Source organism: Novosphingobium jiangmenense, assembly GCF_015694345.1.
GTDB classification, from domain to species: Bacteria; Pseudomonadota; Alphaproteobacteria; order Sphingomonadales; family Sphingomonadaceae; genus Novosphingobium; species Novosphingobium jiangmenense.
The window spans coordinates 115,344-170,703 of sequence record NZ_JADQDC010000008.1 but is presented as its reverse complement, the minus strand read 5'-3'; the positions used below and the strand labels follow the sequence as shown (position 1 = coordinate 170,703).

General features: G+C 63.7%; 57 protein-coding genes and 1 tRNA gene (2 of these 58 only partly in view). 37 read left to right on the top strand and 21 right to left on the bottom strand.

Going from position 1 to position 55,360, the window contains the following annotated elements; translation table 11 throughout:
- On the top strand, positions 1–32 hold the end of the coding sequence (locus tag I2488_RS12960) for a LysR substrate-binding domain-containing protein (protein WP_196276268.1). It extends 871 nt beyond the left edge of the window; 32 of the gene's 903 nt are visible here — the last part of the coding sequence; its start codon lies off the left edge, out of view; it ends in the stop codon at positions 30–32.
- Here the strand turns inward: I2488_RS12960 and I2488_RS12955 are convergent.
- Positions 22–564, bottom strand: coding sequence for a VOC family protein (locus I2488_RS12955; protein ID WP_196276228.1), 543 nt, complete (start codon positions 562–564; stop codon positions 22–24). The genes I2488_RS12960 and I2488_RS12955 overlap by 11 nt on opposite strands.
- The gene (gene hppD / locus I2488_RS12950; RefSeq protein WP_196276227.1) at positions 561–1,679 is read right to left on the bottom strand and encodes a 4-hydroxyphenylpyruvate dioxygenase; all 1,119 of its coding nucleotides are present in this window, start codon (positions 1,677–1,679) and stop codon (positions 561–563) included. The genes I2488_RS12955 and hppD overlap by 4 nt, the downstream gene beginning before the upstream one ends.
- A gap of 213 nt (positions 1,680–1,892) precedes the next feature.
- On the opposite strand from hppD, the gene I2488_RS12945 reads away from it, so the two are divergent.
- The gene (locus tag I2488_RS12945) at positions 1,893–2,126 is read left to right on the top strand and encodes a hypothetical protein (RefSeq protein WP_196276226.1); all 234 of its coding nucleotides are present in this window, start codon (positions 1,893–1,895) and stop codon (positions 2,124–2,126) included.
- Between the two features lie 6 nt (positions 2,127–2,132).
- Here the strand turns inward: I2488_RS12945 and I2488_RS12940 are convergent.
- The 3 genes from I2488_RS12940 to I2488_RS12930 all read right to left on the bottom strand — a co-directional run bounded on the left by I2488_RS12940 (position 2,133) and on the right by I2488_RS12930 (position 4,430).
- Positions 2,133–2,208, bottom strand: a tRNA-Thr gene (locus tag I2488_RS12940).
- 30 nt (positions 2,209–2,238) lie between these two features.
- Complete coding sequence (locus tag I2488_RS12935; protein WP_196276225.1) at positions 2,239–3,111, bottom strand: hypothetical protein; 873 nt, start codon at positions 3,109–3,111, stop codon at positions 2,239–2,241.
- A complete protein-coding gene (locus tag I2488_RS12930; RefSeq protein WP_196276224.1) occupies positions 3,108–4,430 on the bottom strand; it encodes a replication-associated recombination protein A in 1,323 nt (440 codons plus the stop codon). Before I2488_RS12930 ends, I2488_RS12935 begins: the two co-directional genes overlap by 4 nt.
- Positions 4,431–4,528: 98 nt before the next feature.
- On the opposite strand from I2488_RS12930, the gene I2488_RS12925 reads away from it, so the two are divergent.
- Together I2488_RS12925 and I2488_RS12920 are read left to right on the top strand one after the other, a co-directional pair.
- Positions 4,529–5,149: a PadR family transcriptional regulator gene (locus tag I2488_RS12925; protein WP_196276223.1), complete on the top strand. Its 621-nt coding sequence runs from the start codon at positions 4,529–4,531 to the stop codon at positions 5,147–5,149.
- Positions 5,150–5,235: 86 nt separating this feature from the next.
- On the top strand, positions 5,236–5,688 hold the full coding sequence (locus I2488_RS12920) for a hypothetical protein (RefSeq protein WP_196276222.1): 453 nt from the start codon (positions 5,236–5,238) through the stop codon (positions 5,686–5,688).
- Here I2488_RS12920 and I2488_RS12915 read toward each other — a convergent pair.
- The gene (locus I2488_RS12915) at positions 5,685–6,872 is read right to left on the bottom strand and encodes a glycosyltransferase family 4 protein (protein WP_196276221.1); all 1,188 of its coding nucleotides are present in this window, start codon (positions 6,870–6,872) and stop codon (positions 5,685–5,687) included. The two genes, I2488_RS12920 and I2488_RS12915, sit on opposite strands and share 4 nt — an antisense overlap.
- A 172-nt stretch (positions 6,873–7,044) precedes the next feature.
- Here I2488_RS12915 and I2488_RS12910 point away from each other — a divergent pair, with 172 nt between their 5' ends.
- Positions 7,045–7,671, top strand: a complete 627-nt coding sequence (locus I2488_RS12910) for a hemerythrin domain-containing protein (RefSeq protein ID WP_196276220.1) — start codon at positions 7,045–7,047, stop codon at positions 7,669–7,671.
- Positions 7,672–7,926: 255 nt separating this feature from the next.
- Here I2488_RS12910 and I2488_RS12905 read toward each other — a convergent pair whose 3' ends face one another.
- Positions 7,927–8,673: an AcvB/VirJ family lysyl-phosphatidylglycerol hydrolase gene (locus I2488_RS12905; protein WP_246465653.1), complete on the bottom strand. Its 747-nt coding sequence runs from the start codon at positions 8,671–8,673 to the stop codon at positions 7,927–7,929.
- Positions 8,670–8,945, bottom strand: a complete 276-nt coding sequence (locus I2488_RS12900) for a hypothetical protein (protein ID WP_196276219.1) — start codon at positions 8,943–8,945, stop codon at positions 8,670–8,672. The genes I2488_RS12905 and I2488_RS12900 overlap by 4 nt, the downstream gene beginning before the upstream one ends.
- 111 nt (positions 8,946–9,056) lie before the next feature.
- Here I2488_RS12900 and I2488_RS12895 point away from each other — a divergent pair, with 111 nt between their 5' ends.
- Both I2488_RS12895 and I2488_RS12890 read left to right on the top strand, forming a co-directional pair.
- A complete protein-coding gene (locus I2488_RS12895; RefSeq protein WP_196276218.1) occupies positions 9,057–11,417 on the top strand; it encodes an N-6 DNA methylase in 2,361 nt (786 codons plus the stop codon).
- Positions 11,418–11,529: 112 nt separating this feature from the next.
- A complete protein-coding gene (locus I2488_RS12890; RefSeq protein ID WP_196276217.1) occupies positions 11,530–12,006 on the top strand; it encodes a hypothetical protein in 477 nt (158 codons plus the stop codon).
- Between the two features lie 179 nt (positions 12,007–12,185).
- Here I2488_RS12890 and typA read toward each other — a convergent pair whose 3' ends face one another.
- Positions 12,186–14,012: a translational GTPase TypA gene (gene typA / locus I2488_RS12885; protein WP_196276216.1), complete on the bottom strand. Its 1,827-nt coding sequence runs from the start codon at positions 14,010–14,012 to the stop codon at positions 12,186–12,188.
- 345 nt (positions 14,013–14,357) lie between these two features.
- On the opposite strand from typA, the gene I2488_RS12880 reads away from it, so the two are divergent.
- Entirely contained in the window at positions 14,358–17,018 is a 2,661-nt protein-coding gene (locus I2488_RS12880) for a TonB-dependent receptor (protein ID WP_196276215.1), read from the top strand.
- Between the two features lie 66 nt (positions 17,019–17,084).
- Here the strand turns inward: I2488_RS12880 and I2488_RS12875 are convergent, their stop codons facing one another.
- The 4 genes from I2488_RS12875 to pdeM all read right to left on the bottom strand — a co-directional run bounded on the left by I2488_RS12875 (position 17,085) and on the right by pdeM (position 20,008).
- Positions 17,085–17,831, bottom strand: a complete 747-nt coding sequence (locus I2488_RS12875; RefSeq protein ID WP_196276214.1) for a hypothetical protein — start codon at positions 17,829–17,831, stop codon at positions 17,085–17,087.
- Between the two features lie 100 nt (positions 17,832–17,931).
- Positions 17,932–18,231 (bottom strand): hypothetical protein, encoded by a 300-nt coding sequence (locus tag I2488_RS12870; protein WP_196276213.1) that lies wholly within the window; start codon positions 18,229–18,231, stop codon positions 17,932–17,934.
- Positions 18,232–18,665: 434 nt separating this feature from the next.
- Positions 18,666–19,187, bottom strand: coding sequence for a translation initiation factor IF-3 (gene infC, locus I2488_RS12865; protein ID WP_039335224.1), 522 nt, complete (start codon positions 19,185–19,187; stop codon positions 18,666–18,668).
- Between the two features lie 146 nt (positions 19,188–19,333).
- A complete protein-coding gene (gene pdeM / locus I2488_RS12860; RefSeq protein ID WP_196276212.1) occupies positions 19,334–20,008 on the bottom strand; it encodes a ligase-associated DNA damage response endonuclease PdeM in 675 nt (224 codons plus the stop codon).
- A 62-nt stretch (positions 20,009–20,070) separates the two neighbouring features.
- Between pdeM and hemF the strand changes: the two genes are divergently transcribed.
- The 4 genes from hemF (at position 20,071) to I2488_RS12840 (ending at position 24,928) form a co-directional block, all read left to right on the top strand.
- A complete protein-coding gene (gene hemF, locus I2488_RS12855) occupies positions 20,071–20,934 on the top strand; it encodes an oxygen-dependent coproporphyrinogen oxidase (RefSeq protein ID WP_196276211.1) in 864 nt (287 codons plus the stop codon).
- 1 nt (position 20,935) lies between these two features.
- A complete protein-coding gene (locus I2488_RS12850; protein WP_343071067.1) occupies positions 20,936–21,559 on the top strand; it encodes a GNAT family N-acetyltransferase in 624 nt (207 codons plus the stop codon).
- 74 nt (positions 21,560–21,633) lie between these two features.
- Positions 21,634–23,721 (top strand): RelA/SpoT family protein, encoded by a 2,088-nt coding sequence (locus I2488_RS12845; protein WP_196276210.1) that lies wholly within the window; start codon positions 21,634–21,636, stop codon positions 23,719–23,721.
- 112 nt (positions 23,722–23,833) lie between these two features.
- Positions 23,834–24,928, top strand: a complete 1,095-nt coding sequence (locus I2488_RS12840) for a hypothetical protein (RefSeq protein WP_196276209.1) — start codon at positions 23,834–23,836, stop codon at positions 24,926–24,928.
- Between the two features lie 308 nt (positions 24,929–25,236).
- Here the strand turns inward: I2488_RS12840 and I2488_RS12835 are convergent, their stop codons facing one another.
- The 3 genes from I2488_RS12835 to I2488_RS12825 form a co-directional block, all read right to left on the bottom strand.
- On the bottom strand, positions 25,237–25,563 hold the full coding sequence (locus I2488_RS12835; RefSeq protein WP_196276208.1) for a GIY-YIG nuclease family protein: 327 nt from the start codon (positions 25,561–25,563) through the stop codon (positions 25,237–25,239).
- Positions 25,564–25,863: 300 nt separating this feature from the next.
- Positions 25,864–26,646 carry a transglutaminase-like domain-containing protein gene (locus I2488_RS12830; RefSeq protein ID WP_343071066.1) on the bottom strand — a complete coding sequence of 261 codons (783 nt, stop codon included), beginning with the start codon at positions 26,644–26,646 and terminating at the stop codon, positions 25,864–25,866.
- Between the two features lie 74 nt (positions 26,647–26,720).
- A complete protein-coding gene (locus I2488_RS12825; RefSeq protein ID WP_196276207.1) occupies positions 26,721–27,128 on the bottom strand; it encodes a DoxX family protein in 408 nt (135 codons plus the stop codon).
- 381 nt (positions 27,129–27,509) lie between these two features.
- Here I2488_RS12825 and rpsM point away from each other — a divergent pair, with 381 nt between their 5' ends.
- From rpsM to I2488_RS12750, 15 genes are all read left to right on the top strand, one after another.
- Complete coding sequence (gene rpsM / locus I2488_RS12820; protein WP_196276206.1) at positions 27,510–27,878, top strand: 30S ribosomal protein S13; 369 nt, start codon at positions 27,510–27,512, stop codon at positions 27,876–27,878.
- A 48-nt stretch (positions 27,879–27,926) separates the two neighbouring features.
- Positions 27,927–28,316, top strand: a complete 390-nt coding sequence (gene rpsK / locus I2488_RS12815) for a 30S ribosomal protein S11 (protein ID WP_011446170.1) — start codon at positions 27,927–27,929, stop codon at positions 28,314–28,316.
- Between the two features lie 121 nt (positions 28,317–28,437).
- A complete protein-coding gene (locus I2488_RS12810; RefSeq protein WP_039335210.1) occupies positions 28,438–29,502 on the top strand; it encodes a DNA-directed RNA polymerase subunit alpha in 1,065 nt (354 codons plus the stop codon).
- Between the two features lie 202 nt (positions 29,503–29,704).
- Positions 29,705–30,130 (top strand): 50S ribosomal protein L17, encoded by a 426-nt coding sequence (rplQ, locus tag I2488_RS12805; RefSeq protein ID WP_196276205.1) that lies wholly within the window; start codon positions 29,705–29,707, stop codon positions 30,128–30,130.
- A 158-nt stretch (positions 30,131–30,288) separates the two neighbouring features.
- Entirely contained in the window at positions 30,289–32,424 is a 2,136-nt protein-coding gene (locus I2488_RS12800; protein WP_196276204.1) for a prolyl oligopeptidase family serine peptidase, read from the top strand.
- A gap of 119 nt (positions 32,425–32,543) precedes the next feature.
- Positions 32,544–34,727, top strand: a complete 2,184-nt coding sequence (locus tag I2488_RS12795) for a prolyl oligopeptidase family serine peptidase (RefSeq protein ID WP_196276264.1) — start codon at positions 32,544–32,546, stop codon at positions 34,725–34,727.
- A gap of 124 nt (positions 34,728–34,851) precedes the next feature.
- Positions 34,852–35,448 (top strand): hypothetical protein, encoded by a 597-nt coding sequence (locus I2488_RS12790; protein ID WP_196276203.1) that lies wholly within the window; start codon positions 34,852–34,854, stop codon positions 35,446–35,448.
- 121 nt (positions 35,449–35,569) lie between these two features.
- The gene (locus I2488_RS12785) at positions 35,570–36,106 is read left to right on the top strand and encodes a hypothetical protein (RefSeq protein ID WP_196276202.1); all 537 of its coding nucleotides are present in this window, start codon (positions 35,570–35,572) and stop codon (positions 36,104–36,106) included.
- Positions 36,107–36,203: 97 nt separating this feature from the next.
- Entirely contained in the window at positions 36,204–36,527 is a 324-nt protein-coding gene (locus tag I2488_RS12780) for a DUF1476 domain-containing protein (protein ID WP_196276201.1), read from the top strand.
- On the top strand, positions 36,527–36,760 hold the full coding sequence (locus tag I2488_RS12775; RefSeq protein ID WP_196276200.1) for a BolA family protein: 234 nt from the start codon (positions 36,527–36,529) through the stop codon (positions 36,758–36,760). Before I2488_RS12780 ends, I2488_RS12775 begins: the two co-directional genes overlap by 1 nt.
- A gap of 24 nt (positions 36,761–36,784) precedes the next feature.
- Positions 36,785–37,108 (top strand): Grx4 family monothiol glutaredoxin, encoded by a 324-nt coding sequence (gene grxD, locus I2488_RS12770; protein ID WP_196276199.1) that lies wholly within the window; start codon positions 36,785–36,787, stop codon positions 37,106–37,108.
- Positions 37,109–37,428: 320 nt separating this feature from the next.
- Positions 37,429–38,214: an NUDIX hydrolase gene (locus tag I2488_RS12765; RefSeq protein WP_196276198.1), complete on the top strand. Its 786-nt coding sequence runs from the start codon at positions 37,429–37,431 to the stop codon at positions 38,212–38,214.
- 35 nt (positions 38,215–38,249) lie between these two features.
- Positions 38,250–38,576: a hypothetical protein gene (locus I2488_RS12760; protein ID WP_196276197.1), complete on the top strand. Its 327-nt coding sequence runs from the start codon at positions 38,250–38,252 to the stop codon at positions 38,574–38,576.
- A 68-nt stretch (positions 38,577–38,644) separates the two neighbouring features.
- A complete protein-coding gene (locus tag I2488_RS12755) occupies positions 38,645–39,088 on the top strand; it encodes a hypothetical protein (RefSeq protein WP_196276196.1) in 444 nt (147 codons plus the stop codon).
- 98 nt (positions 39,089–39,186) lie between these two features.
- Positions 39,187–40,470, top strand: coding sequence for a metal-dependent hydrolase family protein (locus I2488_RS12750; RefSeq protein ID WP_196276195.1), 1,284 nt, complete (start codon positions 39,187–39,189; stop codon positions 40,468–40,470).
- Here I2488_RS12750 and I2488_RS12745 read toward each other — a convergent pair.
- Positions 40,467–40,838: a winged helix-turn-helix domain-containing protein gene (locus tag I2488_RS12745; protein WP_196276194.1), complete on the bottom strand. Its 372-nt coding sequence runs from the start codon at positions 40,836–40,838 to the stop codon at positions 40,467–40,469. The genes I2488_RS12750 and I2488_RS12745 overlap by 4 nt on opposite strands.
- A gap of 66 nt (positions 40,839–40,904) precedes the next feature.
- Between I2488_RS12745 and I2488_RS12740 the strand changes: the two genes are divergently transcribed.
- Positions 40,905–42,041, top strand: a complete 1,137-nt coding sequence (locus I2488_RS12740; protein ID WP_196276193.1) for an aminotransferase class I/II-fold pyridoxal phosphate-dependent enzyme — start codon at positions 40,905–40,907, stop codon at positions 42,039–42,041.
- On the opposite strand, the gene I2488_RS12735 is transcribed toward I2488_RS12740, so the two are convergent.
- Positions 42,038–43,078: an alcohol dehydrogenase catalytic domain-containing protein gene (locus I2488_RS12735; RefSeq protein ID WP_196276192.1), complete on the bottom strand. Its 1,041-nt coding sequence runs from the start codon at positions 43,076–43,078 to the stop codon at positions 42,038–42,040. The genes I2488_RS12740 and I2488_RS12735 overlap by 4 nt on opposite strands.
- Positions 43,075–43,812 (bottom strand): SDR family NAD(P)-dependent oxidoreductase, encoded by a 738-nt coding sequence (locus I2488_RS12730; protein WP_196276191.1) that lies wholly within the window; start codon positions 43,810–43,812, stop codon positions 43,075–43,077. Before I2488_RS12730 ends, I2488_RS12735 begins: the two co-directional genes overlap by 4 nt.
- A gap of 135 nt (positions 43,813–43,947) precedes the next feature.
- Here I2488_RS12730 and I2488_RS12725 point away from each other — a divergent pair, with 135 nt between their 5' ends.
- The 8 genes from I2488_RS12725 to I2488_RS12690 all read left to right on the top strand — a co-directional run bounded on the left by I2488_RS12725 (position 43,948) and on the right by I2488_RS12690 (position 52,029).
- A complete protein-coding gene (locus I2488_RS12725) occupies positions 43,948–44,997 on the top strand; it encodes an AraC family transcriptional regulator (protein ID WP_196276190.1) in 1,050 nt (349 codons plus the stop codon).
- Positions 44,998–45,043: 46 nt separating this feature from the next.
- Positions 45,044–46,591, top strand: a complete 1,548-nt coding sequence (locus I2488_RS12720) for an acetyl-CoA acetyltransferase (protein WP_196276189.1) — start codon at positions 45,044–45,046, stop codon at positions 46,589–46,591.
- 13 nt (positions 46,592–46,604) lie between these two features.
- A complete protein-coding gene (locus I2488_RS12715) occupies positions 46,605–47,795 on the top strand; it encodes a CaiB/BaiF CoA transferase family protein (protein WP_196276188.1) in 1,191 nt (396 codons plus the stop codon).
- A 164-nt stretch (positions 47,796–47,959) separates the two neighbouring features.
- Complete coding sequence (locus tag I2488_RS12710; RefSeq protein WP_343071065.1) at positions 47,960–49,882, top strand: pilus assembly protein TadG-related protein; 1,923 nt, start codon at positions 47,960–47,962, stop codon at positions 49,880–49,882.
- On the top strand, positions 49,882–50,463 hold the full coding sequence (locus tag I2488_RS12705) for a TadE/TadG family type IV pilus assembly protein (protein WP_196276186.1): 582 nt from the start codon (positions 49,882–49,884) through the stop codon (positions 50,461–50,463). Before I2488_RS12710 ends, I2488_RS12705 begins: the two co-directional genes overlap by 1 nt.
- The gene (locus I2488_RS12700; RefSeq protein WP_196276185.1) at positions 50,457–51,125 is read left to right on the top strand and encodes a TadE/TadG family type IV pilus assembly protein; all 669 of its coding nucleotides are present in this window, start codon (positions 50,457–50,459) and stop codon (positions 51,123–51,125) included. The genes I2488_RS12705 and I2488_RS12700 overlap by 7 nt, the downstream gene beginning before the upstream one ends.
- Before the next feature lie 97 nt (positions 51,126–51,222).
- Positions 51,223–51,651: a CHRD domain-containing protein gene (locus I2488_RS12695; RefSeq protein WP_196276184.1), complete on the top strand. Its 429-nt coding sequence runs from the start codon at positions 51,223–51,225 to the stop codon at positions 51,649–51,651.
- 75 nt (positions 51,652–51,726) lie between these two features.
- Positions 51,727–52,029 carry a hypothetical protein gene (locus tag I2488_RS12690; RefSeq protein ID WP_196276183.1) on the top strand — a complete coding sequence of 101 codons (303 nt, stop codon included), beginning with the start codon at positions 51,727–51,729 and terminating at the stop codon, positions 52,027–52,029.
- A gap of 791 nt (positions 52,030–52,820) precedes the next feature.
- On the opposite strand, the gene I2488_RS12685 is transcribed toward I2488_RS12690, so the two are convergent.
- Entirely contained in the window at positions 52,821–54,035 is a 1,215-nt protein-coding gene (locus tag I2488_RS12685) for an argininosuccinate synthase (RefSeq protein WP_196276182.1), read from the bottom strand.
- Between the two features lie 91 nt (positions 54,036–54,126).
- On the bottom strand, positions 54,127–55,122 hold the full coding sequence (locus tag I2488_RS12680; RefSeq protein ID WP_214652366.1) for an MBL fold metallo-hydrolase: 996 nt from the start codon (positions 55,120–55,122) through the stop codon (positions 54,127–54,129).
- A 134-nt stretch (positions 55,123–55,256) separates the two neighbouring features.
- Here I2488_RS12680 and I2488_RS12675 point away from each other — a divergent pair, with 134 nt between their 5' ends.
- A protein-coding gene (locus I2488_RS12675) for an acyltransferase family protein (RefSeq protein WP_196276180.1) crosses the window boundary here: on the top strand, positions 55,257–55,360 show its start. 1,234 nt of this gene lie beyond the right edge of the window; the window shows 104 of its 1,338 coding nt (coding positions 1–104); the start codon lies at positions 55,257–55,259; its stop codon lies beyond the right edge, outside the window.

Genomic DNA, 55,360 nt, shown 5'->3' with positions numbered 1-55,360 from the left:
TCGACGAACTGCGGGCTCGGGCTACGCGATAGCGGGGTCCTTGTGCAGCCACTCGGCGTGGCGCGGCGCGCGCTTGGTCTGGCTCCATTCCTCGAGCATCACCGGCGCAAGGTCGGCCAGTTCGGCATATTGCTCTGCGGTGCCGATGTTGCAGGCCAGTTCCAGACGGTGGCCATTGGGATCGAAGAAATAGATCGAGCGGAAGATGCCGTGGTAGGTGGGGCCAAGCACTTCGATGCCCTCGGCCTCGAGATGCGCCTTGGCCGCCTGCAATGCCGCCTCGTCCTCCACCTCGAACGCCAGATGCTGCACCCATGCCGGGGTGTTCGGGTCCTTGCCCATCTCGGGCTGGTTGGGCAGCTCGAAGAAGGCCAGCACATTGCCCCCGCCGCAATCGAGGAAGACGTGCATGTAGGGATCGTCCTCGCCGGTCGAGGGCACCTTGTCCTCGGCGAAGGCGGTGGTGTAGCGCATGCCCATCACGCGCTCGTACCACGCGACGGTCTCCTTGGCGTCGCGGCAGCGATAGGCGACGTGGTGGATGCGCTTGATCTGCGGGATCATTCCGCCGTCTCCTCGACTTTCAGGACGCCCCGGCGCATCTGGTCCCGCTCCATCGACTGGAACAGTGCGGTGAAGTTGCCTTCGCCAAAACCTTCGTCCTTCTTGCGCTGGATGAATTCGAAGAATACCGGGCCGATCTGGGTTTCGGAGAAGATTTGCAGCAGCAGGCGCGGGTCGTTGGCCTCGGTCGAGCCATCGAGCAGGATGCCGCGCGACTTCAGTTCATCCACCGGCTCGCCATGGCCGGGCAGGCGCTCGTCGAGCATCTCGTAATAGGTGTCGGGCGGGGGCGACATGAAGGGCGTGCCGGTCGCCTTGAGACGATCCCATCCGCCGATCAGGTCGTCACAGGCAAAGGCGATATGCTGGATGCCCTCGCCATTGTAGGCCCGCAGGAATTCCTCGATCTGGCCGCCGCCGGCTTTTGCTTCCTCGTTGAGCGGGATGCGGATCTTGCCGTCGGGCGCGGTCATGGCGCGGCTGGTGAGTCCGGTATATTCGCCCTTGATGTCGAAGTAGCGGATCTCGCGGAAGCCGAACACGCGCTCGTAGAACGCCGCCCAGTGCGCCATGCGCCCGCCATAGACGTTGTGCGTGAGGTGATCGATGGTGTGGAAGCCCGCGCCGACCGGGTGGCGATCGACGCCGGGCAGGTACTCGAAATCGATGTCATAGATCGACAGGTCGCCCTGCGGCGCACCTTCATAGCGGTCGATCAGGTAGATGATCGATCCGCCGATGCCGCGGATCGCGGGCAGGCGCAGTTCCATCGGCCCGGTGCGCACCTCGACCGGCTCGGCACCGCGTTCAAGTGCCGTGGCATAGGCCTTGGCCGCATTGCGCACCCGCCAGCCCATGCCGCAGGCCGAAGGACCATGCTCGGCGGCGAAGTAGGCAGCCGGGCTGCGCGGTTCGTAGTTGGCGATCAGGTTGATCCCGCCCTGCCGCCACAGCTGCACGGCCTTGGAGCGATGATTGGCGATATGGGTAAAGCCCATCCGCTCGAACACCGGTTCCAGGCTGCCGGCGTCGGGCGCAGAGAACTCGATGAACTCGAACCCGTCGAGGCCCAGCGGGTTTTCGAACAGGTCGGCAGAGGTTGGGGACTGGTTCAATGGAATCTCCGATGGACTCGCAGGCAAGGCTGCGTTTCGTCAAACTGGTTTCATTGTATACCAGATTTGAAGTGGGAAGTCCCATCGATTCTTTGCGCCAGTGGCAATGGACACCTTCCGAGATGTCCTTGAGACGAGCCGAAACGGGCCACGGATGAGCCGTGATGCCACCAGAATATTCGTTGTCGGCCAAACTTATGGTATGGCTCCTCCATGTCCGGAGCGATCATGCCGCACACCGATCCGCAGCGCTTGCGCGAGATTGCCTCGCACCTGCGCCAGGCATTCGGCATGTCCGATCAGCCGGACCTGACGCTGTCCGACCTTGCGGCGGCGGTCGATTCCCCGGAACTCGCCACACTCTATCACGAGATAAGAGCGCTTCAGGAAGAGCATCTGCAACGCATCGAGCGCACGCTCGCGCGCGTTGCCGCGAATGATCGGTAGGGGAAATGGTGCCGGCTACAGGATTCGAACCCGTGGCCCCCTGATTACAAATCAGGTGCTCTACCAACTGAGCTAAGCCGGCGTTGCGCGCTGCGCGTAGCGCTCCCTAGCGTTAGTGGGCCCCGAACGTCCAGCCCTCGGTGCGGGCAATTTCGTCCGAAAGTTCGCGCGGGTGCCAGAGACGGGGATCTTGCGCGGCGTTTCTCAACCAGGCAGCGGTAACCAGCGCGTCGCAAGTATGGTCGTCCAGCGGCCCCGCCAGACCGGACGGAGCAGAGCCGAGCGCGTGCAGTGCCTCGTTCAGTTCTGCGGCTGAGCGCATCTTTGATCGCGATGCCGTGCGGCCTGCGGCCATCGCCGCGATCGTCGTGTAGATTTCGCAGATGACCGGTCCCTTGTCGGGCAAGCCGTCTACCGGCCAGACGCTGGCTCGTCCCTCCAGCCGATGCAGCAGGCGCATCCCCGAGAGGCTTGATTTGCCGACTTGTGCCGCGCCGACGAGGTTGAAGTTGGAGTAGGGCTTGCAGCCCATCCGCCGCTGCGCCGCCTCGGTGACGCGGAACCTTCCCTGACCACCGCCGAACCGGGCGCCCTCCCGCCCACCGTGGCGGCGGAAGTAGGCGGAGAGGTCCGGGTGATCGACCAGCGCCGAGACGCCGAGGTGGGGCTCATCGGCGCAGATGTCGTCGATCAGTGCCCAGAGTTCACGCGCATTTTCTGGCGTTTCGGCCCATCCGGGAAAGAACCCGCCGCGGTCCGCGAACGGCAACGAGATGCCGAGATCCATGCCGACGAGCGCGTCGCCGGGCAGATCGTCGCGCAGGTACTCCAGCACTTCGGTGCGCGACCAGCGGTGTCCCGGACGGATGGTCATCGGGGCGGCATTGCCGCGAGAGGCCATGGCCAGCGCGATGCCCTTGTGCCGCTCTCCCGCCGCGCCAGACCAATCAATGGCAATGAAATGGCCGAAGCGGTCAGGACTCATTCGCCCCCGCGCTCGCGACGCTTGCGGTCCCACCATTCAAGGCGCTTGGCCACCTCCCGCTCGAACCCGCGCTCGACCGGCGCGTAGTAGGTCTGCGGGGTCATGCCTTCTGGCCAATAGTTCGCGCCGGAAAAGCCGTCCTCGGCATCGTGGTCGTACTGGTAGCCCTTGCCGTAGCCGATGTCCTTCATCAGCTTGGTCGGGGCGTTGAGGATGTTCGATGGCGGCATCAGCGAGCCGGTGTCGCGGGCCGATTTCCACGCCGCCTTGTGCGCCACGTAGGCCGCGTTCGATTTGGGCGCGGTCGCGATGTAGAGCAGGGCCTGCACGATCGCCAGTTCGCCTTCGGGGCTGCCGAGGAATTCGTAGGCATCCTTGGCGGCAAGGCACTGCACCAGCGCCTGCGGATCGGCCATGCCGATGTCTTCCACCGCCATGCGCACCAGCCGCCGGAGCACATAGAGCGGCTCTTCGCCGGCCACCAGCATCCGCGCCATGTAGTAGAGCGCCGCCTGCGGATCGGAGCCGCGCACCGCCTTGTGCAGCGCCGAGATGAGGTTGTAGTGCCCCTCGCGATCCTTGTCGTAGACCGCCACGCGCCGCATCAGGAACTTGCCCAGCCCTTCGGGATCGAGCGGCGCGGGCAGCGATACGTCGAACAGCATCTCCGCCTGGTTGAGCAGGAAGCGCCCGTCACCATCGGCCGAGGCGACCAGCGCTTCTCGGGCGGGCGGAGTGAGGGGCAGGCGCAGGCCGGTGATGTCCTCGGCGCGGTCCAGCAGCGTGCCGAGCGCTGCTGCATCGAGGCGGTGCAGGATCAGCACCTGCGCGCGGCTGAGCAGTGCGGCGTTGAGCGCGAAGCTGGGGTTCTCGGTCGTCGCCCCGACAAGCGTGACCGTGCCGTTCTCGACGAAGGGCAGGAAGCCGTCCTGCTGTGCGCGGTTGAAGCGGTGAATCTCGTCCACGAACAGCAGAGTGCGCCTGCCTGCCAGCGCCATGGCTTCGGCTTCGGCGAAGGCCTTCTTGAGGTCAGCCACGCCCGAGAACACCGCGCTGATCGCAACGTAGCGCATGCCGACGGCCTCGGCGAGCAGACGGGCAATGCTGGTCTTGCCGGTGCCCGGCGGACCCCACAGGATCATCGAGGTCAGCTTGCCCGCCGCGACCATGCGCCCGATCGCGCCTTCGGAGCCGGTCAGGTGGTCCTGCCCGATCACTTCGCTTAGGTCATGCGGACGCAACCGGTCGGCCAGCGGCGCTTCGGCGCTGGCTTCGGGCGGCGGGCGGTCCTGTGGCGGCGGGGCGAAAAGATCAGCCATCGCTGCCGAGATAGGGCGCGCGCGAAAAAATTGCACGGGGCACTTGTCAGAATGCCATTAAGATATATCTTAGACGCATCATGAAAGGATATGAACACATGAGATTCGAACATGACTGCCATGGGCGCGGTCGGCATGCCATCAGGATGATGGCGATGATGGGCGGGCGCTTCGGCGGTCCGTTTGGCAAGGGCGGACCCTTCAGTGAAGATGGTCCGCTTGGCGGTGGTCGGGGCGGTCGCGGTGGTGGCCGTCGTGGCGGACGCATGTTTGCCGGCGGCGAACTTCGCCTGTTGCTCCTGCACCTCGTGGCCGAACAGCCGCGTCATGGCTATGACCTGATCCGGGCGATCGGCGAACTGGCAGGCGGCGAATATGCGCCAAGCCCCGGCGTCGTCTATCCCACGCTCAGCCTGCTGGTGGATGAAGGCATGATCGCCGAGGAAGCCGGAGAGGGGCCGCGCAAGGCCTTCGCCGTGACCGACAGTGGCCGCGCCGAACTCCACGGCAAGGACGCCGAACTGGACGCGATCCTCGGACGGCTGAAGGCGCTTGGCGAACAGCGCGACCGCGCCGAAAGCCCGCCGGTCCGCCGCGCCATGGGCAATCTGCACACCGCTGTGCGCAATCGCGTGATGGCGCAAGGGTTCGATACGGAAACCGCCCACGCTATCGCCGACATCCTCGACGAAGCCGCGCGTCGGATCGAACGCCTCTGATGCTCCATGAATCCGCACTTTCGCGGCGCTTTGATGATGCATTGGGCCATGGTATCCTCTCCTCCGGTGACAGGGGGAGAGGACCCATGGAAAACCTGCAAGCGACGCCGATGCGCACGCCGTGGCATCTCTGGGCAATCGGCGCGATCGGCCTGCTGTGGAACAGCTTCGGCTGCGTCGACTATGTGATGACCAAGCTCGATCCGGCCGGATACCTCGCCTCGATGGGCATGGGAGCCGAGGAGCAGGCCTACATGCAGGCCTTCCCGGCCTGGCTTACCGTGTTCTGGGCCTTGGGCGTCTGGGGGTCGCTGGCAGGATCGCTGCTGCTGATCCTGCGCTCACGCCACGCCGTCACCGCCTTTGCTGTCTCGCTGCTCGGCCTCGTGGTGGCGCAGGGGTTCGAATACCTCGGCAGCGGCGCCCCGCCCTCCATGCACACGCCGGCGGTGATCGGGATGTCGGTGGTGATCTGGACGGCACTGGCCTTCCAGCTGTGGTACTCCAGCCGGATGAAGGCGGCAGGCGTCCTGCGTTAGCGCCGCTTCGACCGCGCCTTCTGCCGCACCAGCCGAAGGTAGGTGTCCGCCACCGCCTGGTTGATGCGGTCCCACGAAAATTCGAGGCTGCGCTCCTCGCCAGCCGCGCCGTGCCGCGCGCGCAGGTCCGCGTCCTCGCAATAGCAGCGCAAGGCTTCGGCGAACTGGCGCACCGCGCCGGGCGTGATCAGGCGGCCTGAGACATTGTCGTCGACAAGGCTCTGGCTCCCGGTTGCCGCTGCGGCCACCACCGGCACCCGGCAGGCCATCGCCTCAAGCGTGACGTTGCCGAAGGTCTCGGTGACGGAGGGGTTGAACAGCACGTCCATGCTGGCGACCGCGCGGCCGAGATCGTGGCCGCCCTGGAAGCCTGCAAACACCGCATCGGGCAGTCGCGCCGCAAACCATTCGCGCGCCGGGCCTTCGCCGATGACCAGCACGCGGTGCTTCACGCCCTTGCGGATGAGCTGGTCGATCGAGTCCGAGAAGACGTCGAGGCCTTTCTCCATGACCAGTCGCCCGAGGAAGCCGATCACCACTTCATCGTCGGCGATGCCGAGTTCGCGGCGCCATTCGAGGCTGCGCGCGCCGGGGTGGAAGATCTCGCGGTCGACGCCGCGTGACCAGATGTCGATGTCGTAGTTCATGCGCTGGTCGCGCAGGACTTGCGCCATCGATTCCGACGGCGCGACGAGCGCGTCGCAGCGGCGATAGAAGCGGCGCATCAGCGCTTCGACGGCGGGTTCGGCCCAGGCCATGTTGTAGTAGCGGAAGTAGGTCTCGAACCGGGTGTGGACCGAGGCAAGGATCGGCAGCCGGCGATGCCGCGCCCACGACACCGCGCGGTGCGCCACGACATCGGGCGAGGCGACGTGGACGACGTGCGGTTTGAACTCTGCCAGATCGCGGCGGACGCGCGGCGAGAGGGCGAGGGGGAAGCGATACTCGGGCCGGCCGGGAATGGCGAAGGAAGGGACGCCGATCAGCGTTCCCGTGGCCTCGAACGCCGGGTTCTCAACCTTGGGCGCATAGATCCGTACATCCGCGCCCTGCCGCAGCAGATAGCCGACGAGGCGGTTCAGCGCCTGGTTCGCGCCATCGCGCACGTAGTTGTAGTTGCCGCTGAACAGCGCGACGCGCAGGTCGGCAAGGTCGGTCGGGAAGGGGATGTCTGCCACGCTCATCGCCTGCGCCATAGACCGGGCGAAGATGAATGGCGAGTGACGGCGGCGCAATTCTGAGACTTTTGCGCGGTTCGCGTCAGCCAGGGCACGGCCTGCCGAGCCCGGCAACTACCGCCGGAACCGCCGCCAGTCCTGCCCGCTGCAAGGCTGAGCTTGAGCAGGAGCGCAGCAAATGTCCTTTCTCGACAAGATCGTAGCCGCCATTACTCCCCCCGAGAGCGAGGAAGACCGCCGCGAGGCGCGCGACAGGGCGCAGCAGCTGGCCAGGCCCGGCGACTGGCTGTCACACGCGCTGGAGCATCACCGCCGGATCGAGGCCTGCTTCGAACTGGCGCTCGGCGCGAATTCGGTGGCAGAACGCCGCGCGGCGCTGCGCGACCTGGCGATGGTGCTGACCGCGCATGCCAATGCCGAGGAAGGCGTGCTCTATCCCGCGATGGCCAACGAGAGCAGCAAGGCGAGCGCGGGCATGGCCTACGAGGAGCATGCGATGACGCGCATCCAGATGGGCGCGCTGGAGACGCTCGACCCGATGGGGCAGGATTGGCGCGACAAGCTCGGCCATATCCGGGGCGCGGTGCTGCACCATGTCTACGAGGAGGAAGGCACCCGCTTTCCCGAACTGCGCGAGGCGATCGCGCCGCAGGAGGACCAGCGCCTGACCCGCCGCTTCCTCGAGGAATTCGACCGCTACATGGGCACGCAGGCGTTCGAGCAGCCCCGGCAGATGGCGGCGCAGATCCCGCAGGATGCGAGCAACCAGAGCCCTCCGAAGAACTGGGGTGCGGCGGATTACTGACATCGGCCGACCCTGAAAATCGCTGGGGGGTTTACGCAGTTTACACTGTTCAATAGAATAACGGCATTCGATCAATTGGGCGCGATTGATCGGGTTTTGCGATTTATGGATGGTGGACTTCTGATGGGTCTGTGAAGCGTGCCCACCCCCGGCCCCTCCCGCCTGCGGGAGGGGGGAAGAAGGGTGTGCGAGTCGGCTTGAAGGCAGGAAAACCGGGCGTTTGCGGGCGAAGGGCGACATGCCGTGGAGGCTATGTCAGGTGGCACCTTGTAGGACAGTTTTTTCTGCAGGGGCGGCTTTCGTGGCGCTGGCGATGGCAGTGAGGACGTGGGCGAGGAGGGCGTCCTCGTCGTGGTTGATGTTGTGGCCTCCGGGCATTTTTATGACGCGTGCGTCAGGAATGCGAACGTGCGGGCAGAGGCTGTCGGGCTCTTCGATGCCCTGAATGCAGGTGAGCGGCGCCCAGGTAAGGCTGTTGACCGTGGCGACCGGATCGCTTTCGGACTTGCCGCGATAGGCCTGGCCGGTGGGATCGGCGCGGAAATAGACGGTGTCGCCGGGCAGGATCAGGATGATCGCGGCGACCTTGGGGCGCAAGTCTGCGGGCAGGTGGGCAAGCCCGGTCTGGACGACGTCCGCGCCATAGGACTGGCCGATGACGACGATGCGCTGCGCCCCGGTGCGGGCGAGCGCGGTGCGAATGCCATCGGCGATGATCGCATCGACCTGCGCGGCGGTGCGATGGGTGCGGAACATGACGGGCGAAGTGAGGCCGACGACCTCATACCCCTGCGCCGTCAACCCCCGCGATGTCGAGGCGCCGAGCAGGAAGCGCAAGCCCATGTCCCCGGAGAAATTGACCACCGCGACCGGCTTGGCCGGCCCGCGCGCCGGATAGACGTTGACCGGATCGCGGTCGAAATAGCCGAACGCGGCGAAGACGGCGGTGGCGATCAGCGCAAGGGCGAGGGCTGCGCGACCGAGGAGCGAGACGGGCCTCAATCTTCCTCTTGCGTGGCGTAAAGCCGGTCCATTTCGCGGTCAAACCTTGCCCAGAGCGCAGTCCCCGTATCACCGAGCATCTTCGAGTATCGTTCAAAACGATTCTCTTCATGCACGGCATCGAGAGGGTTCTTCCAACAGAACACCGGTGCCGCTTCCAGTCGTTCCAGCGTTTCGAGAAGACGCTTCTCGATCACCTGTCGCTCAGCGTCCGACAACTTGTTGCGTTCGGCGTCGTCTTGCGCGAACAGGTCTGCCTGGCGGTTATCCATGGTGGCAGATTATTCCGTTGAAGCGGTGACTGCAATGGCCGGGCATCAGGAGTTGGGGGTAAAGTGGCAGACGGTTGGCGTGCAGAACGGTTACCCGAAATTGTCAGGCAGATGGCGGCAAGGCCCCGGCACGAAGCGCTGCGAGGCCTCATAACGGAACTTCTGCGCGAAGGCTTCGGAGCAGCGTTCGCCGAACTGGAACATGAACGCTATCTGATCGATAACAGTGGTCGCGTGGACGTGGCATGGGGCGCCACGGTCATCGAACTGAAGACCGACCTGCGCCGGGAGGAGCGCGACGTGTCGGCGCGGATGCCGGACTATCTGGCCGACGCGATGCGGCGCAGCGGGCCGGGGCGAACCACGGTCGGGCTGGCGACCGATGGTGCCACGATCCTGGCCTATACGCTCGATCGTGGCGAAATGGTGCAGATCGGGCGCCATGAGCTTGATGCAACCAACCCCGATCGGGTTCTGGCCTGGCTGGAGCCTTTGCTTGCGCCGGTTCCCGAAGTCTTGCCGACGCCGATTGCCATTGCTCTGGCGTTTGGCCGCAACAGCCTTGCTTTCGGACGGGCCCATGCGGAGCTTCGCCGGCTTTGGGCAGAAGTATCAGGCAATCCCGAAGTCAGGCTGAAACGGGACCTCTGGGATGGTCTGCTTCGGCAGGTCTATGGCGACGACGTTGGCAGCGACGAACTGTTTCTGCAGCACACCTACCTGACGATTCTGGTCAAGGCGATTGCGGCTCGCGTGCTCGATCTGCCGGTAGATGATCCTGCCGCAATGCTTTCGGGTAGGTTGCTGACCGACGAAGGCATCATGGGCGCGGTGGAAGCCGACTTCTTCGACTGGCCCCTGCTGGCAGGCGGCGGCGAAGATCTGGTGCGTACTCTGGCGGCAGAAACAGTGCGATTCCGCCTGCGCGATGTGGAAGTGGACGTTCTCAAGACGCTTTATGAAAGCCTGATCGATCCTGACGAGCGCCATGACCTTGGCGAGTACTACACGCCGGACTGGCTGGCAGCGCGCGTGGTGGCCGCAGCCGTGCCCCGACCACTCGACCAGCGCGTGCTCGATCCATCGTGCGGTTCAGGCACGTTCCTGTTCCAGTCGCTGCGACGGTTGATTGCGGCGGGACGGGAAGCGGGTCTGCCAGCTGCGGACATCGTGGCGGCATGTGCTGACCGGGTTTTCGGAATCGACGTGCATCCGGTTGCTGTAGCTCTGGCGCGCGTGACGTGGCTGCTGGCGCTGGGCGATCTGATTCAGGACCGGCCACCGACGCTGACCGTGCCCGTCTTCATGGGCGATTCCATGCAATGGAACCTGCGGCCGCTGGGGGATACCGCGGAAGTTCTGGTGGACGTGCCACCGAACGATCCGCCGCTGCGCATTCCGGCAGGACTTGCCAGCGATCTGACCTTGTTCGAACGCGCGCTTGACGAATTGAACCGGGGACTCGATACGCTGGCAGAGCCCGACACCGTGCGCGACGCCATCCTGCGGGCAGGCGCTACGGCGGAAGATGCGGCGATGCTGGCGCGGACCTTTGCGCAGCTGAAGCAGCTGTATCTTGACGGACGGAACCACATCTGGACGTTCATCCTGCGCAACCTGCTGCGCCCGGTCTGGCTGTCGCACCCCGATCACCGGGCCGATGTGCTGATCGGCAACCCGCCGTGGATCGTCTATCGCAACCTCAGTGCGGAGATGAAGGACCGGCTGCGCGAGGCCTTGCAGAGCTACAACCTCTGGGTGGGCGGGGCTCTTGCCACGCAACAGGACATGTTCGCGTTGTTCTGGGCGCGTGGAGCCGAGCGCTATCTGCGCGAAGGAGGATCGTTGGCATTGGTTCTGCCCTATGCCGCTCTTAACGCACCCGCTTATGCAGCGATACGAAATGGCGGCATGCAACGCGTTCAGGTGGCAATAACCGGTGGCTGGGGGCTGGAGCGGGTTTGGCCGATCTTCGGTGCGCAATCGGGCAGTAGCACGACGAGCACATGCGTTCTGTTCGGACGCCGTGATCAGGAAGGTGGACCTCCCGATCTCTTAGACAGATGGGTTGGAGTCCTACCTAGGCGGGATTCAAACGAGGAGGAAGCAGCAGCAGTGCTTGAACACGCAAGAGTGTCCTGGCCACGTCCAAGGACTCTTGTGGCTGCGTCACCCTATCGTCAGCGTTTTCGGAATGGTGCCAGTCTGTTCCCAAGGCGATTTGTCCTAGTCGAGCAAATCACTGCGGGCCGCTTGTTAAGTCGCCGCGATGCACCACGCGTACGAGGTCGCGTTGGTAACCTTGACAAGCGACCATGGAATACGGTCGAGCCACCCGAAGGACCTGTGGAACGTGAGTTTCTTCGTCACATTGCGTTAGGGGAATCGGTGGCCCCCCTATCGCCTCTTAGATGTTGTAACTGGCGTTGTTCCCTTAAAGGGCAGCAGTGTTCTGTCGTCTGCAACTTCTGACACTGCTGGTCATCGAGGACTTGCAGGTTGGCTCCGTGATGCAGAGGCTAAGTGGAACGAGCATAGCAATAAGGGTGCAAATGGCGCGCCACGAGTCACGCTAACGGAAACATTGAACCACCACCAAAAGCTGTCTGTACAGGCAGAAAAGTTTTCTCTTCGCGTTCTCTATACAAAAGCAGGAACGCGGCTGAGCGCCTGCATTGTCGAGGATGAGGACGTCATAATTGACCATAAGGCGTATTGGGCCGCGGCCAGGAGCCGCGGAGAGGCAGGTTATCTAACTGCAATCCTTAACACGAACATCGTGCTGGACAGGGTCAAGGACTTGCAGCCGGTCGGGCAAAAGGACCCTCGCGATTTCGACAACTTGGTCTGGACGCTACCAATCCCCGAATTTGATCCCGAAGACGTGCTGCACAATGATATCGCCGCAGCCGCGTTTCAAGCAGCGGAGATCGCGGCGCGGGTGGAACTGCCGGAGGATGCGCACTTTACCACCAAGCGCCGGTTGATCCGGCAGGCGCTGGAAGCGGATGGCGTGGCGGAGACGATCAAGCGGCTCGTGGATGCCCTGTTGCCGCTTTGACGGCGGCGTGAGGGCAGGCCTTGCGGGGGGGGGCGGGTGCCCCTCCACCATCCTGCGGATGGTCCCCCTCCCCGGGGCGGGGAGGAATTTTTGGGGCGGGCTCACCACCGACCACTCCCGCAGGCGGGAGGGGAGGGCAACGAAAAAGGGCGGCCTTTCGAGCCGCCCTTTCGTGTTTCTTACGCCGCTTCCTTCTTCCGCGAGGCCTTCTTGCGCTCGTGCGGGTCGAGGATGGCCTTGCGCAGGCGGATCGACTTTGGCGTGACTTCGACCATTTCGTCGTCGTCGATGTAGGCGATGGCCTGTTCCAGGGTCATGATCCTGGGCGGGGTCAGGCGGATGGCGTCGTCCTTGCCGCTCGAACGGAAGTTCGTCAGCTGCTTCGACTTCATCGGGTTGACCTCGAGGTCTTCCGGCTTGGCGTTCTCGCCGATGATCATGCCTTCATAGAGCGGGGTGCCGACGCCGACGAAGAGGATGCCGCGCTCTTCAAGCGGCCCAAGGGCATAGGCCACGGCTTCGCCGGTGCCGTTGGAGATCAGCACGCCGTTCTTGCGGCCTTCGATGCGGCCCTTGTGCGGACCGTACTTCTCGAACAGGCGGTTCATGATGCCGGTGCCTCGGGTGTCCGAGAGGAATTCGCCGTGGTAGCCGATCAGTCCGCGCGAGGGGGCCGAGAAGGTGATGCGGGTCTTGCCGCCGCCCGAGGGGCGCATGTCGGTCAGCTCGGCCTTGCGGATGGCCATCTTGTCGACCACGGTGCCCGAGTGCTCGTCGTCCACGTCGATCATGACGGTTTCGTACGGTTCGAGCAGGTTGCCGTCCTCGTCCTTCTGGAACAGCACGCGCGGACGGCTGATGCCGAGTTCGAAGCCTTCGCGGCGCATCGTCTCGATCAGCACGCCAAGCTGGAGTTCGCCGCGACCGGCGACTTCGAAGCTGTCCTTGTCAGCCGATTCCGTGATGCGGATGGCGACGTTGGATTCGGCCTCGCGCTCGAGACGGTCGCGGATCATGCGGCTGGTGACCTTGCTGCCTTCGCGGCCGGCCATGGGGCTGTCGTTCACGGCGAAGCGCATCGACAGGGTCGGCGGATCGATCGGCTGGGCCTTGATCGGCACGGTGACTTCCGGCGCGGCGATGGTGTTCGACACGGTGGCGACGGTGAGGCCGGCGATCGAGATGATGTCGCCCGCGCGGGCTTCGTCGACCGGAACGCGATCGAGGCCGCGGAAGGTCATGATCTTGGAGGCGCGGCCGGTCTCGATGACCTTGCCGTCCATGTCGAGCGCGCGGATCGGATCGTTGACGCGGATCACGCCCGACTGGACGCGGCCGGTGAGCACGCGGCCGAGGAAGTTGTCGCGATCGAGCAGCGTGGCGAGGAACGAGAAGGGGGCGTTCTCGTCAAGGTTCGGCGGCGGCACGTGGTCGACGATCATCTGGAACATGGGTTCCAGCGTGCCTTCGCGGCGATCGGGATCGGTGCTGGCATAGCCGTTGCGGCCCGAAGCGTAGAGCACGGGGAATTCGAGCTGGTCGTCGTTGGCGTCGAGCGTGACGAAGAGGTCGAACACTTCGTCGAGCACTTCCTGGATGCGCTCGTCCGGACGGTCGACCTTGTTGACGACGACGATGGGGCGCAGGCCGAGGGCGAGCGCCTTGCCGGTGACGAACTTGGTCTGCGGCATGGCGCCTTCCGAGCTGTCGACCAGCAGGATCACGCCGTCGACCATCGAGAGGATGCGCTCGACCTCGCCGCCGAAGTCGGCGTGGCCGGGGGTGTCGACGATGTTGATGCGCACGCCGTTCCACTCGATCGAGGTGGGCTTGGCGAGGATGGTGATCCCGCGTTCCTTTTCGAGATCGTTGGAATCCATCGCGCGCTCTTCGACGCGCTGGTTGTCGCGGAAGGTGCCGGACTGGCGGAAGAGCTGGTCGACGAGGGTGGTCTTGCCGTGGTCGACGTGGGCGATGATCGCGATATTGCGCTGCTGGGCGGACATTAAACTGGCTTTCGGTTGGAATCGGCTGGAGTCGGCACAAGCAGCGCTCGCTCCGTTTTCGGCGCGCGCTTACAGGTAATTGTGCGTTGCGGCAAGCACGCTGCATCAGGGGAGGCGCGTTGCGGCAAGGATAGCGTGGAGAAAGGCGCAAGCAGTTGCAGGTGTGACCATCGTGCAACAGCGCATGAAAATGCATGGGACGCGCGAAGGATTTCGTCGAACCGGAATTGTTCGCGCCTTTTGAGCGTCCTAGAACGCGGACAGGGAACAGGATGACCCGACGGCCCACCGATGGGCCGCCGCCAGGCCGCAGGGCTTGCGGTTGATAAGAGGAAAAACTTGCTGATGAAATCCGAAGATGCCGGTCGCACCGGCCAGGCTGCGCTTCTCGCCGGAGCATGCGGCCTTGCTCTTGCCTTCTCCGCCGCTGCCCATGCGCAGGATGCCGAGGAACAGGCGCAGCCGGCACCGCCTGCGGTCGAACAGCAGGCCGAGGGCAACGAGATCATCGTGACCGCCTCCAAGCGCGAGCAGACGCTGCAGGACGTGCCGATCGCGGTGTCCGTCACCAGCGCCAAGACGCTGGAGCAGGCGCAGATCCGCGACCTCAAGGACCTCGCCAGCGTGGTGCCTTCGCTGCGCGTGACGCAGCTGCAATCGAGCGCGAACACCAACTTCATCATCCGCGGCTTCGGCAACGGCGCGAACAATGCGGGCATCGAGCCTTCGGTCGGCGTGTTCATCGACGGCGTGTATCGCTCGCGCTCGGCCGCGCAGATCGGGGATTTCCCCGACGTGCAGCGCATCGAAGTGCTGCGCGGGCCGCAGTCGACGCTGTTCGGCAAGAACGCCAGCGTCGGCGTGATCTCGATCGTGACGGCGGCGCCCAAGTTCGAGTTCGGCGGCAATGTCGAGGCGAGCTATGGCAACTATGACGCCGTGGTGCTCAAGGGCGTGGTGACCGGCCCGGTGACCGACGGTCTGGCGGTGAGCCTGGCGGGCGGCATCAACAAGCGTGACGGCTACAACAAGGACCTCGGCACCGGCAACGACACCAACGAGCGCAATCGCTGGTTCCTGCGCGGGCAGGCGCTGTGGGAGCCGAACGCACAGGCGCGCGTCCGCCTGATCGGCGACTATTCGAAGATCGACGAGATCTGCTGTGGTGTCGTCAATCTCCAGCCGTCGGCGGCAACTCTGGCAGTGCGGGCACTGGGCGGGCAGGTCAACGGGCCGAACGAGATCTATGCAAACCGGGTCTATTCGAACTTCGATTCGACCAACAACATCGAGAACTGGGGCGCCTCGGGCCAGGTCGATTACGATTTCGGGCCGCTGACGTTCACCTCGATCACTGCCTATCGCCGCCTCAATGCTCTGACCAATCAGGATTCGGACTTCACCAGCGCCGACCTGATCGGGGTCAATGCGCAGGATCAGGGGATCAGGACGTTCACGCAGGAATTGCGCGCCGCGACCAACATGGACGGCCCGCTGAACTTCCTGATCGGCGGCTTCTACTTCAATGAGAACATCCGCCAGGCCAACCAGCTGGGCTGGGGCGACGATGCGCGCAACTATGCCAACTTCCTGATCCAGGGGCTGACGGGCGGTGCGCTTTCGGTGCCGACGCTCGAAGCGACCTTCGGCGCGCTCGAGGGGAACCCGGCCAAGTACGCGGGTCGCTTCTTCGGTGCAGGCCAGAAGCTGGACGAGCGCTATCGCCTGCGCAACGAGGCTTATTCGTTCTTCGGGCAGGCCGACTTCAAGGTGGGTGACAAGATCACGGTGACCGGCGGTGTGAACTTCACCAAGGACACCAAGCGCTATGCCATCGACATCACTTCCAGCGATGTCTTCTCGAGCATCGACTTCGACAACCCGGCCTATGCGCCGTTCCGCCGCAACCTTCTGCTGGCGGGCGCGCTGAGCCGCGCGGGGGTCAATCCGAGCGATCAGGCAGCGGTTGCCGCATTTGCGACTGCTCCGGAGACGGCTGCGACTTTTGCAGCGTTCAACGCATTCGCCACGGGCAACCAGAACAACCCGGCGGCCAACCCGCTCGCCGCGCTGCGCCCGCTGCAATACCTGCCCTCGGCGATTCCGGTGCCCAATGCGGTGGAGCCGGGCCGGACGAGCGACGACAAGTTCACCTACATCGTGCGCGTGGCCTATGACCTGACGTCGGACATCAACGTCTATGCAAGCTATGCGACCGGCTTCAAGGCGAGCTCGATCAACCTTTCGCGCGACAGCCGTCCGTTCCTCCGGGACCGTGATGCGCTGATCGCGCGCGGGCTGACCGTGGTCAACCAGACCTATGGCACCCGCTTTGCGGGGCCCGAAAGCTCGACGGTTTATGAAATCGGCCTGAAGGCTGACTGGGGGCTGGTCACGGCCAATCTGGCAGCGTTCGACCAACGCATCAACGGCTTCCAGTCGAACACTTTCACGGGTTCGGGCTTCGTGCTGGCCAATGCCGGCAAGCAGTCGGTCCGGGGTATCGAATTCGAAGGCACGGTGAAGCCGGCGAAGGGCTGGCAGTTCAATGTCGCCATTACCTACCTCGATCCTAAGTACGACACGTTCGTGCTTTCGGCCGTGGGTGACCTGTCTAAGACGCGTCCGGCGGGCATTCCGTCAATCTCGTCGACGTTTGCGGCGTCCTACGACTACGAGTTCGGCAGCGGCGATCACCTGATCTTCCGTGGCGACTTCCACTATGAATCGCCGGTGCAGATCATCGAAGGCCTGCCGGGCTTCCTCGAACAGGGTACGCGGGTTGCCGTGGCAGCGGCGCGGCCGTTCCGCCGCGAGGTGAACGAGGCCAACGCGTCGATCACCTGGGCGATGCCGAGCGGCTTCGAACTGACGGCTTGGGGGCGCAACCTCACCAACAACCGCTATCTTCTCTCGGTGTTCGATACGCCGGCCCAGCCGCTTTCGATCTCCGGTTACACCAGCCAGCCGCGCACTTACGGCGTGGCCGCGCGCTATCGGTTCTGAGGAACGGTTTTCAGCTTTGGGGCGGGGAAGGGGAGCTGTCTGGCTCCCCTTTTTCGTGAAGGGAGGTCAGCGCGCAGTCGTCGTCGTGTCCTCGCTCGCTGCAGGTTCCGCCTTGAAGGGGCGGGCGTGAAGCGGGGGGAAGGCGTCTTCAAGTGGCTTGGTATCGGGCAGGATGTAGACGTAGCCGCCCTTCTTGCCGAACATCGGGGCGATCTTGCCGTTGTAGAGCGCCTTGGGGACGTTGATGCAGCCGAAGGTGATGCGGTTGTCCTCGATGCTCGGTGACAGCATGCGCTTCGCCCGGTTTTCCTTCGGGTTGCCCGGCGGGATCGTGTGCATCGCTACCGAGGTCGCGTAATCCACCCACAGTACCCGCGTGTTGCCTGCGGCTTTGCCGAAGCGGGCCAGAAACCGCCCGGCTGGCGTCGTCTTTTCGGCAGGGCCGATCTCGGCGAGGCTCTTGTTGCCAACGCCCGGCGTTGCATCGTCCCCCAGAGCGCGACCAATCAGCACTGGGCCGAAGCCGACCGGCTTGCCGGCGCCATCGAAGGCGAAGATCGTGGCCGAGGGCTTGTCTATCACGACATAGGGAAGGCCGTTGTTGTCACCGGTCTCGCTCACCCAGGCCGTCACCCGCTGTGTCGGGATCGTCAGTCCAGGCAGTTCGACGGGCTTCTGCACGGTTTTGGCGGGCCGTTTGCGCTTCTGCGCCTTGGTCTTCGCCGCTGCCACGGTTGACGCATGGCCAGACTCGGTCATCGGAGAGGGAAGGGCCAGCGCCAGACCGGCGATTGCCGCGAAAGCCTTGATCATTTCCATCGTCACTCGCACCAGATACGAAAAGCCGGACAGGCTTCCTCTGGTCGTCTGACCACGGGAGACCTGTCCGGCACTTGAACGCAGCAGGCGCTGATCAGTTGCGCGGACGCTTCTGCTGGGCCTGCGTCATGCGCTGATCCAGGCTGTCGACGCGACCGGTGAGCTGGTCGAGGCGCTGGGTGTTGGTCTGGGCCTGGGCATTGGCGGCCTGGGCTTCGCTGCGGGCGGCCTGGGCAACGCCGTCAGTTGCCTGGAGGCGGCTTTCCACGCCATCGATGCGCTGGTTGACCGTGGCAATCTGCTCGTTGACGTAGCCCTTGGTGGCGCAACCGCCGAGGCCCAGCGAGCCAGCGAGAATCGCTACGGCGGGAATGATCTTGAGAGACGGCGTCATGTACTGCTCCTTGATGAACCTGTTGGTTTTTTGGCGAACCGCAGCGGCAACGCGCGGGCCTGAAAAACAGACATGGGTGAATCGGTGGAGCGTTGGCTGACGGGGGCGAGTTGCGGAACGCGCGATGGGCCGTGGGTTGGGAAGGATGAGTTGGTGTCGCTTGATGGCTTGTCGCGCGGAGCCGCATAGAAGGGAAAAAGGAATATCGCACGCAAAGACGCGAAGACGCGAAGTTGTCGCGCTCATGGCAAAGTCGGCGAGGATCTCTGCGGCATGTTCAAAGGCGCGAAGGCCTGCGACACTCGCTTCCCTCTTCGCGTCTTTGCGGCTTTGCGTGAGTTTATAAAGGCTTCGCATTCCGTGGTGCCAGTCACAAACGAAAAGGGCGCGCCTTGCGGCACGCCCCTTGCGGTTTGCAGTGCTTGGGACCGCGCTTACTTCGGCGCGAGAACCATCAGCATCTGGCGGCCTTCCATGCGAGGGAAGGCTTCGATCTTGGCGATCTCGGCGACGTCGTCCTGCACCTTGCGCAGCAGGTTCATGCCGAGCTGCTGGTGCGAGAGTTCGCGACCGCGGAATCGCAGCGTGATCTTCACCTTGTCGCCTTCACCGATGAACTTCACGACGTTCCGCATCTTGGTGTCGTAATCGTGGTCATCGATGTTCGGACGCATCTTGATCTCCTTGATCTCCTGCGTCTTCTGGCTCTTGCGCGCGAGGTTTGCCTTCTTCTGCGCCTCGTAGCGGAACTTGCCCACGTCGAGGAACTTGCAGACCGGCGGGTCGGCGTTCGGGGAAACTTCAACGAGATCGAGACCGACTTCGGCGGCCTGCTCGATCGCTTCGCGGGTGTACATCACACCCAAGTTCTCGCCGTTCTCGTCAATCACGCGCACCTTGGGCACGTTGATCATCTGGTTGTAGCGAGGCCCGCTCTTGACGGGGGGCGCCATCATGCGCCGCGGTGGGGGAGCTATAGTGCTTTCTCCTGCAGTTTTTGCCCAATATGGTTCCGCGCGCTCATATCACAATGTGCGTTCAGATAAAGGGCGGTTTTGCCCTTGGTTCCCGATCGTGCCGCATTGGCCGGGTCATGTTGCTTTCAGGCTGCAGCACGCCAGAGGTTGAAGCGGGCGAGCTTGTCCCCGGCAGGGACGATCGCATCGATCGAGCGGGCGGGTTGGAGCGCCTTGAGGATCGCAGGGTCGGCTGCGTCCATGCCCCCGGTCAATGCGCCGAAAGCAGGCAGAATCAGGCGGTTCTCGCTGGCGACGGCGCAGGGGCGGGCGATCGTGCGGCCCCGGATCGAGACGCGCAGCTTGGGGTGGAAGTGGCCGGAAACTTCCCGCTCGGCAGTGCCATTGCGGGCGATGTGGCGCAAGGTCAGCCCGCGAATGGTGAGTTCATCGACCAGCGTGCCGCCGGGTGCGGAGGCGTCTTCATCGTGGTTTCCGGTGATCCAGACCCAGTCGGTAGCACGGGTGAGCGCGTCGAGCATGCCTGCCGCGTGGGGCTCCATGCGGGCGACGGCGGCGGCATCGTGGAACGAGTCGCCAAGGCAGAAGACGCGGCGGGCGCCAGTCTCGCGCAGGGCCTGGGCAATGCGTTCGAGGGTGGCGCGGCTGTCGTAAGGGGGAAGCATCTGGCCGTGCCGGGCGAAGAAGCTGGCCTTTTCAAGGTGCAGGTCGGCCACCAGCAGTGCGTTCTCCTCTGCCCAATGGAGCGCGCGCGAGGCGCCGAGGCGGAACTCCTGGGAGGCGAACGAAAAGGGAACCATGGCTTTCCCTTGCCGGATCGCGATTCCCTTGGCAAGTCGGTCAGACTGATTTGGGGGAACGAATGACCGACTGGACGACCCACACCACCCGCGCCCGTGCCTGGTTCGAAAGCTTGCGTGACCGGATCTGCGCGGAGTTCGAGGCGATCGAGCGTGAAGCGGGTTCGGATGCGAGCTTCCAGTACACGCCGTGGAACCGCGAGCATGAAGGCGAGGCGGTCGAGAATGGCGGCGGTGGCGTGCAGGGCCTGATGAAGGGCAAGGTGTTCGAGAAGGTCGGCGTCAACGTCTCGACGGTGCAGGGCGAGTTCTCGAAGGACTTCGCAGGGTCGGTCAACGGGGCGAGCGCGGATGCTCCGGGCTTTACCGCGACGGGGATCAGCCTGGTGGCGCACATGCGCAATCCGCACGTGCCGGCGGTACACATGAACACGCGCTTCCTGACGACGAGCAAGGCGTGGTTCGGCGGCGGCGGCGATCTCAATCCGCCGATCCCCTATGAAGAGGACACGGCCGAGTTCCACGCCGAGTACAAGGCGGCCTGCGACAAGCACGATGCGGAGTACTACCCCAGGTTCAAGAAGTGGGCGGACGACTACTTCTGGATCCCGCACCGCAAGGTCCATCGCGGCGTGGGCGGCATCTTCTACGATCATCTCGAATGCGCCGACGATGCCGCGTTCGAGGCGAACTTTGCCTTCACGCGCGATGTCGGCGATGCGTTCATCAACGTGTTCCCGCGTCTGGTGAGGAAGCGGATGGGCATGGAGTACTCGCCCGAGGAGAAGCTGACGCAGCTCGAATATCGCGGGCGCTATGCCGAGTTCAACCTGGTGTGGGACCGCGGCACGCTGTTCGGCCTCAAGACCGGTGGCAACATCGACGCAATCCTGATGAGCCTGCCGCCGGAAGCTGTCTGGAGCTGACGTGATCGAGGCGGACGGCCCGGCGCTGGGGCATGGGTTCCACAAGGTTGCGCCGGGTGACCTCGCCTGCGTGGTGACGGCGCTGGAGATGCTGTCTCCGCCCGAGGGCCTGCGCAAGCTGGTGCCCGAGGGTGACGTTCCGGTGCAACTGGTGCGCTGGAAAGAGGCAGCGCCCGAAAAGTACCGCCTGCTCTACAAGCGCATCGGCGGGCCGTGGCTGTGGTGGACGCGGCTGGGCAAGAGTGACGCCGAGATCGCAGGCATCATCCATGACCCGCGCGTGCAGCTCTATGCCGTGGCGGACCGGATGGGCGTCGAAGTGGGCATGCTGGAGCTGGACTTCCGGGTGGAGGCGACGTGCGAGATCGTGTTCTTCGGCTTCATCAGGGGCGCGACGGGCAAGGGCCTCGGCAAGTGGCTGATGCGGCGGGCCTTGCAGCTGGCCTGGGCACCGGGCGTGGAGCGCGTCTGGCTGCACACCTGCACCACCGATGACCCGCGCGCCTTGCCGTTCTACCAGGCCCAAGGCTTTGCGCCGTTCGCGCGCTTCGTGGAGATCCTGCCCGACCCGCGCGTGACAGGCCTTCTGCCGCAGGACATGGGCACCGCTCCGATCATCCTCTGATCGACCAATACGAATGCAGTCAGGAGCCTTTCCCTCTTGCGGGAAAGGCCCCGATGCCGCCATCTAGGGCACAGATGCTCCGCCAGTACGAACTTGTCGAACGTGTGCTTGCCTATGATCCGGATGCGGACGAGGCGATGCTCAACCGTGCCTATGTCTATACCGTGCAGAAGCACGGCACGCAGAAGCGGGCGAGCGGGGACCCCTATTTCTCGCACCCGGTGGAGGTGGCCGGCCTGATGACCGAGCTCAAGCTCGATCAGGACACGATCATCACCGCGCTGCTCCACGATACGGTGGAGGACACGCTTGCCACCGTCGACGAGATCGAGCGGCTGTTCGGGCCGGACGTGGCGCGGCTGGTCGATGGCGTGACCAAGCTCTCGAAGATCGAGACGATGAGCGAGAGCGAGCGCGCGGCGGAGAACCTGCGCAAGTTCCTGCTGGCGATGAGCGAGGACCTGCGGGTCCTGCTGGTGAAGCTGGCCGACCGCATGCACAACATGCGCACGCTCCACTATATCAAGAGCGAGGAAAAGCGCCGCCGCATCGCGCGCGAGACGATGGATATCTACGCCCCGCTGGCCGAGCGCGTGGGCATGTACGAATACATGCGCGAGATGCAGCTGCTCGCCTTCGAGCAGATCGAGCCGGAAGCCTATGCCACGATTACCGGCCGGCTGGCGGCGATCCGCAGCGAAGAGGGCGCGCAGGTCGACGCCATCGCGCTCGAGATCAAGAAGGCGCTGGCCGAGGCGGGCCTGCGCGTCGAGGTTTCGGGGCGCGAGAAGCACCCCTATTCGATCTGGCGCAAGATGGCCGAGCGGCACGTCTCGTTCGAGCAGATCACCGACATCATGGCCTTCCGCGTCCTCACCGACAACGAGGACGACTGCTACAAGGCGCTGGGCATCCTCCACCGCGAGTGGCAGATGATTCCGGGGCGGTTCAAGGACTACATCTCCACCCCGAAGATGAACGGCTACCGTTCTCTGCACACCGCGCTGATCTATTCCAACGCGATGCGCGTGGAAGTGCAGATCAAGACGCACGAGATGCACGAGCGCAACGAGTACGGCCTGGCCGCGCACTGGGCCTACAAGCAGGGCGGCACGCCCGACGGGCAGGTGGGCTGGCTGCGCGACCTGATCGAAATCCTCGAATCCAGCCACGATGCCGAGGAACTGCTCGAGAACACCAAGATGGCGATCTACCAGGATCGCATCTTCGCCTTCACCCCCAAGGGCGCGCTGTTCCAGCTGCCCAAGGGCGCGACGCCGATCGACTTCGCCTTTGCCGTACACACCAAGCTCGGCGCGCAGGCGGTGGGCGCGAAGATCAACGGGCGGCACGTGCCGCTGCGCACCCCGCTCGGCAATGGCGACGTGGTGGAGATCATCAAGAGCCGCACCTCGGAGCCGCAGCTTTCGTGGCTGGGCTTCGTGGTGACCGGCAAGGCCCGCGCCGCGATCCGCCGCTTCGTCCGCCAGAAGGAGCGCGCCGAAGTCGCCGCGATCGGGCGCAAGCTCTACGAGGAAATCGTCGAGCGGCTGCCCACGAAGATCGGCAAGAAGGCGCTGAACGATGCGCTCAAGCGGTTGAAGCTTGCGGGCGAGGAGGACTTCATGTTCGCCATCGGCTCGGCCAAGCTGGACGATCGGCAGGTGATGGAAGCGCTGGTGCCGGGAAGTGCCGCCAACATTCCCGAAGAGAACTGGCCGAGCCAGAAGCGCGCGATCGCGGTGCGCGGCCTCACGCCGGGCATGGCCTTCAAGCTGGCCGACTGCTGCCACCCGGTGCCCGGGGACCGCATCGTTGGCCTGCGCCGTCCCGGCAAGGGCGTGGAAGTCCACGCGATCGACTGCATGAAGCTGGCCGATGGCGTCGATGCCGACTGGATCGACCTGTCATGGGACGCCCGCACCGACGGCGCGATCGGCCGCCTGCGCGCCGAGCTGTATAACCGCCCGGGCACGCTGGCGGAAATGGCGGGGATTTTTGCGAAGAACCACGCCAACGTGGTCAACCTCGAGATGACGCAACGGGAGAACCCGTTCCATACTTATGAGGTCGATCTGGAGGTGCGCGATCTGGCGCATCTGACGCGGATTATCTCGGCTCTGCGGGCGAGTGAGGCTGTGGCGCAGGCGGAGCGGATTTGAGGGGGAGCGGGGCGAAGACTGTGGTGGTGTTCTGCTCATATGCAAATGGCAGCTATATTGGTTTAGTGTTCTACCGAATTAGTTTGAAGCGGTTTCTTGCTTTGGGGGCATTATGGACGCGTCAATTTTGAGGTCAGTCATAGCAAAGGCAATTGGCTTAGATACAGAATTCGGTACGCAAAAGAATTTGAAAAAGCTTCTCGGTGCCCTCAATAACCTCACATCAAATCCTTCTGATCCGTCTTATCAAACGGCATTTTCTGAAGCTTTTAAAGAGGCAAAGCTCAGTTTTGCTAAGATGAAGTCTCATTTGACTCCGGGAGATTGGGACAGGCTAGAAGAAATTGGTGGTAAGCAGGACTTTGACTCGTATATTATCGATAAGATTGAAGATTCAATACAAGAAAACCCGGCGACGCCAGCTGTGATTAGAGATGAGCTTCAAGAGATAGTATCGGACCGCGACGACGAAATCGAAAAATATCGTATGCTGCTTGAGGGTTTGGAGCATTTTGGAATTGAAGATCCCGGAAATGACGTTGATCACGGTCAAGTGGGTTTTAAAATACCTCGAAAATTGTTTCAGAACGCCTTTTCCGTTTTTATAAATGAGCTCAATTTTTTGAAGGCGTTAATGCGCTTAATTTCCGAGGCTCAAGGTGAAAATCCGGAAGAAATCGAAGTCGGTGCGCTGTCTACTACTGATCCGGTAGTATGGCTAGTCGTTTCATATGGTGTTGCGAAGAGTATAGGAAAGTTGACAGATTGGGCGCTTGGGACATGGAAAACCGTTGAAGAAATTCGGAAAATTAGAGCTGAAACGTCTAAGTTGCAGGCATTTAAAGATGAAGAAGTTGAAAAGATATTTGGTCCGAAAATTGAGGAGCAAATCAACTTAGCTATCAAGACTAAGGTTGACGAGTTGACCCAGTCACTTAAACCTGCGGCTAGGAAAAATGAGGTCCGAAATGGCCTTAGCGTGACGCTTCGGCAATTTCTTGCGCGGGTGGAGCGTGGGCTAACTGTGGATGTCCGCTATCTACCTCCTCCTCAGGATGCTGATGTGGTTGGCGATGATGGGATGTCTCAAACTGAACGCAGAATGCAGGAAATTCATGATGTTGCCAACAATCTTGCCTTTAAGCGTCCGGCAGGCGAGCCTGTACTGAGGCTTGAGGCTGCGAATGATCAAGACGCACGACCATAACAAAAAAGAAGTACAGCAATACTTTACTAAGCTTCTGAATGTTAGGTCTGGCGTCATGGAAGACTAAGCCCCATGTCGAGCACGGGGGACGTGGTTGACGCTCGTTGCGAATTGCGGTGACAGGTGCATCAATCCCCAAAATCTAAGCCTAAGGCCGCAAGGGGAGCCAAGCCCCGTGTCGAGCACGGGGCGACGGTGGGGTGGTTTGGGTGGTTGTCTGCTACCACCTTCTATCTTTCACCCGCTGATTGCCTTGAGAACCCGCAAATCCAGAACACGCGTCGCCCCGTGCTCGACACGGGGCTTGGCTACTTGGCGTCGTCGTCGAGCGGGGCCTGGGTTTTGGGATACCATTGTTCCCACAGGTCCCGCCAATCGGGATTGTCCGCCTCGATCAGGGCGAATTTCCATTCGCGGCGCCATTTCTTGACGAGTTTCTCGCGGGCGATGGCAGGTTCGATTTCCTCGTGGCGTTCGGCATAGACCAGTCTGGTCTTGGCGAAGTCCTTTACGTGGATCGAGCCTTCGCCCTCGCGGTGCTGCCAGACGCGGCGGGTCAGGTCGGACGTGACGCCGACGTACATGCCGCCGCAGTAACGGTTTGCCATGATGTAGAGCCCGCCGCCTTTTTCCATGCTGGGGTTATGGCGGACGTTGGTGTGCGGGGGAAGCTTCGCAAGCTGTGCAAAGGACAGCCAAGCCCCGTGTCAAGCACGGGGCGACGAGGGGTTTGGTTTGGACTGGTTGGCTTTCGGCTTTCGGCTTTCGCCCATCTGCTCGCTAAGCAAATTTGCGCCTCCAACTCGCGTCGTCCCGGACTTGATCCGGGACTTGGCTTTTCGTCTGCGTTGGACGCGGGGAGGAAGCGGGACCCCGGGTCGGGGCCCGGGGTGACGGTGGATTTTAACATGGGGCAGAGTTTGCCGGTCTGTGCGTCAGTCCTGCAAGGTGACCTCGACAACCTGCTCGTTCAGCGTTGCCCCGCCGAAGATCGTCAGGAAGGCGATGTCAGCTGCGTCGCGGCCAACGCCGATGATCGCGGTTGTCGCAGGGTCGGCCATGCCGGTGGCGTCGACGAGGTGCCAGTCGCCAGCCAGCCAGACCTGGGCGAGGGCGTGGAAGTCTTGCGGGGTGACGTCGGGGCTGTAGGCGCTGACCATTCTCGCCGGGATGCCCAGGGATCGGACCAGCGCGATCAGGAGGTGGGCGTAGTCGCGGCAGACGCCTTCGCGGGCGTGGAAGGTGTCGAGCGCGGTGGTGCCGCCGTGGCTGGCGCCGGAGACGTAGGCGAGGTGGGTGGCGATCCAGTCGCGCACGGCCTCTACCGCCGCACCGCCGGTCAAGTGGCCGAACATGTCGACCGCCGCGGCGTGCATCGTGTCGACCGGGCAATAGCGCGAGGGGAAGAGGTATTCGAGGACTTCGCCGGGCAGGGCGGTGAGGCTGTCGGCGGCGAGGCTGGGGAGTGTGGCCGGGGTGCGGTCGATGGCGACGGTGGCGTTGTAGGCGACGGTGAAGGCGGTCTCGGGTGCGAGCCACAGGCGTTCGCCAAGGCCATCGTGACCGGGGACGACGTGCGCCACTCCCGGCGTGGTGGTGAAGCTGGCCTTGAGAACGCGCTGGCCATCGGTCTGTGCCGCGCCGATCTGCATCAGCACGGGGGCGGGGCCGGTCATCGCATAGTCGAGCTTTACGGCTATGTTGATGGCCTGTGGCACTGGGCCGATGGTCTTGGTCAGGGGAAGGTTCCGGCGCTGGAGGATGCGGAAGCCGCCACCAGCGCCGCAGTCCCTCAGTTAGCGGTGCGGGCCCGCTCTGCAAAGAGCCAGGCGAGCAAGGCGGTGAGCAGGATCGACACGATGTTCTGTGGGAGCGACGCGCCGTCCTGCGTGATCTGGTGCGTGGCGGTGGAGACCAGTTCGAGCGCGATGAAGCCGTAGCATGCGAGCTGGCCGACGCGGCTGAAGCGCGGGCGCAGGAGGGCGACGAGCAGGGCGGCGACAAGGCCTATCTCGATCACGCCGACGAGCTTGCCGAGCCAGTCGGGCAGGTGGACGGTCCAGGCGGTATGCCTGATCAGCTCCTCGCGCGAGGAGAAGGCCTTGTGCCAGCCGACGAAGCCGTGGAAGGCCGAAAGCAACAGCGTCAGCACGAGCATGAGGGCAAGGCGGACGAGCGCTGGAACGCGAATGGCAGGCATGTTTGTTTCTCCCCCTGATTTTTAGAATCGAAAGTCTAATATGAGATTTGGGCGTGCGCAATCGGGCTTTGCGGCGCCGAGGTGGACGGTCGGTCGGGCATGCGGTTTTGACGACGGGTGCGAGTTGCGGTATGACGCATCCATATCGGAGCAGGACCGTGCCGCCATCGGTGCGCCGTCCGCCCTTTGTGCTTGCGAAACGGTTGACGTTGTAGTCGAAACCGCCTAATCGCGCCTTTCACTCATTTCCGGGCAGAGTCTGCACAATCAGGGGTAAACTCCTGAAACCCTGCAGAAATCCCGGTTTTCCCGAGTGAGTTTTCGCGATGAGATAGGCGGCGTGAGCGATTCGCGCGGCCTGTGGAGCAAACGGAGAAGCAAGTGGCTCGTATTGCCGGGGTCAACATCCCCACCAACAAGCGCGTGATCATCGCGCTGACCTACATCCATGGTATCGGCTCGTTCAAGGCCAAGCAGATCGCCGACAAGCTGGGTATCGAACATACCCGTCGCGTTGCCGATCTTTCGGACGCAGAGATCCTTCAGATCCGCGAAACGATCGACGCCGAGCACACCGTGGAAGGCGATCTTCGCCGTGAAGTGGCGATGAACATCAAGCGTCTCATGGACCTCGCGTGCTACCGTGGTTTGCGTCACCGCAAGGGCCTGCCGGTCCGCGGCCAGCGCACCCACACCAACGCCCGCACCCGCAAGGGCAAGGCCAAGCCGATCGCCGGCAAGAAGAAGTAAGACCTTTCAGGTCCTTCTTCCGTCCCCAGTTTCTCGAGGATAGAAAAAATGGCACGCGAACCTCAGCGCATCAAGCGGCGCGAGCGCAAGAACATCACCAGCGGCATTGCGCACGTCAACGCCAGCTTCAACAACACCATGGTGACCATCACCGACGCACAGGGCAACGCCATCTCGTGGTCGTCGGCCGGCATGATGGGCTTCAAGGGCAGCCGCAAGTCGACGCCGTACGCCGCGCAGGTCGCTGCTGACGACGCCGGCAAAAAGGCTGCGGAACATGGCGTCCGCACCCTCGAAGTCGAAGTCAAGGGCCCCGGTTCGGGCCGCGAGAGCGCCCTGCGCGCCCTCCAGGCGGTCGGCTTCACCATCACGGCGATCCGTGACGTGACCCCGATCCCGCACAACGGCGTTCGTCCGTCGAAGCGTCGTCGCGTCTGATCCTGCCTATGGTGGATGGGGCGCAGGTACCGGCGCCCCTTTCACCCAATACCTCGACCGGAGCCGGGAATTAAGCATCCCGGCAACCGGCAAAAGCCCGCACAAACCCCAGGGGAATTCCATGACTGTCAACATCAAGAACTGGCAGGAACTGAAGAAGCCCAACAATCTCGAGATCAAGCCGGGCAACGACGCCAAGCGCCGCGCGACCTTCGTCGCCGAACCGCTGGAGCGTGGCTTTGGTCTCACCCTCGGCAACGCGCTGCGCCGCGTGCTGCTCTCCTCGCTTCAGGGCGCGGCGGTCACCTCGATCAAGATCGAGAACGTCCTTCACGAATTCTCGTCGCTGGCCGGCGTCCGCGAAGACGTGACCGACATCGTGCTCAACGTGAAGCAGATTGCCCTCAAGATGCAGGGCGAAGGCCCCAAGCGTCTGCAGCTCTCGGCCACCGGCCCGGGCGAAGTGAAGGCTGGCGACATCGCCGTCACCGGCGACATCGAGGTCATGAACAAGGACCTCGTGATCTGCAATCTCGACGAAGGCGCGACGTTCAACATGGAACTGACCGTCGACACCGGCAAGGGCTATGTCCCGGCCGTGTCGAACCGTCCGGTTGACGCACCGATCGGCCTGATCCCGGTCGACTCGCTCTACTCGCCGGTCCGCCAGGTTTCGTACAAGGTCGACAACGCCCGTATCGGTCAGGAGCTTGACTACGACAAGCTCAACCTGACGGTCGAAACCGATGGCACGATCACCCCGGAAGACGCCGTGGCCTATGCCGCGCGCATCCTCCAGGACCAGCTCGCGCTGTTCGTCCACTTCGATGACCAGGTGCCGGTCGGCCACGTTCCTTCGGTTGCCGGTGGCGTTGCCGCCCATGCGCCGGAAGAGAGCGATGCCAACCAGCTCAACCGTTACCTTCTCAAGAAGGTCGACGAACTCGAGCTGTCGGTGCGTTCGGCCAACTGCCTCAAGAACGACAACATCATCTACATCGGCGACCTGGTCCAGAAGACCGAAGCCGAGATGCTGCGCACGCCGAACTTCGGCCGCAAGTCGCTCAACGAGATCAAGGAAGTCCTCTCGTCGATGGGCCTGCGCCTCGGCATGGACATCCCCGGCTGGCCGCCGGAGAACATCGAAGAGATGGCCAAGAAGCTCGAGCAGGAATTGCTGGGCTGAGAACTTGCGCCCCCGCGAAGTCGGGGGCCTCGTTCGGACAGGCGCTGATCGGCCTGAGGCCCCCGCCTTCGCGGGGGCGCAGTGCAAGAGGTGCTGAAGTTCCGCCTTCTTTGGAAGGCAAGGGTGACTTGGCGGCAGCCCGAATTCGCCGCCTGGATCGGGGTACCTCGCACGGCCCCCCTACGAACGGAAGGAAAGACACATGCGTCACAAGCTGGGCCAGCGTAAGCTCGGTCGTACCTCCTCGCACCGCATTGCGCTGCTGCGCAACCTCGCTGCGGCTCTGATCAAGCATGAGCAGATCACCACGACGCTGCCGAAGGCTCGCGAACTGCGCCCCTACATCGAAAAGCTGATCACGCTCGGCAAGAAGGGCGGACTTTCGAACCGCCGTCTCGCCCACGCCCGTCTGCTTGACGCTGCGCAGGAGCAGAAGCTGTTCTCGACCCTCGCCGAGCGTTATGCCGACCGCAACGGCGGCTACACCCGCATCATCAAGGCCGGTTACCGCGCTTCGGACGCCGCTCCGATCGCCGTGATCGAGCTGGTTGATCGCGACACCTCGGCCAAGGGCCAGGACTCGGGTCCGGTGATGACGGCTGATGAGGACGAATACGAAGCCGCGTAATCCGCGCTTCGGTTCGACCGACGAGATTGACGGGCGGGGCCGCTGGCTCCGCCCGTTTTTCGTTATGGTTCCGCTCGCATTTCGTTTCGGGGGCTTGTGCGGCACTGGGAGGTGGCTAGTTTCCGGTGCAACCGAATGATTCACCGGAAAGCCTTCCCATGCCCTTGCGCCAAGTCCTGCTCGCCACTGCGGTGGCGGCTGTTGCCATGTCGTCGTCTGCCCATGCAGGAGATGCCGCGTTGAAGTACCCCACGACCGAGCGCGGGCCGGTGGTCGAGACGTTCTTCGGCGAGACTGTGGCCGATCCTTATCGCTGGCTCGAAGCGGATGTGCGCGTCGACAGCAAGGTAGCGGCTTGGGTCGATCAGCAGAGCAAGTTTACCGATGCATACCTCAAGGCGCTGCCGGAGCGCGCTGCGTTCGAGACCAAGCTGACCAAGCTGTTCGATTTCGAGCGTTATGGCCTGCCGGTGAAGGCAGGAAAGTTCCTGTTCTTCCGGCACAACTCCGGCCTGCAGAATCAGTCGGTGCTTTATGTGCGCAATGCCGATGGCAGTGGCGAGCGGCGGGTGCTGATCGATCCGAATGGCTGGGCCAAGGATGGCGCGACCGCGCTGGACGAGTGGGTGCCGTCACCCGATGGCAGCAAGGTTGCCTACACCGTGCAGGACGGTGGCACGGACTGGCGCTCGGTCAAGGTGATCGACGTCGCGAGCGGCAAGGTGCTGTCCGACACGATCGAGCACGTGAAGTTCTCGCGGCTCGCCTGGGCGGGCAATGATGGGCTGGTCTATTCGCGTTTCCCCGAACCCAAGGCGGGGGAGGCGTTCCAGGCTGTCAGTTCCAACCAGTCGGTGTGGTATCACAAACTGGGCACCGCGCAGGGTCAGGACCAGCAAGTCCACGCCACGCCCGACAATCCCCGGCTCTACCATTCGGGCGAAGTGACCCACGACCAGCGCTGGCTGGTGGTCTCGACGAGCACTGGCAGCGAGAAGGGCAATGCGGTGGGCGTCGCCGCGATCGGCAAGGGCGACTGGAAGGTTCGCCCGCTGATCACCTCTTTGGCTGACGAGTGGACGCTGGTCGAAGGCATCGGCGACCGGCTGTGGTTCATGACCAGCAAGGATGCGCCGCGCAAGAAGGTGGTCATGGTCGACCTTTCGGGCGCCGAGCCGGTGTTTACGCAGGTGGTGGCCGAGGACGAGGCGGTGCTGGACGGTGCGCACATTGTCGGCGACCGGTTGGTGCTCAATTACTTGCGCGACGTGAAGGCCGAGATGCGGGTGACCGGTCTTGATGGCCGGGGTTCAACAACCGTAGCTTTGCCGGGCATCGGCAGCATTGCCGGCGTGGTGGGCGAGCCGGGCGAGGCCCAAGGCTACTTTGCGTTCAGCGGCTTCACCCAGCCGGCCACGATCTATGCCTTCGAACCAGCGAAGCCGACTTCGGCCAGCGTCTGGGAAGCACCGAAGCTGGCGTTCGATCCGGCGCAGTTCGAGACGCAACAGGTCTTCTATCCTTCCAAGGACGGGACGAAGATCCCGATGTTCGTGGTGCGGCGCAAGGATCTCAAGGGGCCGGTGCCGACGATCCTCTATGGCTATGGCGGGTTCAATGTCTCGATCCTGCCGGGCTATTCTCCGGCACGCATGGCATGGCTGCAGGCGGGCGGGGCCTATGCGGTGGCGAACCTGCGGGGTGGCGGCGAGTACGGCGAGGCGTGGCACCTCGCGGGCAAGGGGCCGACCAAGCAGAACGTGTTCGACGATTTCATCGCGGCCGGCGAATGGCTCAAGGCCAACGGCGTGACCAGCAAGGACGGACTGGCCGTGGAGGGTGGGTCGAACGGTGGCCTGCTGGTTGGTGCGGTGGTCAACCAGCGTCCCGATCTGTTCGCGGCGGCGCATCCGGCGGTCGGCGTGATGGACATGCTGCGCTTCGACAAGTTCACCGCCGGGCGCGAATGGGTCTTCGACTATGGCTTCCCGGAGAAGGAGGCCGACTGGCGCCTGCTGCGCAGCTATTCGCCCTATCACAACGTCAAGGCGGGCACGGCCTATCCGGCGGTGCTGGTAACGACGGCGGATACGGACGACCGCGTGGTGCCGGGGCACAGCTTCAAGTATGCGGCGGCGCTGCAGGCGGCAGGGCTTGGGCCGAAGCCGCAACTGATCCGCATCGAGACCCGCGCCGGACATGGATCGGGCAAGCCGGTATCGAAGCAGATCGAGGAGAGCGCCGACGTGTTTGCGTTCCTCGCGCATTGGACGGGGCTGACGCCGCAGCAGTAATACGCCCTCGGGCCATCTCCCGCCTTGCATTGTCCTGTGCTAAGGCATTGGCAACGATGATGTGGGAGATGGACAGGACCTTGCGCCGCCTGCTGGGCAGCGCGGTTGGGCTGGCAGTGATGCTGTCGGCGCCGTCTGTTCATGCGAACGATTCCGAGGCTGCTTTTCCGGAGAGCGCCGGTGGTGGCAGCGCTGCTGTGGTGGCGCCGAAGCTTGTCCTGCCGAGGACGGCATACCCTGCAACCCGAAGCGATGCGGTGGTGGAGCAGGTGTTCGGGCAGCGGGTGTCCGACCCGTTCCGCTGGCTGGAGGCCGACCCGCGCAGCGATCGTGCCGTGGCGGGGTGGGTGGCCGAGCAGAATGCCCTGAGCAGCAACTATCTGGCGAAGTTGCCGGGGCGCGAGCAGTTTGCCGGTCGCATCCGGGCCCTGTTCGACTTCGAGCGCTATGGCCTGCCGAGGAAGGCAGGGCGGAGCTACTTCTACTCGCGCAACAGCGGGTTGCAGAACCAGTCGGCATTGTGGGTGCGCAAAGGTGTGGGCGGCAAGCAGCGCCTGCTGATCGACCCCAATGGCTGGAGCGCCGATGGATCGCTGGCGCTGGCGCAATGGGAGCCTTCGCCTTCGGGGCGATACGTTGCCTTCGCCGAGCAGGAAGCCGGCAGCGACTGGCGCACGCTGCGGGTGGTCGAAGTGGCCAGCGGGCGCGTGCTGGACGAACGCCTGCAGTGGGCAAACGATACCGAGATTGCGTGGGTGGGGGAGGAGGGTTTCCTCTATTCGCGCTTTCCGACGCCAAAGGCGGACGAAGATCCTCGCGCGCCACGGTTCAACAAGGCGGTATGGTTCCACCGGGTCGGCACCGGGCAGGAGCAGGATGAACTCGTCTACGCGACGCCCGCGCATCCGGAGTGGAGCCACAAGGCCCTGGTGACCAGTGACGGGCGCTGGGCCGTGGTGGTGAGTGAAGTCAGCACCGACAAGCGCAACGCCGTTCAGCTGATCCAGCTCGAAGGCAAGCGGAAGGGCGAGTGGAACGTGCAGCCACTGGTGCCGGACATCGCCGACCACTGGAAGCTGGTTGCGGGCATGGGCGACCGGCTGTGGTTCCTGACCGACCGCAGCGCTGCCAACTATCATCTCCTCAGCATCGATCTGGCCCGGCCGAAGCAGGGCTGGACCGTGGTCGTGCCCGAGCGCGGAAACACGCTCGAAGGCGCGCGCATGATCGGTGACCGCTTCCTTCTGTCATACTTGCGGGACGGACAGACGGTGGCGGTGATGACCGATCGCAAGGGCAAGCCGGGCAAGGCGATCACCCTCAACGGCATCGGCACGGCAAGCGGGTTTGGCGGACGTCCCGGCGATCCTGAGACGTTCTACCAGTTCACCAGCTTCAACATGCCGCCTGCCATCTATCGCATGGATCTGCAGACGGGGGCGGTGACGCCTTTCGCGGTGCCGAAAATGGCGTTCGATCCGGCCGACTACCTGATCGAGCAGATGCAGTATCCATCGAAGGACGGGACGATGGTGCCGCTCTATGTCGTGCGCAAGAAGGCGCTGGCGGCAGCCGGCAAGCCTGTGCCGACGTTGCTATACGGCTATGGCGGTTTCGATATCGCGCTGACGCCGGGCTATTCGCCCGTGCGCATGGCATGGCTTGAGGCTGGCGGAGCCTTTGCGCTGGCGAGCGTGCGCGGCGGTGGGGAACTGGGGCGTGGCTGGTATGAGGCGGGGCGGCGCGACAGGAAGCAGAACAGCTTCGACGATTTCATCGCGGCGGGCGAGTATCTGGTGAAGGAAGGCATCGCGGCGAAGGGCGGGCTGGCAATCCAGGGTGCTTCCAACGGCGGTTTGCTGGTGGGGGCCGTCGTCAACCAGCGGCCGGACCTGTTCGCCGCGGCCAATCCCGATGTCGGGGTGATGGACATGCTGCGGTTCGACCGGTTCACGTCGGGGCGCTTCTGGGTGGACGATTACGGGCGACCCGATCGCGAGGAAGACTGGCGAACCTTGCGCAGCTATTCGCCCTATCACAACATTGCGGACGGAAAGCCTTACCCCGCCATCCTTGTCACCACCGCAGACAACGACGACCGCGTGGTGCCGGCGCACAGCTTCAAATATGTCGCGGCTCTGCAATCATCTGACATTGGCGAGAAGCCGCACCTGTTGCGCGTCGAGACGCGTGCGGGGCATGGCGCAGGCAAGCCGGTCGAAAAGGTGATCGGCGCGGGGGCCGACGTGCTCGCCTTCCTGGCTTACTGGACGGGATTGCAGGCCACTGTGGCCCCGAATTAGCGTTCAGCTTTCTTCCAATCTTTCTGAACAATTGCTGTCGGTGCGGTTCAGCGTCATCTCACGGCGAATCAGGCAAACCTTCATGCGTGGCGGGAAAGGCCCGCTGAGTTGAAGGATCTGAGCCATGAAGACTTTTACCAAGGCCCTGGTCGGAACTGCTGCCGCCGCTGCGGTCGCGGTGTCTTCGGCCTCTCCGGCGGTTGCCCGCGATCACCGCGGCGGGATTGACGGAGGCGACATCATTGCGGGTGCGCTGGTGATCGGTGGCATCGCCGCGATCGCTGCCGCTGCGAGCAAGGACAACAACCGCTACGACTACGACCGCTATGGCTATGGCGACGATTGGCGCGGCCGCGATGGCTGGAACGATGGCCGCTATCGCGACGGCTACTATGGCCGGGGCAACCCGCGCCAGGCGATCGAGCAGTGCGTGCGCACCGCCGAACGCAATGCCTCGCGCTACAGCTATGGCCGGGCGGACGTCACCGACATCCGCGACGTGAGGAACACCCGCTGGGGCTATGAAGTGCGCGGCCGCATCGCGGTGAACACGCAGGGCCGCGACTGGCGCGATGGTGACCGCTACTACGGCCGGGGCTGGGGCGGCGACTATCGCGGCTGGGACAACTCGCTGCGCGGCTACGACAGCGGTTCGTTCAAGTGCAAGGTCGAACGGGGCCGGGTGGTCGACCTCGACTACAGCGGCATTCGCGGCCTCTGAGGAATGACAAGGCAGGCGGTTCAGGCATCGGAAAGCCTGGGCCGCCTAGCTTTGTTCGCATGACGGGCGCCGACTGCCTGCCAACGGATCGGGGCAGGTGGTCGGTCGAGGAGGGATGATCATGGCGGGACGGTTTTCAAGAATGGCGCTGGCAATGGCCGCACTGGCGACGACCGCGTTGCCGGTGGCTGCCGAGGCGCATGGCGGCGGCTGGAACCGTGGCGGCTGGGGCGGACGCGGCTGGCACCGCGATCGTGGCGGCATCGACGGCGGCGACGTTCTCGCGGGCATCCTGATCATCGGCGGGATCGCGGCGATCGCCACTGCAGCCAGCAATGCCCAGAAGAAGAACCGGAACGCGCGCGAGGATGACGGCTATCGCTACCGGCCCGAACAGGACCGCAGTGACGACAGGACCGACGACTGGCGCGACCGGAATGATCGCGGTTCCGGTTCCAGTGCGCGTGGCTTGAACGATGCCGTGGAAGCCTGCACTGCCGAAGCCGAGCGCAGCGGCGAGATCGAGGAAGTCTATGACGCCACGCGCAACGGCGATGGCTACCGGGTTTCCGGCACCTTCCGCAACGGCGACCGCTTCTCCTGCGACGTCGGCCGCGACGGCGGCGTTCTGCTGGACCTGCGAAAGGGGCGCATCTGACATTTCGGCGGCTGTGTTTCTTTTCGTGATCCCTTGCGGCGGGGGCCTCGTCTGATTATCGGCAGGGTGATCTCGTTTTCACAGAGGATACCGGCCCATGACCACGTTCGACGATCGCGAGAAGGCATTCGAGGCCAAGTTCGCCCATGACGAGGAAATGCTGTTCCGCGTCCATGCCCGCCGCAACCGTCTGCTGGGCACTTGGGCTGCCGAGCGCATGGGGCTCGATGCGGCAGAGACCGAGGCTTATGCCAAGTCGGTCGTCCAGGCTGATTTCGAGGAAGCAGGCGACGAGGACGTGATCCGCAAGCTGCTGGGTGACCTGATCTCCGCCGGGATCGACACCGACGAAGCCGAAATCCGCGCCGCGATGGACGCCAAGCAGGTCGATGCGCGCCGCCAGCTGATGGGCGAAGTCTGATGGCGATGCAGGCCGCCGAGATCGAGGCAATGATCCGCGCGGCCTTGCCCGACGCGGACGTCGAGATCACGGACCTTGCCGGCGACGGCAATCACTACGCCGCCCGCGTGGTTTCTCCCGCCTTTGTTGGCCTGACCCGCGTCAAACAGCACAAGCTGGTCTATGACGCGTTGGGCGGGCGCATGGGTGGCGAACTTCACGCCTTGCAACTGACCACTGCCGTTCCCAACTGAGGGCGGAAAGGAAACCGATCCACCATGTCGACCGAGCAGCGCATCTCCGAAATCGTCAACGGCAACGACGTCGTCCTGTTCATGAAGGGCACGCCGCTGTTCCCGCAGTGCGGATTCTCCAGCAAGGCCGTGGCCATTCTTGAGCACCTGGGCGTGGAGTACGCTTCGGTGGACGTGCTGCAGGACATGGAGATCCGCAGCGGCATCAAGGCTTACTCGGACTGGCCGACGATCCCTCAGCTCTACGTCAAGGGCGAGTTCGTGGGTGGTTCGGACATCATGATGGAAATGTTCCAGGCGGGCGAGCTGCAGCAGCTCATGGAAGAATCGGGCGTCAAGGCGGCCTGATCTTCCAATCACCGGCAAACGATGAGGCGCGGTCGGCTTTGCCGGTCGCGTCTTTTTCTTGGCCAGTATCTTTCGGCTGTATCTGTCGGAAGGTCCCGGGAGAGGCGGAGCCATAGAGACCGGGGGGACTGGCTCCGCCTCGAGAAGAAGCTACTCTTCGGGACGACAAGAGATAAGCAGGTTCCGTGCCAGTTTGCGAAAATGGCTTGAATCCGGCATTTTCGGGCGCGTGGGACACAGCCTGTCTCAAGCACTTGTAAAGTGAACCGACAATTCTTGCAGGCTTGGCAACAGCCTGATCGAACGACATGATAGCCGCGATGGAAACCCATGATATCGAGCCCGAAAACTGGCTCAGCAAGACGACACCGGCGGCAACGATCGTCATCTTCCGGCACGATCCTGCCGGTGGCGCGCCGCAGTTGCTGATGGTCGAGCGCAATGCGAGCCTCAAGTTCGCAGGCGGGGCGACGGTGTTTCCGGGCGGCAAGATCGACCCCGCAGACCGCGAACTGGCCGCACGGCTTGGTGGCGAGATCGACGACATGGCGGCACGCATCGCTGCCATCCGCGAAACGCTCGAGGAGACAGGGCTGGTCGTCGGGATCGAAGGCGAGGTCGACGGCAAGCTTGCCGCCGAGGCGCGTCGGATGCTGGTATCGGGCGGCGATCTTGCGCCGGTCATGGACGCATTCGGCTGGACGATTGCGCCCGAGCGGCTTGTGCCCTTTGCGCGATGGTGGCCAAAGCACCGGACTGAAAGAATTTTCGACACCCGCTTCTATCTCGCCGATCTCGGCACGGGGGCCGTGGATATCGAGGTTGATTCCACTGAGAACCGTCACCTCTTCTGGGCCAGTGCGCAAGGTGCGCTCGATCTGGCCGAGCAAGGCCGGATCAAGGTGATCTTCCCGACACGCCGCAATCTGGAGCGGCTGGCGATGTTCGCCAGTTTCGAGGAGGCGCGCCTTCACGCCGAGGCGACGCCCATCGGCACGATCAGTCCCTATCTTGAAGATCGCGATGGGCAGCGTTGGCTGATGATACCGGATAATCTCGGTTACCCGGTCAGGGGCGAGCCACTTGAGATGGCGCAGCGCGGCTGATCGGGGCCTAGCGGACTCTACTTACCCAGCACTGCATGATCCGTTTGCAGGTGGGTGGCATTCTGAGGTTCCGAGGAGCCATCATGTCGGGATTGCCACTTCTGTCTGCCGAATTGCCTGACGCCTTGTTCGAAGACCCTTCGGCCAAGGCAGCAAGACTACGGCCTGCCCATGCGGCGGATGCACCGGTCAGCTCCCCCGTTCATGCACTACAGCATGAAATTGCCGCAGGGTGGAACGCGGAAGCGCCTGGTGATTCGCATCCGGCCAAGGCGCCCGGCTGGGTCCGGCTGGCATTTCCGGTGTGCAGCTCCCTCATCTTGTGGTTCGGAATCATAGGCTTTGTTCGTTCGCTGATGTGAAAATTCGTGCCGTAACGAATTGTTGAGAGGCTTGAGCAATGATCAGGCTTATGCGTAGTCCACTCGACATGCTGACCCCTGGTCAGATCGCCCGCTCCGCCCGCTTCGTTGCGCTCGCGACCGCGATTGCGCTCGGTTACGGATATGTCACCAATACGCTTACGCTGACGACAGCCGGGGTCGGATCGTTCTTCCTCGCCTGTTCGCTGCTGCTCTGCGCGCCGCGCCAGCGCGCGACTGAGCTGCTTGGTGCTGCGACGGTCTGGCAGTGCTTTGCCGAGTTCCTGTCGACCGTGCAGAGCGGCCATTTCGCGATGTGGCGACTGTCTGTTTCTATTGCCACCTTGGGATGCGTAATGGCGGTGATCCGCGTGCAGCATCTGCGCGACCTGACGCGCCATAGCCCCGATACGCGGCTCGCCGATCTCGATCGTCGCACCGTCGGCGGAATCGGGGTGATCCCGCGCACGGACGCGCAACTGGCCGAGCTCCGCCACGACGAGGCAGCCTGATCGCCCCAAGCGACAGGGCCTTACGTCACAAAGGGTTTCCGCAGGCGTTGCCAGCAACACACTGTCGGTTATGCTGAAGCCAACCGAAAGGAAGGCTGATGCGAGTGATTTTCCGCTTGGTTGCAACGGCTTTGACCGGCGTGGCCCTGTCTGCGCATGCCGCCCCGGGGCAGGACGCGGTCACGCTGCTGCAGCCCGATGCCGTATTCGATGGCGAGACCGCGGTTCTGCACAAGGGCTGGTCGGTACTTGTGCGGGGCAATCGCATCGAAGCGGCGGGACCGAGCGTTGCCGCTCCGCCAGAAGCGTCGGTTATAGCGCTTCCCGGCACCACGCTGATGCCCGGCATGATCGAGGGGCATTCGCACCTCTTTCTCCACCCTTACAATGAAACGCCTTGGGACGATCAGGTCCTGCATGAATCGCTGGCGCTGCGGACGGCCCGCGCGACAGTCCATGCGCGCGTGACGCTGATGGCGGGGTTCACAACTGTGCGCGACCTCGGCACCGAAAGCGCAGGATATGCCGATGTCGGGCTGAAGCAGGCGATCGAGCAGGGTATTGTGCCGGGACCGCGGATGCTGGTGGCAACGCGGGCGATCGTCGCGACGGGCGCCTATGGGCCGCGCGGTTTCGAGCCAGGGGTTGCGGTGCCTTTGGGCGCTGAAGAGGCGAGTGGTCCTGACCTCGTCACCGTGGTGCGGCGGCAGATCGGAGCGGGCGCGGATCTGGTGAAAGTCTATGCCGACTACCGCTGGGGGCCGGGCGAACCAAGCCGGCCGACATTTACCGAGGGCGAGCTGAAGGCAGCGGTGGAGGCCGCGCATAGCGCCGGGCGAGAGGTGGTTGCCCATGCGAGTACCGCGGAAGGCATGCGCCGGGCGGTCGCGGCAGGTGTCGATACAATCGAGCATGGCGATGAAGGCACGCCCGAGGTCTTTGCCGCGATGAAGGCCAAGGGGATCGGCTTCTGCCCGACCTTGGCGGCAGGCGATGCCATCGCGCGTTATCGCGGATGGAACGGATCGGCTCCCGTGCCCAAAGGCGTTCAGGAAGGGTTCGATGTCTTGGCCAAGGCGCGCAAGGCAGGCGTCGCGATCTGCATGGGCGGCGACGTCGGCGTCTATGCCCACGGTGACAATGCGCGCGAGGCAGAGCTGATGGTCAAGGGCGGGATGTCTCCAGCCGAAGTGGCGATCGCAGCGACGTCGGGCAACGCCAGAATGTTCGGGATCGGTGACAGGCTGGGCGCGGTGAAGCCCGGCATGCTGGCCGATCTCGTCGCGGTGGAGGGCAATCCGCTCGCGGACATCTCGGTAATCCGCAAGGTCTCGCTGGTGATGAAGGACGGGGTGCTATGGAAGGGGCCGGTGGGGCGTTAAGCCTTCTGGCTGGCCTTCGGCTCGGGGAGCATGGCTGACGCGAGAGCCTTGTAGTCTTCGCAGTCTGAAGTCCCTTGCAGCCGGTCCTGGAGCGCGCGGTAGTGTTGCAGGACAGCGATGCCCAAGGCCGTGACCTTCGCGCCGCCGCCCTTGGCGCTTCCGGGGGAGGTTTCGACCAGAGGTTCTGCCCAGCAGCGGTTCATGGCATCTACCAGCAGCCAGGCGCGGCGGTAGCTCATGTCCATGGCGCGCGCCGCAGCGGAGATCGAGCCTTCGCGGACGATCGCATCGAGCAGGTCGGCCTTGCCGGGGCCCATGGCGATCTCGTCGCCGCAATAGAGCTGAATCTTCAGTTTAAGGCGCTGCATGCGGCGAAATGTATCGACGCGGGGCTCAGGCTTGCAACTTGTTTCGGTCGCAACTAGGCCGCTGGCATGATCGCCGAAGTCGAACCGTTCCACGCCATTGCTGTCAGCCGCCTTGCCCATGACATGGAGGCGGCAGGTGCCAGTGTCATCCACATGGAGTTCGGGCAGCCGTCGACCGGCGCTCCGGCGAGGTCCATCGCGCTGGCGCACGAGGTGCTCGACAGCGAAGCGATGGGCTATTGGGAAAGCGTGCCGCTCAAGGACCGCATCGCCCAGAGCTATGCCGAGAACTATGGTGTGAGCGTTGAGCGCGAGCAGGTGATCCTCACGTGTGGTGCATCGCCGGCATTTGTCATGGCGCTTTCGTGCCTGTTCCGGCCGGGTGCGCGCATTGCCTTGGCGCGACCGGGATATGTGGCCTATCGCAATTCGCTCAAGGCCATGTACCTCGAACCGGTCGAGATGGAATGCGGCCCTGAGCAGCGGTTCCAGGTGACGGCGGCGGCTGTCGAGGCGCTTGATCCGGTCCCCGACGGGCTGATCGTGGCGAGTCCGGCCAACCCGACCGGCACGATCATCGAGCCAGCCGAACTGGCCGCGATCGCCGAGGTTTGCCAGCGCAAAGGCATCAAGGTGATCTCGGACGAGATCTACCATGGTCTGAGTTACGGCACCAAGGCGGCCTCGATGCTCGAGCATCTGCCTGACGCGGTGATCGTCAATTCCTTCTCGAAGTATTTCAGCATGGCGGGCTGGAGGCTCGGGTGGCTGGTCGTGCCGCCAGCGCTCATCGATGCGGCGCGGGCGCGGATGGGCAGCCTGTTCCTGACCCCGCCGGTGCTGGCGCAGAAGGCGGGGCTGATGGCCTTCGAGTGTCGCGACGAACTGGACGGGCACGTCGAGACATATGCGCGCAATCGGTCGATCCTGCTGGAGGCGCTGCCGCAGATGGGACTGGGGCGCATCGCGCCGCCCGATGGTGCGTTCTACATCTATGCCGACGCCAGCGAGTTCACCGACAACAGCCTTGCGCTGTGCGAGGACTTGCTGCGCGATACCGGCGTGGCGACTGCGCCGGGGATCGACTTCGATCCGGTCAACGGCAAGCGCTTCATCCGTTTCAGCTTCGCGGTGTCTACTCCCCTGGTCGAAGAGGCGGTGCGGCGTATCGGGCCGTGGTTTGCAGCGCGGCGCAAGGCCTAGTCAGGGGTCAGCACCATCTTGAGCGCGCCGGCTTCGCGCGCTTCGAACAGGCGATAGGCCTCAGCGCCCTGCGAGAGCGGCAGGCGATGGCTGATGTAGCGTTCGGGCTTGAGGCGGCCCGAGGCGACCAGCGGGAACAGCGCGGGTAGTTCCTCGGGCACCGAGCAGGTGCCGACGCGGAAGGTCAGGCCGCCGGCGAAAGCGCGTTCTAGCGGGAAGGGGAAGCGGCGCGACTGCTGGACGCCGATGACCGATACGGTGCCGCGCACCCGGACAAGACGCAGGGCCATGTCGACGGTTGCATCGGACCCGACGACTTCGACCACGCAGTCGAGGCGCTTGCTATGGGTGTCCTCCTTTATGCGGGCAGCGGCTTCGTCCGGGTGGAGAGCAATGGCTCCGAGGCCTTCGGCGATGGCGCGGCGTTCCGGCACAGGGTCGATCGCGTAGACCACGTGTGCGCCCATCACGAAGGCGCTTTCCACTGCCATCAGCCCGATCGGGCCGAGGCCGATAATGCCGACCGATGAACCGGGGCGGATGTCCGCCTGCCGCGCGCCGAACCATGCGGTGGCGAGGGCGTCGGTCATCATCAGCGCCTGATCGGTACTGACGCCATCCGGGATGGAGACGGCGTTCATGTCGGCAGCAGGGACCCGAACGGCTTCGGCCTGCGAGCCTTGCAGCTTTGCCGACAGGCCATAGCAGGCCGAGGCGTTGCTCTCGCAGGTGTTGACCACGCCCGAAAGGCACGAGCGGCACGATCCGCAACCGACTGCCGCCGGGATCATCACCTTCTGGCCGACCTTCAGTCTCTGCACACCGCGTCCAACTTCGACCACTTCGCCAACAGCCTCGTGACCGACGCAGAAGCCGACGTCCTCTGAGAAGCCGTGGCCGTGGTAGATGTGCAGGTCCGAACCACAGATCGAGCAGGCATCGACCTTGACGATGGCGTCCCGGTCAGACTCAGGCACGGGATCGGCCATCGCTTCATGGCGGATGTCGCGCGGGCCGTAGTAGCGCAGAGCCTTCACAGCGAGAGGCCTCCATCGACGACCAGTGTGTGGCCGGTGACATAGGATGCGAGCGGCGAGGCGAGGAAGATCGCGGCCCCCGCCATGTCAGCCGGCGTGCCCATCCGCCGCTGCGGGATGGCGGCAAGCGCCCCCTCCAGCCGTTGCGGGTTGGCCGTGGTGACCTTGGTCAGCTTGGTGTCGACCAAGCCGGGAGCAAGTCCGTTGACGCGAATGCCATCGGCGGCAAGCGCTTGGCCGAGCGTCTTGGTCAGGCTGATCGCGCCGGCCTTAGAGGCCGCATAGGCGGGATTGCCGATATTGGCCTTCAGCCCTGATATGGAACTGACGATCACGATCGAGCCGTTGCTCTGGCCGAGTTGTGCGCGGAACTTCATCGCGCAATGCATGACGCTGTCGAGATTGACGGCCATGACCTTGTCCCAGCCCTCGCGCGCGAACTCGCCTCGCTTGTAGATGACGGTGCCCTGGCACAGAACGAGTACGTCAAGCGTCGGGAAAGGTAGCGGGGCTGCAGCGATGGCATCCGGATCGCCGACGTCCACGCAGGTGTAGCCAAGGCCCGACAGGTCGGACCCGTCAGCAGGATCGTAGTCTGCGGCGGAGGCACGGGTGCCCCAGACGTGAACATGGGCGCCGCGCTGCCGGAATGCCTGCGCGATCCCGTTGCCGATGCCGCTGGAGCCGCCGACCACGAGGACGTTCCTGCCGGTGAAGTCAGTGTCGTCGATCATCGCTCTCCTTTCGCCCGCGTTCTTCGCGAGTCTCGCCGGCCAGTCTAACGACCCAATCGCGGGAGGGAAGGTGTGTCACATTTAATCGATTAATTGATCTTGACGGATCATGCCGCGCTATTGTCAGATCGTGTCATGATGGAATCGGAATTCGGTCTCGCGCATGCCAGCGCCATGCGTCAGTTCATCCAATTTGCCGATGAGGCCGGGCTGGATTTGCGCAGCCTTTGCCCGCCCGACCTCTATGCCCATGTCGAGCGGGCGGCGGAGGCAGAATGGCTGCCGGCCAGCGCTCAGGTTGACGTGCTGCAGTCCGCTGCAATCTCGTCTGGCCGCGAGGACCTCGGCGTTGCCTTTGCGATGTGGTGCAACATCCGGGGCTTCGGCCCGATCAGCCTGTTGTGGGATCATTGCGCAACGCTTGACGAAGCTACCCGCATCACGCGGCGGTACATGCATCTTGAAAGCGCGGCGATGCGATCGAGCACCGACATCACCGGGCATGAGGCTGCGCTGCGCCATGTCCTGATGGTGCCGGCACGGTTTGGCGGGGAACAATACCTCCAGGCGACGCTGACCCTGCAGCTGCGAATTGCTCGCATGCTTCTGGGCGAGGACTGGGTTCCGATCCGGCTTGAACTGGATCAGCCTGCGTCCAGTGGGGTCGGCCATCTAAAAGCAGTGTTTCGGTGCCCGATCGAGTTCGGTTCGGACCGCTGCGCGATAGTGTTCCGCAAGTCAGACCTGCATCGACCGTCGCCAAGGGCCAACCCCAATATGGTGCGTTACCTCGAGCAGCAGCTGGCGCAGGTTGACAGCCAATGGCCCGGAGACCTGCTCCAGCAGGTCCGCTACTTCATCGCGACAAACCTCGCCGAGCGGCGCGCCAACCTGCCGCACGTTGCCGGACTTGTCGGACTTTCGCCCCAAAGCCTGCAGCGGCGGCTGGCTGATCGCGGCACAAGCTTCGCGATCATCCTCGAGCAAGTGCGCAAGCAGACAGCGGACGAGTATTTTCGCACCGCACGCCGACCGAACCTGACCGAGCTGTCGTTCAGGCTGGGCTATACCGACGCCAGCGCGGCAAGCCGCTTCCTGCGCCAGCACATGTCGACCGGGGCAAGGGCGCTGATGGCGCAGAGTAGGCCCCGGGCGCAGATTGGTACGCAGCGGCTGGCGAGCTGACTGCGCATTGGGCTGCCGGTTCGGTGGCGGCGAAAAGGAAGCGCACATGGATATCTCGGAAAGCACCCCGGTCATTGTCGGTGTCGGCCAGTTCGTCGAGCGGATCGACGCGGCGGATTATGCCGGATTGTCGTTTGCGGACCTCGCGGCTGCTGCATGCCACGCTGCGCTGGCAGATACGGACAGAAGCGAAGCCGTGTCTGCACAGGTGAAGGTTGTCGGATCGATCCGGACTTTCGAGGAATCGGGCGCGATGCAGGTGCCTTTTGGCCGCGCGGACAAGCTGCCGCTGGCGGTGGCAAGGCGAATGGGTATCCGGCCTGATGTGGCAATCCTCGAAAAAGTGGGCGGCCAATCGCCTCTGGCCCTGCTGGCGGACGTGGGGGAGCGCATTGCCCGTGGCGAGACGGCGGCGGCGCTGATCTTCGGCAGCGAGGCCATTTCCACCGTCCGTTTCCTTTCCGCTAAGGGCGAGGAGCGCGACTGGAGCGAGCAGGATGATCCAGAGGCATCCGGCACGGTCTGGATCGACAAGGGGATGGGCTTCGAAGGCACGCTTTCGCCTGCGAGCATCGCGCATGGCATCCGCGCTCCGGTTACCGCCTACGCATTGTGCGAGAATGCGCGGCGCGCCCGCTTGGGGCTGACGCGCGAAGCATATGCGCGGGCGATGGGGGAACTGTTCGAACCCTTCACTCGGGTCGCCGCGAGCAATCCGTACAGCTCCGCTGCCGTCAGGCCGATGACCGCAGAGGAAATTGCTACGCCGGGCGAGCGCAATCGCATGATCTGCGAGCCCTATCCGCTGAAGCTGGTTTCGCGCGATCAGGTCAATCAGGCCGCAGCGGTGGTGGTCATGTCGATCGGGGCGGCGCGCGAGGCGGGGGTGGAGGAAGGCAAGTGGATCTATCTCCACGGCGCTGCCTTGGCCAACGAGCGCGAGATACTGGAGCGACCGGACATTGGCGCCTATCCGGCCGCGAGTGCTGTGATCGCCAGGGCGCTGGACGTGGCTGGCAAGTCGGTTGCCGACCTGGACGTCTTCGATTTCTATTCGTGTTTTCCGGTCCCGGTGTTCTGCGCCGCGATCGACGGCCTTGGCATGTCGGCGGACGATCCGCGTGGCCTGACTGTTACGGGCGGCTTGCCCTACTTCGGCGGCGCCGGGAACAACTACTCGATGCACGCCTTTGCCAGCATGGTCGAACGCCTGCGCGCAGCGCCCGGCAGCAGCGGGCTGGTCGGGCTGAATGGCGGCTTCCAGTCGAAGTACGGGGCGGCGGTGCTTTCGAGCAGTCCGCGCGAGTGGCCGGGCTGTGACACTGCGGGCGTGCAGGCCGAACTGGACAAGGCGCCGCCAGCCGCGATGGCTGAACAGCAAACAGGTTCAGGCAGGATCGGCACTTATACCGTGACCTATGCCAAGGGTGTCCCGGATCAGGCCATTGTCATTGGGGAACTGCTGTCCGGCGGACGCTTCATTGCAACCACGCGCGACGAGGCGACGATAGCTGCTATGCTGGCATACGATCCGCTTGGCCGGACGGTGGAAGTTGATCAGGGTGAAAAGCGCAACGGCTTCCGCCTCGTTTGAGGAGTGCAGATAGATGAGCCAGAAGCCGGTGCTGCTCGACGGAATCCGCGTTGTCGACCTCACGACAGTGGTTTTTGGCCCCTATGCCACGCAGATCCTCGCCGACCTCGGGGCAGAGGTCATCAAGATCGAGGCGCCTGGTATGGGCGACGCCTTCCGCTGGTCTGCCAAGGCGGCGGTGACCCCCGGGATGGCGCCGGCATGGATGGCGCTCAATCGCGGCAAGAAGTCGGCCGCGCTCGATCTCAAGCAGGAGAATGATCGCGCCGTCATCCTCGACCTGCTGCGCGAGGCGGATGTCTTCGTTGTCAACGTGCGGGGCAAGGCCCTGGCGCGGATCGGGCTGGACTACGAAGCGCTCAAGGCGATCAATCCCGGGCTGGTCTATGTGCATTGCGTGGGCTTCGGGCAAGACGGGCCCTACGCAGATCTGCAGGCCTATGACGACGTCATCCAGGCAGCGAGCGGAACGACCACTCTGCTGCCGCGGGTGGATGGTGATCCAAGGCCGCGATACCTGCCATCGCTGATCGCTGACAAGGTTGCCGGGCTACATGCGGCCTATGCTGCGATGGCCGCGATCATCCACAAGCAGCGAACAGGGGAAGGGCAGAAGGTCGAAGTGCCGATGTTCGAGGCGTTCTCGAGCTTCATGCTGCTCGAGCATCTGGGAGGCCTGACTTTCGATCCGCCGAATGGGCCGGCAGGCTATGCCCGGCAGATCGATCCGGACCGCCAGCCCTTTCCGACTGCCGACGGCTGGATCAGCATCGTGGCCTATACCGACGATGCCTGGGAACGCATCTTCACCCTGCTCGACCAGCCGGACTTCCTGCAGCAGGAGCATCTCGCGACGCCGCAACTGCGGTTCAAGGCCCAGGCGGAGCTCTATCAGGCGATCACCCGCTTCACGCCTGCCTTGACGACTGCGGAGATCCTGGTGCGCTGTCATGCGGCACAGATACCCGCCCAGGCCGTGCGCGACCTGTCGCAGGTCATGGACGATCCCCACCTGCAGGACGTCGGCTTCTTCCGGCGGCGCGAACATCCGGTGGAGGGGCCGTACTTCGAGCAAGCGGCACCAGTGCGCTTTGCGGTTTCTGGTGATGGTAAACAGGTCCTCGCTCCTCCTCTCGCCGGTGCCGATACGGAGCAGGTCAGGGCCTTCGGATGGAAGGCTTTTTCACGGCCGAAAGATAGTTAACGGAAGCATTTGTCTCTATTAGGAAAATTACGAATTAAATAAAGTTGAACGCACGGTGAAATCCCGCTCAAGGTAAGACTCTGGAAACCGTCAGGGCCTGCTTGTGCCGTTGTCAGCAATGGCAAGAGCGAATGATTGGCATGACGGGGTTCATCAAAAGGCTTGTGACCAGCGACGTCGGCAGCGTGCTGCCGATCGCCGCTGCCAGCGTGCCGGTGCTCGTTGCGCTGATTGGCGGCGGGCTCGACATCAACCGGGTCTACAAGGCGCGCAACCGGCTCCAGTCCGCCTGCGACGCCGGAACGCTGGCGGGCCGCAGGGCGATCACCACCAACGGCTATGACACCACGGCCCGGAATCAGGCAAACGCCTACTTCAACACGAACTTCGTCGAGGACGAGGTCGGCGCGACCGGAACGACCTTCACCACGGCATCGGCCAACAACGGCAACCTGATCACCGGCACCGCCTCGACAACTGTCGAAACCGCCGTGATGAACATGCTCGGGATCGACACGATACCGGTCAGCGTATCGTGCAGCGCCACGATGGGCGTGGGCAATAGCGACATCACCATGGTCCTCGACACGACCGGGTCGATGGGGAACACGCTTTCCGGCACCACCCAGACCCGTATTCAGGCGCTCCGCGCGGCTATGAAGAATTTCTACGATACGGTAGCGACGGCAACACAGGGATCGAACGCACGCATCCGCTACGCGTTCGTGCCCTACAGTTCCTCGATCAACGTCGGGCGACTGATCTACAACCTCAACCCGAGCTATCTTGCCGACACCTGGCAGATCCAGTCGCGCGAGCCGGTCTTCAACACGATCACCGAGCAGGTGTTCACGGGGTGGTCAGCCCCGGTCAACACCAGCGAGCAGACCTATTCGACCGAGATTGTCGGCGGCACTACGCAGTTCACTTCCACCAACTATTCGTCGCAAGCGAACTGCAACAACGCGCGCCCGGCGGACCTGGCGTGGGCCAACAACGGTAACGCCACGACCGCTACCTCGACGACCACCAACGGCTCCGGCCAGCAGGTCGTCACCACCACCACGACCCAGCCGCAACGCAAGACGAACTACGTCTGCCAACAGACCAACAACAACCGCTGGCGCGTGTTTTCCTTCAACACGACGCGCAACTTCATCACGCGCAATTTCGCCACGTCCGATCCGATCTACGAAACGCGCACCCGGCAGGAGTTCGCCAACTGGGCGTACCGGGAAGTCAGCGTCGACACGAGCGTCTACAAGACATTCGCTGCTGTCAGCAAACCCAATGGCACAAGCGGGGCAGCAGTAAGCTACACCTGGGGCGGCTGCATCGAGGAGCGTGAAACCGACGCCACGGACAGCATCAGCTATTCGAGTGTGACCGGCATGTCGCCTTCGACTGCGCTGGATCTTGACGTGGATCTGGCGCCGGACAGCGATCCCGACACGAAGTGGGGGCCGATGTGGCCGGAACTCGCATACCTGCGACAGGTGACGACCTGGCAGGGCACGTTCCTCACGAGTGCCACGCAGACATCGCAAGGCACGCGAGCATCGTCCTCTTGCCCTTATCAGGCGCAGATCCTGTCCACCATGAACCAGTCTGCGTTCTACAGCTATGCCGACTCACTGGTCGCGGCCGGATCGACCTATCATGACCTTGGCATGCTCTGGGGCCTGCGTCTGAGCTCGCCCCAGGGACCGTGGGCCGATACGGTCAACACCGCGCCGACCAACGGAGGCAAGGTTTCCCGCCACATCATCTTCATGACCGACGGCCAGATGGAGCCAAGCATCTCGATCCAGTCGACCTATGGGATCGAATGGCATGATCGGCGCGTGACCGACGATGGCCAGAGCAATCAGGCGGCCCGCCACACGCTGCGCTTCCGCGCATTGTGCGACAACGCCAAGGACAAGGGCTTCCGCGTCTGGGTGATCGCCTTTGCCTCGAGCTTGACGACCGACCTGTCCTATTGCGCATCGAGCAACAGTTCCTTCCTCGCGACCAATGCCACGCAGTTGAACAACGCCTTCCAGGAAATCGCCAAGAACGTCGGCGAACTGCGAGTTTACCAGTGATGGCAAGGCGCGCGCTTCTTCAAGACGCCGGTGGCGTTACCACGATCGAGTTCGCCTTCGTGATGCCCGTGTTCCTGCTTGCGCTCGTCGGCTGTCTCGATCTCGGGCAGATGGTCTACGCGGTCGGCGTGCTCGATGGCGCGGTAGAAAAGGCGGCCCGCGATTCCACTTTGGAGACGGGCGATACGACAGTCGCCGACGCCAAAGTGGAGACGGCGATCAGTCCGGTGCTTCCCGGCGCGCAGGTCAGCTCCACGCGCAAGAGCTACTTCGACTTTGCGCATGCAAACAAGGGTGAGCCGCTCGATGACAGAAACAGCGACGGCGCCTGTTCGACCGGCGAAAGTTACACCGATGAGAACGGCAACGGATCGTGGGATGAAGACCTCGGACGATCCGGAAACGGCGGGGCCAACGACGTTATCGTCTATACCGTGACCGTCCGCTACGAGCCGGTCTTTGCAGTGCCGCTTCTCCCGATCGACTGGCGCACACGCGAGATCTCGTCGACCGCAGTGAAGCGCAACCAGCCCTATGCCCTTCAGGATGGCAGCTACGGATCGACGCCGCGCGCATGCTGAACCGGCTTTCCATATCCACACGGCAGGCGCTCAGGCGTCTCGCCGCCGATGCGTCCGGGGTGTCGGTTGTCGAGTTTGCGCTGGTGATGCCATTCATTCTCTCGATCGCACTCTACGGGCTGGAAGTGGCCTACATGAATTCGGTCGACATGAAGATGAGCGAGATTGCGCTGTCGCTGGCCGACAACGCATCGCGTATCGGCCAGACCGACAACAGCGTGGTGACGCCGACCGTGAGCGAGGCGGACATCAACGAGGTCATGCGCGGGGCGCAGGAGCAGGCTGCGGGGTTGGATTTCGCCAATCGCGGGAAGATCATATTGTCCAGCCTCGAGCGCGATGCGGCGACTGGCAGGCAGTACATCCGCTGGCAGCGCTGCTATGGCCGCCTGGCGCGACAATCGGCCTATGGCAACGACAGCACGCGCAACGGCCTGACCGGCACTGCGCTCACCGGGATGGGTAGCGGGGCGACCAAGATCACGGCTTCCGCCAACAGCGCGGTCATGTTCGTCGAGGTCTACTACCGTCACGAGGGCCTTTTGGGCGATCTGTTCCTCGACAATCCGGTGGTCCGCAAGGAAGGGGCGTTCCTTATCCGCGACAATCGCAATCTCACGCCGGGCATCACGGGGACCGGGGGGAGCTATCGCTGCACCTGATTGCGCGCGGTCAATTCCCGTCCGCAGTCGCAAGGTGTAGCATCCCTTTCAACCGGCGAGTCTGAGTGGCTCCCGGTTCGAACCGGGAGAGCATACGATGGGGTACATCAGACCTTTGGCGCTGGGCGCCGCTTCTCTGGCGCTGGTGGCGGCTGGCTCGGTGCAGGCGAAACCGGCAACGCTTTCGGCCACGCTGACCGGCGCAGCTGAAACCGCGGGTGGCGATCCCGATGGCACTGGCGGCTTCAAGGCCGACGTCGATGATGAAACGGGCGATTTCTGCTTCAGCCTGTGGGCTGACAAGACCGACAAGCCGACCATGGCCCATGTCCACGAAGGAACCGCGGGCAACGACGGCAAGCCCGTGGCAACCATCGATGTCACCGGCAAGGACAGCGACGACTGCATCGCGATGGAGCCGGAACTGCTCAAGAAGATCCTCGCGGCGCCGGGGGCGTACTACGTCAACGTGCACACGGCTGCGTTCCCCAAGGGCGCAGTGCGGGGGCAGCTTGAGGTGAAGTGATCAATGCCCTTGCCATGCCAACATGGTGAGCGGGTTGCCATTGCGTGAGGATCGGCAATCTGCTCCCCTGGCGGGATGGAAGAGTATCTTTTCTGCTTCACAGCCGAGGCTGTCGCTCAGGACGAGACCGGGTTCCGTCCCGGTGCCCGGCACGCGCTGATGCTGTGGATCACTGCTTCCGACGAGCAGACGGCCCGTGCGCGAGGAGTAAGTGCGGTCGAGGACAAGGGTTGGCTTCTTCCTCGCATCACGCGCGGAACGCAGATCTGCGATCCCGATCTGATCGAGGATGATGTGCTGAGGCAAGCCGCCGAAAGCGCGCTGACCGACGGAGCTGCAATCGTCGTCTACGCTGATGAAATGACCGCTGACGGCTAGAGCAACGCACAGCAAATGGGGGCCAGCATTGCTGCCGGCCCCCACTCTACGTCCATTCCGTCTCTTTTCCGGCCACCTCTGCCCCGGCTCGCTGCTTGGCCGACCATTTCTGGTCGCCACGCTGCTCTGCCTTCGCCTGCTCGGGGCTTTGGTCAGGTCCGATCCGGTCGATGCCGTTCGGGGCGCAAAGCCCCTGGGCTGCTGCCGATCCGTGCTTTCGCACAGGGTCGCGCCGCTATCTTCCGATCCTTTTTCCGACCCGGCAGATGCGAGCACCTGCCTGCCACCGCGCGTTGGTGCCGCCCGATGTTCTTGCGAACAGACCGGGAGATACGTTCCGGGCGTTGCCTTCCATCGTGGGTATCGCTCCCCGACAGGCTTGCGCGATGCCAGGACGAATTCCCGCGAGGGGAGGTATGGAATGCTGCAGGTCCCTCTTCGCCTTCGCTTCGCGCCGGATGGAGACCGAAGTCCTCGCCGCGCTTTGGCCGGTTGAAGAAGTGCCTTTGGCACCCCGTTTTCCGATCACGAAGGCCGCAGTTTTGCACATCCGCAGATCAGCCCGAAGGCACCTGCCGGTTGGTTACGCTGCAAACTTTCCGTGTTCGTATCGTTATGCACTTTATCCTTGAAAATCAGCGGCTTGACCGCTTATTTTCGAAGGCTTTTGCGCTCTCGACACCGAAAAGCTGCGCCTCTTGCCCGAGTCGCGCAAGCAAAAAGTGCGGGAGTTATCCACAGCCCCCGCACTCTTCGGTGGATAGTTATTGTGCAGCGCCGAAGCGCTGGTTTCAGCGGCCCTGCTGCGCCAGAAGACGCAACCGCAGAGCGTTCAGCTTGATGAAGCCAGCCGCATCCTTCTGGTCGTACGCGCCCGCATCGTCCTCGAACGTCACGTGGCGTTCGGAGTAGAGGCTGTCGGGCGACTTGCGACCGACGACCGAGGCGCTGCCCTTGTAGAGCTTCAGGCGGACGGTGCCGTTGACGCGGGCCTGGCTGTGGTCGATCGCCGCCTGCAGCATTTCACGTTCGGGGCTGAACCAGAAGCCGTTGTAGATCAGCTCTGCATACTTCGGCATGAGCTCGTCCTTGAGGTGCGCGGCGCCGCGATCGAGCGTGATGCTTTCGATGCCGCGGTGGGCGCGGGCATAGATTTCGCCGCCCGGCGTCTCGTACATGCCGCGGCTCTTCATGCCGACGAAGCGGTTCTCGACGAGGTCCAGCCGGCCGATGCCGTGCTTGCGGCCAAGGTCGTTGAGGGCGGCGAGCAGCGTGGCGGGCGACATCGCCTGACCGTTGAGGGCAACGCCGTCGCCCTTCTCGAAGTCGATGGTGATGTATTCCGGCTGGTCGGGCGCGTCTTCCGGGTTGACCGTGCGCGAGTAGACGTAATCCGGGGTTTCCTGCCACGGATCTTCCAGCACCTTGCCCTCGGACGAGGTGTGGAGGAGGTTGGCGTCGGTCGAGAACGGGCTTTCGCCGCGCTTGTCCTTGGGCACCGGGATCTGGTGGGCCTCAGCCCAGGCGATCAGTGCGGTGCGGCTGGTGAGATCCCATTCGCGCCACGGGGCGATGACCTTGATGCCCGGTTCGAGCGCATAGGCCGAGAGTTCGAAGCGGACCTGGTCGTTGCCCTTGCCGGTCGCGCCATGGGCGACGGCATCGGCGCCGGTTTCACGCGCGATCTCGATCAGGCGCTTCGAGATGAGCGGGCGGGCGATCGAAGTGCCGAGCAGGTAGTCGCCCTCGTAGCGCGCGTTGGCGCGCATCATCGGGAAGACGAAGTCGCGCACGAATTCCTCGCGCAGGTCGTCGATGTAGATGTTCTGGTCGGGCACGCCCATCAGCTTGGCCTTGGCGCGCGCAGGCTCGAGCTCCTCGCCCTGGCCGAGGTCGGCGGTGAAGGTCACCACTTCGCAGTTGTAGGTGACCTGCAGCCACTTGAGGATGACGGAGGTGTCGAGGCCGCCGGAATAGGCGAGGACGACCTTCTTGATATCGGACATGGGCGCTACGACTCCCGTGAAATACGCGCCGCGCGCCTAACAGGGAGGGGGCAGGGGTGCAAGGTTTTGCCGGAATGTGTCTGTCCTGCGGTCAGGGATCGAAGCGTGGTAGCGGCTTGTCCTTGTAGAAGGCTGCGACCTTCTCGAGATTCTCATGATGCGCCTCGCGGTAGGCCCACCATACGCTTACGGTACCGGCTTTCAGCTCTGCCGGGATGAAACGTTCGATGGATTGCGTGGCGAAGTCCTTGTCGTGGGCGTGTTCGACCATGGCGCGGATGTAGTGCCGGGTCATTTCGATCAGGGCCGTCGTGTAGCCGCCTTTCGCGATGATTGCGGGGTCGCCGTGATTGGGCAGGATGCCGGTAGGACCCCAGGCCTTCATCGTGCCAAGGTTGCGGTACTGTTCGCCAAGGCTCTCAGGTTCGGCGATGAAGGTCAGCGTGTCTTCCAGCGTATCGCCTGCCAGCAGCAGCTTGTCCTGGGGCAGCCAAGCTACCAGACCATCGGCGGAGTGGATGTTCACCGGACGCAGTTCCACCGTATAGCGACCGACGCTGACCGTGGTGGGCTGGCTGATCCCCACTTCGGGCACCTTGAACGGCGTGATCGCGGGCGGTCCCTGCAGCGATCCATCCTCGATCGCCGCCTTGTGCCTGAGCAACTGGGCGCGGGCCTTGTCAGTGGCGATGATCGTGCTGTCACCATAGAGCGCGTTGCCACCGACGTGATCGAGATGCCAGTGGCTGTTGGCGACGATGAAATGGGTGACGCCACGCTTTTCCAGCCAGGTTCGGACTTGCCGGGCCTGCTCGACGCTGGGGTAGGTGTCATAGACCAGCGCTTCCGAGCCATCGACAATTGCATAAGTCGCCACGCCGACGAAGTTCGCGCCGTGATCAGCCCATGTCGCCTTGGCGAGATCGACAGCATTTTCGGCAGGACGGCCATCGTAGAAGGCGATGACATGGTCATTGATCGGCAGGACGCGGATTTCCGTGGCGCCCACCTTGCCGCCTGCGAACAGCAAGGGCAGGGCCAGCAGGCCGTTCAGGGCTTTCAGGCTGCGCAACAATGTCACCTCCATTCGCGATGTGCGGGCAGGCTAGGGGCAACCAGGCGGTTTGGGCATAAGCCGAACCGCGCAGACCAGCCGCGCCTTGACACTTTGCGTCGAACCACGATCTTGCGGGGGCAAAGGCTGTTGACGGGGGAGACGGAATGGCTGGTGCCGGGATGTGGGCGCGGGCGGCGGAAATGGCCGGAAAGGCGCCGCCGGAGCGCAATCGCTATGTCGATTTCCTGCGCGCCCTGTCGATCCTTGC

What these genes read in the sequence shown, in the direction of transcription:
- I2488_RS12955 (WP_196276228.1), bottom strand. Translation starts at nt 564, where the DNA reads ATGATCCCGCAGATCAAGCGCATCCACCACGTCGCCTATCGCTGCCGC.
- I2488_RS12945 (WP_196276226.1), top strand. Translation starts at nt 1,893, where the DNA reads ATGTCCGGAGCGATCATGCCGCACACCGATCCGCAGCGCTTGCGCGAG.
- I2488_RS12935 (WP_196276225.1), bottom strand. Translation starts at nt 3,111, where the DNA reads ATGAGTCCTGACCGCTTCGGCCATTTCATTGCCATTGATTGGTCTGGC.
- I2488_RS12930 (WP_196276224.1), bottom strand. Translation starts at nt 4,430, where the DNA reads ATGGCTGATCTTTTCGCCCCGCCGCCACAGGACCGCCCGCCGCCCGAA.
- I2488_RS12925 (WP_196276223.1), top strand. Translation starts at nt 4,529, where the DNA reads ATGAGATTCGAACATGACTGCCATGGGCGCGGTCGGCATGCCATCAGG.
- I2488_RS12920 (WP_196276222.1), top strand. Translation starts at nt 5,236, where the DNA reads ATGGAAAACCTGCAAGCGACGCCGATGCGCACGCCGTGGCATCTCTGG.
- I2488_RS12915 (WP_196276221.1), bottom strand. Translation starts at nt 6,872, where the DNA reads ATGAGCGTGGCAGACATCCCCTTCCCGACCGACCTTGCCGACCTGCGC.
- I2488_RS12910 (WP_196276220.1), top strand. Translation starts at nt 7,045, where the DNA reads ATGTCCTTTCTCGACAAGATCGTAGCCGCCATTACTCCCCCCGAGAGC.
- I2488_RS12900 (WP_196276219.1), bottom strand. Translation starts at nt 8,945, where the DNA reads ATGGATAACCGCCAGGCAGACCTGTTCGCGCAAGACGACGCCGAACGC.
- I2488_RS12895 (WP_196276218.1), top strand. Translation starts at nt 9,057, where the DNA reads ATGGCGGCAAGGCCCCGGCACGAAGCGCTGCGAGGCCTCATAACGGAA.
- typA (WP_196276216.1), bottom strand. Translation starts at nt 14,012, where the DNA reads ATGTCCGCCCAGCAGCGCAATATCGCGATCATCGCCCACGTCGACCAC.
- I2488_RS12880 (WP_196276215.1), top strand. Translation starts at nt 14,358, where the DNA reads ATGAAATCCGAAGATGCCGGTCGCACCGGCCAGGCTGCGCTTCTCGCC.
- I2488_RS12875 (WP_196276214.1), bottom strand. Translation starts at nt 17,831, where the DNA reads ATGATCAAGGCTTTCGCGGCAATCGCCGGTCTGGCGCTGGCCCTTCCC.
- I2488_RS12870 (WP_196276213.1), bottom strand. Translation starts at nt 18,231, where the DNA reads ATGACGCCGTCTCTCAAGATCATTCCCGCCGTAGCGATTCTCGCTGGC.
- infC (WP_039335224.1), bottom strand. Translation starts at nt 19,187, where the DNA reads ATGATGGCGCCCCCCGTCAAGAGCGGGCCTCGCTACAACCAGATGATC.
- pdeM (WP_196276212.1), bottom strand. Translation starts at nt 20,008, where the DNA reads ATGGTTCCCTTTTCGTTCGCCTCCCAGGAGTTCCGCCTCGGCGCCTCG.
- hemF (WP_196276211.1), top strand. Translation starts at nt 20,071, where the DNA reads ATGACCGACTGGACGACCCACACCACCCGCGCCCGTGCCTGGTTCGAA.
- I2488_RS12845 (WP_196276210.1), top strand. Translation starts at nt 21,634, where the DNA reads ATGCTCCGCCAGTACGAACTTGTCGAACGTGTGCTTGCCTATGATCCG.
- I2488_RS12840 (WP_196276209.1), top strand. Translation starts at nt 23,834, where the DNA reads ATGGACGCGTCAATTTTGAGGTCAGTCATAGCAAAGGCAATTGGCTTA.
- I2488_RS12835 (WP_196276208.1), bottom strand. Translation starts at nt 25,563, where the DNA reads ATGGAAAAAGGCGGCGGGCTCTACATCATGGCAAACCGTTACTGCGGC.
- I2488_RS12825 (WP_196276207.1), bottom strand. Translation starts at nt 27,128, where the DNA reads ATGCCTGCCATTCGCGTTCCAGCGCTCGTCCGCCTTGCCCTCATGCTC.
- rpsK (WP_011446170.1), top strand. Translation starts at nt 27,927, where the DNA reads ATGGCACGCGAACCTCAGCGCATCAAGCGGCGCGAGCGCAAGAACATC.
- I2488_RS12810 (WP_039335210.1), top strand. Translation starts at nt 28,438, where the DNA reads ATGACTGTCAACATCAAGAACTGGCAGGAACTGAAGAAGCCCAACAAT.
- rplQ (WP_196276205.1), top strand. Translation starts at nt 29,705, where the DNA reads ATGCGTCACAAGCTGGGCCAGCGTAAGCTCGGTCGTACCTCCTCGCAC.
- I2488_RS12800 (WP_196276204.1), top strand. Translation starts at nt 30,289, where the DNA reads ATGCCCTTGCGCCAAGTCCTGCTCGCCACTGCGGTGGCGGCTGTTGCC.
- I2488_RS12795 (WP_196276264.1), top strand. Translation starts at nt 32,544, where the DNA reads ATGCTGTCGGCGCCGTCTGTTCATGCGAACGATTCCGAGGCTGCTTTT.
- I2488_RS12790 (WP_196276203.1), top strand. Translation starts at nt 34,852, where the DNA reads ATGAAGACTTTTACCAAGGCCCTGGTCGGAACTGCTGCCGCCGCTGCG.
- I2488_RS12785 (WP_196276202.1), top strand. Translation starts at nt 35,570, where the DNA reads ATGGCGGGACGGTTTTCAAGAATGGCGCTGGCAATGGCCGCACTGGCG.
- I2488_RS12780 (WP_196276201.1), top strand. Translation starts at nt 36,204, where the DNA reads ATGACCACGTTCGACGATCGCGAGAAGGCATTCGAGGCCAAGTTCGCC.
- I2488_RS12775 (WP_196276200.1), top strand. Translation starts at nt 36,527, where the DNA reads ATGGCGATGCAGGCCGCCGAGATCGAGGCAATGATCCGCGCGGCCTTG.
- grxD (WP_196276199.1), top strand. Translation starts at nt 36,785, where the DNA reads ATGTCGACCGAGCAGCGCATCTCCGAAATCGTCAACGGCAACGACGTC.
- I2488_RS12765 (WP_196276198.1), top strand. Translation starts at nt 37,429, where the DNA reads ATGGAAACCCATGATATCGAGCCCGAAAACTGGCTCAGCAAGACGACA.
- I2488_RS12760 (WP_196276197.1), top strand. Translation starts at nt 38,250, where the DNA reads ATGATCCGTTTGCAGGTGGGTGGCATTCTGAGGTTCCGAGGAGCCATC.
- I2488_RS12755 (WP_196276196.1), top strand. Translation starts at nt 38,645, where the DNA reads ATGCTGACCCCTGGTCAGATCGCCCGCTCCGCCCGCTTCGTTGCGCTC.
- I2488_RS12750 (WP_196276195.1), top strand. Translation starts at nt 39,187, where the DNA reads ATGCGAGTGATTTTCCGCTTGGTTGCAACGGCTTTGACCGGCGTGGCC.
- I2488_RS12745 (WP_196276194.1), bottom strand. Translation starts at nt 40,838, where the DNA reads ATGCAGCGCCTTAAACTGAAGATTCAGCTCTATTGCGGCGACGAGATC.
- I2488_RS12740 (WP_196276193.1), top strand. Translation starts at nt 40,905, where the DNA reads ATGATCGCCGAAGTCGAACCGTTCCACGCCATTGCTGTCAGCCGCCTT.
- I2488_RS12730 (WP_196276191.1), bottom strand. Translation starts at nt 43,812, where the DNA reads ATGATCGACGACACTGACTTCACCGGCAGGAACGTCCTCGTGGTCGGC.
- I2488_RS12725 (WP_196276190.1), top strand. Translation starts at nt 43,948, where the DNA reads ATGATGGAATCGGAATTCGGTCTCGCGCATGCCAGCGCCATGCGTCAG.
- I2488_RS12720 (WP_196276189.1), top strand. Translation starts at nt 45,044, where the DNA reads ATGGATATCTCGGAAAGCACCCCGGTCATTGTCGGTGTCGGCCAGTTC.
- I2488_RS12715 (WP_196276188.1), top strand. Translation starts at nt 46,605, where the DNA reads ATGAGCCAGAAGCCGGTGCTGCTCGACGGAATCCGCGTTGTCGACCTC.
- I2488_RS12705 (WP_196276186.1), top strand. Translation starts at nt 49,882, where the DNA reads ATGGCAAGGCGCGCGCTTCTTCAAGACGCCGGTGGCGTTACCACGATC.
- I2488_RS12700 (WP_196276185.1), top strand. Translation starts at nt 50,457, where the DNA reads ATGCTGAACCGGCTTTCCATATCCACACGGCAGGCGCTCAGGCGTCTC.
- I2488_RS12695 (WP_196276184.1), top strand. Translation starts at nt 51,223, where the DNA reads ATGGGGTACATCAGACCTTTGGCGCTGGGCGCCGCTTCTCTGGCGCTG.
- I2488_RS12690 (WP_196276183.1), top strand. Translation starts at nt 51,727, where the DNA reads ATGGAAGAGTATCTTTTCTGCTTCACAGCCGAGGCTGTCGCTCAGGAC.
- I2488_RS12685 (WP_196276182.1), bottom strand. Translation starts at nt 54,035, where the DNA reads ATGTCCGATATCAAGAAGGTCGTCCTCGCCTATTCCGGCGGCCTCGAC.
- I2488_RS12680 (WP_214652366.1), bottom strand. Translation starts at nt 55,122, where the DNA reads ATGGAGGTGACATTGTTGCGCAGCCTGAAAGCCCTGAACGGCCTGCTG.